The 57,032-nt window shown below is 71.6% G+C and carries 55 protein-coding genes and 1 riboswitch (1 of these 56 only partly in view); of the genes, 23 read left to right on the top strand and 32 right to left on the bottom strand.

Translation table 11 applies throughout. The features are described 5' to 3' along the window. The 7 genes from QNA09_RS13045 to QNA09_RS13075 all read right to left on the bottom strand — a co-directional run. A protein-coding gene (locus QNA09_RS13045; protein WP_228287195.1) for a UDP-N-acetylmuramoyl-L-alanyl-D-glutamate--2,6-diaminopimelate ligase crosses the window boundary here: on the bottom strand, positions 1-880 show its 5' portion. The gene continues 707 nt to the left of window position 1, outside the view; 880 of the gene's 1,587 nt are visible here — the first part of the coding sequence; it begins with the start codon at positions 878-880; the stop codon falls past the left edge of the window. A gap of 228 nt (positions 881-1,108) precedes the next feature. Beyond that, on the bottom strand, positions 1,109-2,956 hold the full coding sequence (locus tag QNA09_RS13050; protein WP_010594384.1) for a penicillin-binding protein 2: 1,848 nt from the start codon (positions 2,954-2,956) through the stop codon (positions 1,109-1,111). Positions 2,957-3,018: 62 nt separating this feature from the next. After that, positions 3,019-3,792, bottom strand: coding sequence for a hypothetical protein (locus tag QNA09_RS13055; RefSeq protein ID WP_272912169.1), 774 nt, complete (start codon positions 3,790-3,792; stop codon positions 3,019-3,021). Continuing rightward, positions 3,789-4,805: a 16S rRNA (cytosine(1402)-N(4))-methyltransferase RsmH gene (gene rsmH, locus QNA09_RS13060; protein ID WP_010594382.1), complete on the bottom strand. Its 1,017-nt coding sequence runs from the start codon at positions 4,803-4,805 to the stop codon at positions 3,789-3,791. The genes QNA09_RS13055 and rsmH overlap by 4 nt, the downstream gene beginning before the upstream one ends. A 251-nt stretch (positions 4,806-5,056) precedes the next feature. Further along, positions 5,057-5,488 (bottom strand): division/cell wall cluster transcriptional repressor MraZ, encoded by a 432-nt coding sequence (gene mraZ, locus QNA09_RS13065; RefSeq protein ID WP_010594381.1) that lies wholly within the window; start codon positions 5,486-5,488, stop codon positions 5,057-5,059. 469 nt (positions 5,489-5,957) lie between these two features. Next, positions 5,958-6,374, bottom strand: a complete 417-nt coding sequence (locus QNA09_RS13070) for a DUF3040 domain-containing protein (protein WP_010594380.1) — start codon at positions 6,372-6,374, stop codon at positions 5,958-5,960. A 218-nt stretch (positions 6,375-6,592) separates the two neighbouring features. Beyond that, positions 6,593-7,153 (bottom strand): SAV_6107 family HEPN domain-containing protein, encoded by a 561-nt coding sequence (locus QNA09_RS13075; protein WP_072786379.1) that lies wholly within the window; start codon positions 7,151-7,153, stop codon positions 6,593-6,595. A 175-nt stretch (positions 7,154-7,328) separates the two neighbouring features. Here QNA09_RS13075 and QNA09_RS13080 point away from each other — a divergent pair, with 175 nt between their 5' ends. From QNA09_RS13080 to QNA09_RS13100, 5 genes are read left to right on the top strand one after another with little or no spacing between them, the layout of a single operon-like run. Further along, on the top strand, positions 7,329-7,928 hold the full coding sequence (locus QNA09_RS13080; RefSeq protein ID WP_010594378.1) for an N-acetyltransferase: 600 nt from the start codon (positions 7,329-7,331) through the stop codon (positions 7,926-7,928). A 10-nt stretch (positions 7,929-7,938) separates the two neighbouring features. Continuing rightward, positions 7,939-9,528 (top strand): NAD(P)/FAD-dependent oxidoreductase, encoded by a 1,590-nt coding sequence (locus QNA09_RS13085; protein WP_048771139.1) that lies wholly within the window; start codon positions 7,939-7,941, stop codon positions 9,526-9,528. Next, positions 9,525-10,331, top strand: a complete 807-nt coding sequence (locus QNA09_RS13090; RefSeq protein ID WP_010594376.1) for a carotenoid biosynthesis protein — start codon at positions 9,525-9,527, stop codon at positions 10,329-10,331. The genes QNA09_RS13085 and QNA09_RS13090 overlap by 4 nt, the downstream gene beginning before the upstream one ends. A gap of 31 nt (positions 10,332-10,362) precedes the next feature. Further along, entirely contained in the window at positions 10,363-11,064 is a 702-nt protein-coding gene (locus tag QNA09_RS13095) for a DUF3153 domain-containing protein (protein WP_010594375.1), read from the top strand. Between the two features lie 3 nt (positions 11,065-11,067). After that, positions 11,068-12,201: a glycosyltransferase family 2 protein gene (locus QNA09_RS13100; RefSeq protein WP_140188663.1), complete on the top strand. Its 1,134-nt coding sequence runs from the start codon at positions 11,068-11,070 to the stop codon at positions 12,199-12,201. 52 nt (positions 12,202-12,253) lie between these two features. On the opposite strand, the gene metF is transcribed toward QNA09_RS13100, so the two are convergent. Further along, the gene (metF, locus tag QNA09_RS13105; RefSeq protein WP_172603580.1) at positions 12,254-13,222 is read right to left on the bottom strand and encodes a methylenetetrahydrofolate reductase [NAD(P)H]; all 969 of its coding nucleotides are present in this window, start codon (positions 13,220-13,222) and stop codon (positions 12,254-12,256) included. Positions 13,223-13,429: 207 nt separating this feature from the next. Here metF and QNA09_RS13110 point away from each other — a divergent pair, with 207 nt between their 5' ends. From QNA09_RS13110 to QNA09_RS13125, 4 genes are all read left to right on the top strand, one after another. Continuing rightward, positions 13,430-14,476, top strand: a complete 1,047-nt coding sequence (locus QNA09_RS13110) for a polyprenyl synthetase family protein (protein WP_040272706.1) — start codon at positions 13,430-13,432, stop codon at positions 14,474-14,476. Further along, positions 14,476-16,008 carry a phytoene desaturase family protein gene (gene crtI, locus QNA09_RS13115; RefSeq protein WP_017681753.1) on the top strand — a complete coding sequence of 511 codons (1,533 nt, stop codon included), beginning with the start codon at positions 14,476-14,478 and terminating at the stop codon, positions 16,006-16,008. The genes QNA09_RS13110 and crtI overlap by 1 nt, the downstream gene beginning before the upstream one ends. 116 nt (positions 16,009-16,124) lie before the next feature. Next, positions 16,125-17,795, top strand: coding sequence for an alpha-(1->6)-mannopyranosyltransferase A (locus QNA09_RS13120; protein ID WP_191902638.1), 1,671 nt, complete (start codon positions 16,125-16,127; stop codon positions 17,793-17,795). Then, a complete protein-coding gene (locus tag QNA09_RS13125) occupies positions 17,792-18,700 on the top strand; it encodes a phytoene/squalene synthase family protein (RefSeq protein ID WP_010594368.1) in 909 nt (302 codons plus the stop codon). The genes QNA09_RS13120 and QNA09_RS13125 overlap by 4 nt, the downstream gene beginning before the upstream one ends. Before the next feature lie 10 nt (positions 18,701-18,710). On the opposite strand, the gene QNA09_RS13130 is transcribed toward QNA09_RS13125, so the two are convergent. After that, on the bottom strand, positions 18,711-19,082 hold the full coding sequence (locus tag QNA09_RS13130; RefSeq protein WP_026138005.1) for an Rv2175c family DNA-binding protein: 372 nt from the start codon (positions 19,080-19,082) through the stop codon (positions 18,711-18,713). A gap of 218 nt (positions 19,083-19,300) precedes the next feature. On the opposite strand from QNA09_RS13130, the gene pknB reads away from it, so the two are divergent. Further along, positions 19,301-21,301, top strand: a complete 2,001-nt coding sequence (gene pknB, locus QNA09_RS13135) for a Stk1 family PASTA domain-containing Ser/Thr kinase (protein ID WP_017681751.1) — start codon at positions 19,301-19,303, stop codon at positions 21,299-21,301. Between the two features lie 13 nt (positions 21,302-21,314). Here the strand turns inward: pknB and QNA09_RS13140 are convergent, their stop codons facing one another. The 13 genes from QNA09_RS13140 to QNA09_RS13200 all read right to left on the bottom strand — a co-directional run bounded on the left by QNA09_RS13140 (position 21,315) and on the right by QNA09_RS13200 (position 32,894). Beyond that, positions 21,315-22,700, bottom strand: a complete 1,386-nt coding sequence (locus QNA09_RS13140) for a class II 3-deoxy-7-phosphoheptulonate synthase (RefSeq protein ID WP_010594365.1) — start codon at positions 22,698-22,700, stop codon at positions 21,315-21,317. Between the two features lie 90 nt (positions 22,701-22,790). Then, entirely contained in the window at positions 22,791-23,282 is a 492-nt protein-coding gene (locus QNA09_RS13145; RefSeq protein ID WP_010594364.1) for a polyadenylate-specific 3'-exoribonuclease AS, read from the bottom strand. Positions 23,283-23,426: 144 nt separating this feature from the next. Beyond that, entirely contained in the window at positions 23,427-24,164 is a 738-nt protein-coding gene (locus tag QNA09_RS13150) for a 1-acyl-sn-glycerol-3-phosphate acyltransferase (RefSeq protein ID WP_010594363.1), read from the bottom strand. A 131-nt stretch (positions 24,165-24,295) separates the two neighbouring features. Next, positions 24,296-25,270, bottom strand: a complete 975-nt coding sequence (locus tag QNA09_RS13155; protein WP_010594362.1) for an ROK family protein — start codon at positions 25,268-25,270, stop codon at positions 24,296-24,298. Positions 25,271-25,283: 13 nt separating this feature from the next. Then, positions 25,284-25,739 carry a hypothetical protein gene (locus tag QNA09_RS13160; protein ID WP_048771137.1) on the bottom strand — a complete coding sequence of 152 codons (456 nt, stop codon included), beginning with the start codon at positions 25,737-25,739 and terminating at the stop codon, positions 25,284-25,286. Next, positions 25,736-26,956, bottom strand: a complete 1,221-nt coding sequence (locus tag QNA09_RS13165) for an ArsA family ATPase (RefSeq protein ID WP_017680376.1) — start codon at positions 26,954-26,956, stop codon at positions 25,736-25,738. Before QNA09_RS13165 ends, QNA09_RS13160 begins: the two co-directional genes overlap by 4 nt. A 32-nt stretch (positions 26,957-26,988) precedes the next feature. Next, on the bottom strand, positions 26,989-27,426 hold the full coding sequence (locus tag QNA09_RS13170) for an SRPBCC family protein (protein ID WP_010594359.1): 438 nt from the start codon (positions 27,424-27,426) through the stop codon (positions 26,989-26,991). Positions 27,427-27,550: 124 nt separating this feature from the next. Further along, on the bottom strand, positions 27,551-27,949 hold the full coding sequence (locus QNA09_RS13175) for a hypothetical protein (protein ID WP_010594358.1): 399 nt from the start codon (positions 27,947-27,949) through the stop codon (positions 27,551-27,553). Positions 27,950-28,024: 75 nt separating this feature from the next. Continuing rightward, entirely contained in the window at positions 28,025-29,152 is a 1,128-nt protein-coding gene (locus QNA09_RS13180) for a glycosyltransferase family 4 protein (RefSeq protein ID WP_017680375.1), read from the bottom strand. A gap of 42 nt (positions 29,153-29,194) precedes the next feature. Beyond that, entirely contained in the window at positions 29,195-30,523 is a 1,329-nt protein-coding gene (locus tag QNA09_RS13185; RefSeq protein WP_017680374.1) for a hypothetical protein, read from the bottom strand. Between the two features lie 56 nt (positions 30,524-30,579). Then, on the bottom strand, positions 30,580-31,623 hold the full coding sequence (locus tag QNA09_RS13190; RefSeq protein ID WP_174557560.1) for an NlpC/P60 family protein: 1,044 nt from the start codon (positions 31,621-31,623) through the stop codon (positions 30,580-30,582). 198 nt (positions 31,624-31,821) lie between these two features. Continuing rightward, the gene (locus QNA09_RS13195; RefSeq protein WP_010594353.1) at positions 31,822-32,403 is read right to left on the bottom strand and encodes a C40 family peptidase; all 582 of its coding nucleotides are present in this window, start codon (positions 32,401-32,403) and stop codon (positions 31,822-31,824) included. A 14-nt stretch (positions 32,404-32,417) separates the two neighbouring features. Next, positions 32,418-32,584, bottom strand: a riboswitch (cyclic di-AMP (ydaO/yuaA leader). 148 nt (positions 32,585-32,732) lie between these two features. Further along, complete coding sequence (locus QNA09_RS13200; protein WP_155621879.1) at positions 32,733-32,894, bottom strand: hypothetical protein; 162 nt, start codon at positions 32,892-32,894, stop codon at positions 32,733-32,735. Positions 32,895-33,089: 195 nt separating this feature from the next. Here QNA09_RS13200 and QNA09_RS13205 point away from each other — a divergent pair, with 195 nt between their 5' ends. Both QNA09_RS13205 and QNA09_RS13210 read left to right on the top strand, forming a co-directional pair. After that, complete coding sequence (locus QNA09_RS13205) at positions 33,090-34,871, top strand: DEDD exonuclease domain-containing protein (RefSeq protein WP_017680372.1); 1,782 nt, start codon at positions 33,090-33,092, stop codon at positions 34,869-34,871. 42 nt (positions 34,872-34,913) lie between these two features. Continuing rightward, a complete protein-coding gene (locus tag QNA09_RS13210) occupies positions 34,914-35,189 on the top strand; it encodes an Lrp/AsnC family transcriptional regulator (RefSeq protein WP_003934124.1) in 276 nt (91 codons plus the stop codon). A 54-nt stretch (positions 35,190-35,243) separates the two neighbouring features. Here the strand turns inward: QNA09_RS13210 and trpD are convergent, their stop codons facing one another. Both trpD and QNA09_RS13220 read right to left on the bottom strand, forming a co-directional pair. Next, positions 35,244-36,317, bottom strand: coding sequence for an anthranilate phosphoribosyltransferase (gene trpD, locus QNA09_RS13215; RefSeq protein WP_026137668.1), 1,074 nt, complete (start codon positions 36,315-36,317; stop codon positions 35,244-35,246). 65 nt (positions 36,318-36,382) lie between these two features. After that, positions 36,383-36,829, bottom strand: a complete 447-nt coding sequence (locus QNA09_RS13220) for a hypothetical protein (protein WP_048770970.1) — start codon at positions 36,827-36,829, stop codon at positions 36,383-36,385. Between the two features lie 137 nt (positions 36,830-36,966). On the opposite strand from QNA09_RS13220, the gene QNA09_RS13225 reads away from it, so the two are divergent. From QNA09_RS13225 to QNA09_RS13240, 4 genes are all read left to right on the top strand, one after another. Next, positions 36,967-37,578 (top strand): heme-copper oxidase subunit III, encoded by a 612-nt coding sequence (locus QNA09_RS13225; protein ID WP_010594348.1) that lies wholly within the window; start codon positions 36,967-36,969, stop codon positions 37,576-37,578. 63 nt (positions 37,579-37,641) lie between these two features. After that, positions 37,642-38,511: a c-type cytochrome gene (locus tag QNA09_RS13230; protein ID WP_026137666.1), complete on the top strand. Its 870-nt coding sequence runs from the start codon at positions 37,642-37,644 to the stop codon at positions 38,509-38,511. Continuing rightward, the gene (locus QNA09_RS13235) at positions 38,508-39,635 is read left to right on the top strand and encodes a ubiquinol-cytochrome c reductase iron-sulfur subunit (protein ID WP_040275260.1); all 1,128 of its coding nucleotides are present in this window, start codon (positions 38,508-38,510) and stop codon (positions 39,633-39,635) included. The genes QNA09_RS13230 and QNA09_RS13235 overlap by 4 nt, the downstream gene beginning before the upstream one ends. Then, positions 39,632-41,281 carry a cytochrome bc complex cytochrome b subunit gene (locus tag QNA09_RS13240; protein ID WP_308072461.1) on the top strand — a complete coding sequence of 550 codons (1,650 nt, stop codon included), beginning with the start codon at positions 39,632-39,634 and terminating at the stop codon, positions 41,279-41,281. Before QNA09_RS13235 ends, QNA09_RS13240 begins: the two co-directional genes overlap by 4 nt. A gap of 138 nt (positions 41,282-41,419) precedes the next feature. Here the strand turns inward: QNA09_RS13240 and QNA09_RS13245 are convergent, their stop codons facing one another. Continuing rightward, entirely contained in the window at positions 41,420-42,295 is an 876-nt protein-coding gene (locus QNA09_RS13245) for a cytochrome c oxidase assembly protein (RefSeq protein WP_059174727.1), read from the bottom strand. A 167-nt stretch (positions 42,296-42,462) separates the two neighbouring features. Here QNA09_RS13245 and QNA09_RS13250 point away from each other — a divergent pair, with 167 nt between their 5' ends. Further along, a complete protein-coding gene (locus tag QNA09_RS13250; protein ID WP_235435218.1) occupies positions 42,463-42,774 on the top strand; it encodes a hypothetical protein in 312 nt (103 codons plus the stop codon). 102 nt (positions 42,775-42,876) lie between these two features. Here QNA09_RS13250 and QNA09_RS13255 read toward each other — a convergent pair whose 3' ends face one another. Next, the gene (locus QNA09_RS13255) at positions 42,877-43,293 is read right to left on the bottom strand and encodes a cytochrome c oxidase subunit 4 (protein ID WP_010594341.1); all 417 of its coding nucleotides are present in this window, start codon (positions 43,291-43,293) and stop codon (positions 42,877-42,879) included. Between the two features lie 31 nt (positions 43,294-43,324). Next, a complete protein-coding gene (locus QNA09_RS13260; protein ID WP_108754921.1) occupies positions 43,325-44,389 on the bottom strand; it encodes a cytochrome c oxidase subunit II in 1,065 nt (354 codons plus the stop codon). A gap of 272 nt (positions 44,390-44,661) precedes the next feature. Between QNA09_RS13260 and asnB the strand changes: the two genes are divergently transcribed. After that, on the top strand, positions 44,662-46,587 hold the full coding sequence (asnB, locus tag QNA09_RS13265) for an asparagine synthase (glutamine-hydrolyzing) (protein ID WP_010594339.1): 1,926 nt from the start codon (positions 44,662-44,664) through the stop codon (positions 46,585-46,587). A 63-nt stretch (positions 46,588-46,650) separates the two neighbouring features. Here the strand turns inward: asnB and QNA09_RS13270 are convergent, their stop codons facing one another. Next, a complete protein-coding gene (locus tag QNA09_RS13270) occupies positions 46,651-47,622 on the bottom strand; it encodes a carbohydrate kinase family protein (protein WP_048770966.1) in 972 nt (323 codons plus the stop codon). 113 nt (positions 47,623-47,735) lie between these two features. After that, a complete protein-coding gene (locus QNA09_RS13275; RefSeq protein WP_010594337.1) occupies positions 47,736-48,086 on the bottom strand; it encodes an iron-sulfur cluster assembly accessory protein in 351 nt (116 codons plus the stop codon). Positions 48,087-48,231: 145 nt separating this feature from the next. Between QNA09_RS13275 and QNA09_RS13280 the strand changes: the two genes are divergently transcribed. Further along, positions 48,232-48,897, top strand: a complete 666-nt coding sequence (locus QNA09_RS13280) for a DUF3043 domain-containing protein (RefSeq protein ID WP_010594336.1) — start codon at positions 48,232-48,234, stop codon at positions 48,895-48,897. A 49-nt stretch (positions 48,898-48,946) separates the two neighbouring features. On the opposite strand, the gene QNA09_RS13285 is transcribed toward QNA09_RS13280, so the two are convergent. Beyond that, entirely contained in the window at positions 48,947-49,162 is a 216-nt protein-coding gene (locus QNA09_RS13285) for a hypothetical protein (RefSeq protein ID WP_040275257.1), read from the bottom strand. A gap of 134 nt (positions 49,163-49,296) precedes the next feature. Between QNA09_RS13285 and cobT the strand changes: the two genes are divergently transcribed. Beyond that, positions 49,297-50,400 carry a nicotinate-nucleotide--dimethylbenzimidazole phosphoribosyltransferase gene (cobT, locus tag QNA09_RS13290; RefSeq protein ID WP_040275256.1) on the top strand — a complete coding sequence of 368 codons (1,104 nt, stop codon included), beginning with the start codon at positions 49,297-49,299 and terminating at the stop codon, positions 50,398-50,400. Further along, positions 50,400-51,152, top strand: coding sequence for an adenosylcobinamide-GDP ribazoletransferase (locus QNA09_RS13295; RefSeq protein WP_010594333.1), 753 nt, complete (start codon positions 50,400-50,402; stop codon positions 51,150-51,152). Before cobT ends, QNA09_RS13295 begins: the two co-directional genes overlap by 1 nt. A gap of 15 nt (positions 51,153-51,167) precedes the next feature. On the opposite strand, the gene QNA09_RS13300 is transcribed toward QNA09_RS13295, so the two are convergent. Together QNA09_RS13300 and gcvT are read right to left on the bottom strand one after the other, a co-directional pair. Beyond that, positions 51,168-52,271 (bottom strand): branched-chain amino acid aminotransferase, encoded by a 1,104-nt coding sequence (locus QNA09_RS13300; RefSeq protein ID WP_010594332.1) that lies wholly within the window; start codon positions 52,269-52,271, stop codon positions 51,168-51,170. A 33-nt stretch (positions 52,272-52,304) separates the two neighbouring features. Next, positions 52,305-53,405, bottom strand: coding sequence for a glycine cleavage system aminomethyltransferase GcvT (gcvT, locus tag QNA09_RS13305; RefSeq protein WP_026137665.1), 1,101 nt, complete (start codon positions 53,403-53,405; stop codon positions 52,305-52,307). A gap of 74 nt (positions 53,406-53,479) precedes the next feature. Between gcvT and QNA09_RS13310 the strand changes: the two genes are divergently transcribed. Both QNA09_RS13310 and sucB read left to right on the top strand, forming a co-directional pair. After that, positions 53,480-54,988, top strand: a complete 1,509-nt coding sequence (locus tag QNA09_RS13310) for a leucyl aminopeptidase (RefSeq protein WP_119699852.1) — start codon at positions 53,480-53,482, stop codon at positions 54,986-54,988. 257 nt (positions 54,989-55,245) lie between these two features. Then, positions 55,246-57,009: a 2-oxoglutarate dehydrogenase, E2 component, dihydrolipoamide succinyltransferase gene (gene sucB / locus QNA09_RS13315; RefSeq protein ID WP_017680363.1), complete on the top strand. Its 1,764-nt coding sequence runs from the start codon at positions 55,246-55,248 to the stop codon at positions 57,007-57,009. The last annotated feature ends 23 nt before the right edge of the window (positions 57,010-57,032 follow it).

Below are 57,032 nucleotides of genomic sequence, written 5' to 3' on the forward strand. Positions count from 1 at the left end.
CCGCCGTCGCGGTCCAGTCGGCCGCGCCGGTGGTGGCGACGGTGCGCACGGCGTCGGGCTCGGCGGGGTGGGCGGCCCGGGCGATCTCCGCCATCCGCACGCCCCACTCGTCGTCGACGCACACGACGGCGCGGTGCGCCCGTACGGGCGAGTCCGCCGCGAACAACCGGGCCTTCGCGCCGAAGTAGTCGTCGAGGTCACGATGGAAGTCGAGGTGGTCCTGGGACAGGTTCGTGAAGGCACCGACCGCGAAGCGGACCCCGGCGACCCGGCCGAGGGACAGGGCGTGGCTCGAGACCTCCATCACCACGGTGTCGATGCCCTGCTCGCGCATGGCCGCGAACAGGGCGTGCAGTTGCGGAGCCTCGGGGGTGGTGAGCGCGCTGGGTACGCGCCGGCCGGCGAGCCGGGTCTCGATGGTGCCCACCAGGCCGGTCACCCGCCCGGCCGCGGCGAGTCCCGCCTCGACCAGATAGGAGCTGGTGGTCTTGCCGGAGGTGCCGGTGATCCCGACGACCTGGATGTGCTGCGACGGTTCGCCGTAGACGGCGGCGGAGACGATGCCGAGGACCGACCGCGGATCCGGATGGATCAGCACCGGCACGGGACGGGTGACGACGGCGGCGAGGCGTTCGCAGCCGGCGGCGTCGGTGAGGACGGCGACGGCGCCGCGCTCCAGCGCCTCCGCCGCGTACTCGGCGCCGTGCGCGCGGGCGCCCGGCAGGGCGGCGAACAGGTCACCGGGCCGCACCCCCTGGGCGCGGAGGTCGACCCCGGTCACGGACACGTCGGCGACGGGAGTCGTGGCGGCCGCGACGCCCGGTTCGACGGTGCCGACGGTCGCGTCCACGGCGGCAGCAAGGTCGCGGAGTGGCGTCACCGGTGGATGCTCGGGTCTCAGGCCGCCTCCCGGCGGGGACGGGTCCGGACTCGACGGCACAGGCACCAGGCTCCTCTCGCTCCGCGGCAGTGTCTCTGCCGTTCTTCGTACTCCCGCGGCCGCCATGTGCCCGGGCTCGACCGCGGTGTCACGGTACCGACGTGTCAGGTTACCGACGGGTGGCGGCGGCGCCGACAGGTGCTCGGCGATCGACCGCACCCGCGCGGCTCAGTCCACCTGCAGGATCAGTTTGCTGCCCGGGTCGGCCGACAGCGGCACGCCCTCGCGCTGCAGCAACCACGAGGCGATCGTGTGGAACAGCGGTGCGGCGGACTGGCCGCCACTGCCGTCGGCGCTGCGGGTGGGCGCATCGAGCATGATGCCGATCACGTAGCGGGGACGGTCGGCGGGCGCGATCCCGGCGAAGGTGATCCAGTAGTTCGAGTTCGAGTAGCACTTGCAGGCCGGGTCGACCTGCTGGGCGGTGCCGGTCTTGCCCGAGACCTGGTAGCCCTCGATCGCGGCCGGGGTACCGGTGCCGCGCTGATTGCCGGTGTCGTCCTGCACCACGGCTCGGAACATGTCGCGCACCGTGGCGGCGGTCTGCGGGCTGACCACCCGCACCGGCTCCGGCCGGGGTGTTTCGGTGCGGGTGCCGTCCGGGGCCACGACGGCGCGGACGACGCGCGGCGGGATCCGCTCGCCGTCGTTGGCGACGGCCTGGTAGATCCCGGCCATCTGCAGCAGCGTCATGGACAGACCCTGCCCGATCGGCAGGTTGGCGAACGTGCCACCGGACCACTGCTCGCGACTGGGCACGCTGCCGGCGGACTCGCCGGGCAGGCCCACGTCGGTGCGCTGCCCGAGGCCGAACAGGTCGAGCATCTGCGCGAACCGGTCCTCACCGACCCGTTCGGCGAGCATCAGAGTCCCGACGTTGGAGGATTTTCCGAACACACCGGTCGTGGTGTAGGGCACGACGCCGTGGTCCCATGCGTCCTTGACGGTGACGCCGGCCATCCGGATCGTGCCGGGCACCTGCAGCACCTCGTCCGGGGTGGTGAGCCCGTCCTCGATCGCGGCGGCGGCGGTGACGATCTTGTTCACCGATCCCGGTTCGAAGGGGGTGCTGACGGCGGGGTTGCCGAGTTCGGCGTCCTTCGGGTTGTTGCCGACCCCGATCGAGGGGTCGAACGTACCGTCGTTGGCCATGGCGACGACCTCGCCGGTCCGGGCGTCGAGCACGACGGCGGAGGCGTTCTTCGCCCCGGACAGGTCCTTGGCCCGCTGAACCTGCTGCTGCACGTAGTACTGGATGTCGGAATCGATGGTCAGCTCCACCGCGGAGCCGTCGACGGCGGGCTGCTGATCGCGCCAGCTGCCGGGGATCACCGCGCCGTCGGAGCCCCGATCGTACGTCGACGAACCATCGGTGCCGGCGAGCACGGAGTCCATGGCGTCCTCGAGGCCGAGGAGGCCGTGCCCGTCCCAGCCGGTCGCACCGACGAGATTGGCGGCGAGCGCACCGCCGGGATACAGCCGGATGTCCTGACGCTCGAGACCCACCCGGTCGTATTCGTCGACGATCGCGGTGGCAACCGCCGGGTCGACGCCTCGCGCCAGATAGACGAACGTCTCGTCGCTGCGCAGCTTGTCGAGGATCGCGTCCTCGGGAGCGGCCGCGCCCAGCGCCTCGTGGATCGCGGCGGCGACGCCTTCCAGATACGCGTCGGTCTCGGGCTGGGTCGGGTCCTCGGCCCGCGCCTCGTCGAGTTCCCGCCGCACCCGCACGGGCTGGAACGTCAGCGCCTTGGCCTCCATCGTGTAGGCCAGCGGATTGCCGTTCCGGTCGGCGATGGTGCCGCGGGTGGCGGGCTCGACGAGCCGCGTCGTGCGCTGGCTGGCCGATTCGGCGGTCAACTGCGGAGCCTGGACGACCTGCACCCACAGCAGTTGTGCGGCCGCGACCCCGAGCGCCAGGAACATCACCGCGCGGCCGTACCGGTAGCGGAACCGGAACCCGGTGGTGTCGGCCCCGCCGGAGACCCGGCGGGAGCGGGCCCGCCGGACGGGCATCGGCCGGCGGGAGGGGGCGGGGCGGCCGCGGACCGGCCGGGAAGACGGTGGGGTCCCTCGCCTCACCGGCGCCCGTCCTCGGCTTGCGTCGCAGGGGTCACGGGCACCAATTGTTCCGGCTGACCGGGTGCGGCCCCGGCATTGCCGGGCGACGGCGTGGCGGACTCGGGTGCCGGGGCAGACTCGGCGGACGGCGGAGTGAGCGGGGATGTCGTCGCGGTGGGAGCCTCACCGCCGGCAGCACCGGAGGGCGCGGCGGACCGATCGGCGCCGGCCGACGGGGTCACCGGTCGCGGGTTCTCGCTGCCCGCGCTGCCCGCGAGGGGTGGAAGCTGCGCCCGGTTCCGGTCATCGGGGGACGGCGGGTTCAGCGGCGCGGCCGGAGCCCCCTCGGCGGGTGCGGGCGTTCCCACCACCCGTACCCCGCCGTCGTCCCCGACGACGAGCCGGGCGACCTCACCGGTGGGGATCATGCCGAGCTTCGCGGCCTGCATCGCCAGCACCGGCGCCGAGTTGCCGGCCTGGACGTCGCGCTGCAGGACGGCGCGCTCCTGGACGAGGCGCTGGTTGTAGTCGCGCGCGGCGCTGAGCTGGTAGGAGTCCTCCGCGGCGCGCGTGGTCAACAGGAGGGTCACGGCCATGCCGATCCCGAGGAGAGCGATGATGGTGGCCACGAACGGAATTCGCGCCGCCACACGACCGCTGCGGCGGGCCCGGGCGGGGGTCGTCGACTCCGCGGCCAGATGTGCCGTACGCCGACTGCGCCGCTGATAGGCGCGCTGGGCGGCCGTCGATCGCGCCGGACGGCGGGCAGGTGCTGCCACCTGTACGGTCATCGGTACCTCCTGGCGATTCGTTCCGCGGCACGCAGGCGCACCGGCGCCGAACGCGGGTTTGCCTCGATCTCCTGCTCCGTCGCCCGTTCCGCGCCGCGGGTAAGCACCCGCAGCTCGGGCTCGGTACCCGGAAGTTCCACCGGGAGGCCCTCGGGGCTCTTCGACTTCGTCAGCGGCGTGAGGATCTGCTTGACCACACGATCCTCGAGGGACTGGTACGACATGAACACCACCCGTCCCCCGACGGCGAGCGCATCCAGGGCGTCCGGGATCGCGGCCCGCAGCGAGTCGAGTTCGCCGTTGACCTCGACGCGCAGCGCCTGGAACGTGCGCTTGGCGGGATGCCCGCCGGTTCGGCGGGACGCGGCCGGGATGGTCCGGTAGAGCAACTCCACCAGCTCCCCGCTCGTGCGCAGCGGCGCCTTCGCCCGCTGGCGCACGATCTCCGAGGCGATCTTCCCGGCGAACCGCTCCTCCCCGTAGGTGCTGAGGATGCGGGCGAGGTCGCCGTGGCTGTAGGTGTTGAGGACGTCGGCCGCGGTCATCCCCGTGGTGGGGTCCATGCGCATGTCCAGCGGGGCGTCGCGGGAGTAGGCGAAGCCCCGCTCGGTCTCGTCGAGCTGCATCGAGGACACGCCGAGGTCGAACAGGATCGCATGGACGGATCCGACCCGATCCAGTCCGCAGGAGGCGAGGGCGTCGGCGATGCCGTCGTAACGGGTGTGCACGAACTGCGTGCGGTCGGCGTACGGTGCGAGCCGCCGGCGGGCGACGGCGAGGGCGTCGGGGTCGCGATCGAGTCCGATCAGGTGCGCCCCCGGGTAGGTGCGCAGGAAGTGCTCGGAGTGTCCGCCGAGACCGAGGGTGGCGTCCACGTAGATCGCGCCCGCACCGGCGGCTTCGAGGGCGGGGCCGAGCAACTCGTCGGCGCGGTCGAGCAGAACGGGGACATGACCGAAGCTCTCCGGACTCGCGGCCTCCGGAATCGCCGCCGCGTCCTGCCCCTCCGCCATTCTTCCTCCGGTTGTCCTGCTCGGTTCGTGGGCGATCGGATCGTGGCTTCGGTGGGGGTCGCGGCGGGGTCCGGAGACGACCGCGGCGAATGCATCGAGGTCTCTGTCCGAACTGGAAACCTGGCGTTGGGGAAGTACGTCAGGGTTCCGTTTCACGAACCTGGCACTGGGGAAGTGTGTCAGGGTCGCTGTCGGGCAGAGGCCTCGCGGCACTCGCCGCGGTGGCACTACGGTCGTTGCTGCGGTTCCGGTCACAGAATGTCGTGCAGGGCCTCGTCTCTCGCTTCGGAAAATTCTTCCTCGTGCTCGGCGAGGTACTGCTCCCACGCCGCCGCGTCCCAGATCTCCAGATGTTTGACGGCACCGATCACGACGCAGTCCTTCGTGAGTCCCGCGTACTTGCGGTGGGCCGCGGACAGGGTGATCCGGCCCTGCGCATCGGGACGTTGCTCGTCGGTTCCCGCCGCCAGGCTCCGAAGGAACGCGCGGGCCTGCGGATTACTCCGCGAGGCCGCGGCGGCACGCTCGGCCAGGGCGGCGAACTCGTCGCGCGGGAAGACGGAAAGGCTGTGGTCCTGACCCTTCGTGATCATCAGCCCTCCCGCCAGTTCGTCTCGGTACTTCGCGGGCAGCGTGAGCCGCCCCTTGTCGTCCAGCTTGGGCGTGTGGGTACCGAGGAACACTCGACACCCCCCGCCACGCCCCGGCCGGACCCTGTCCTTCGCTCGACGGAGGAACCCCTCCGCCGCGACCCACACTACCCCACTTTCCCCCACGTTCAACCGCTTACGCGCCCACGCGCGGCGCCGTTTTCCGACCGTCCGCAGTTCACGGCGGGTGGGGCGGAGTGGGTGACGACGACGAGGCCGGTGCCGCCGCGCCGCGGGAGACTCGGGCCCGCCGCGAGACGACGGACTCGGGCCCGGGAGAACACCCTGGTCGCCTCGGCCTCGACGGCCGCTCACCGGAGCCGGGCGCCGCAGTGGGGCGCGGTGGGGCACGGCGGCGAGGGGGCGGTGGGGAGAGGTGGGGGACGACGGTCGGGCGCGGTGGGGGCGGCGGGCCGCCCGCCGCCGCGCCGGGAGAAGCCGAACGGCGCGCCCCGGTTACCGGGACGCGCCGTTCATGGGAACTCGCGTGAAGTACTGCGCGCTACTCCTGCTCGAAACGCCGACGGAAGCGGTCCTCCATCCTCTTGCTGAACCCTCCGCCGGACTTGCGGCCGCCGCGGGATCTACCTTCCGCGGGACCGCGACCTGATCCGCGGGGACCGTCGCCGACGCCTGGACCGCGCTTGCCTCCGAGGAGGAGCAGGACCCCCGCGCCGAACATGACGATGAATCCGACGAGACTGATGATCGGGAACCCGCCCGGCTTCACCGGGAGGGCGACGCCCGCGATCAGCAACGCCAAACCCAGTGCGAACAACGCGCCGGCCTGGAGCCGACGCCGACTGGACGCCATCCCCATCCGGCTTCCCCGGACGGTAGAGGCGAACTTGGGATCCTCAGCATAGAGCGCGCTCTCGATCTGTTCGAGCATGCGCTGCTCGTGCTCGGAGAGTGGCACGGTACCTCCCCCGGCACTAAACGGTGGCCGCCGGATCTGCGGTCCAGATCGACGGGGGGCCGACTTTGACGGCCGCCTGGCTCAATAATACGAGTACATCCCGGCGGGGACCACCAACTGCGGATTCGAGTTCGATCACGGTTCCGAAGGACCTGCATACGAGAGGCCGACGGACCCGGCCCGGGCCGGCGAACGACCCGGGCCGCGTCGCGCATCGATCATGCGCTGCGGCGGCCGGCTCCGGAGCCGGGTTCTGCGCCCCCCGAGCGGTCGTCGGCGCCGGTCAGGTAGTCCTCGACCTCGTGGAGGAAACGGCCCACCTCGTCGTAGAAGCGGCTCGCCTCGTCGGCAGGTACGGAGCGGGTGACCCCCGCCTCGATCGCCGCGCGCGTGTCGGAACGATCGGCGAAGAAGTCGGCCCAGACCGCGAATCCCGGCTCCGCGCGCGCCATGAGCACCCACGCGTTGCGAGTGCGGGGCCGACGCGCCGGCCGGTGGACCGCCCGCAGTTCGGCCCCCGCGAGTACGGCCCCGGCCCCGCGCAGCGCGGCGAGATACGCCAGATGGAACCGCTCGGACGGCTCCGGGGTGCCGGCGGCGGCCGACAGCAACTCGTCCGCGCGGTCGAGCAGGGTTGCCGCGCGCGAGGACACCGGGCGGGCGGCGCAGTCCGGACGGCCGACGGCCCGCGGACCGGTAGCACCCGACGGTGTGGCAGCCGACGGTGTGGCAGCCGACGGTGTGGCAGCGGACTGTGTGGTTCGTGCCGCGGTCATCATTCCGAACACCTCCCTGCACCCCGCCGGGCACCGGCCGGGTCACGGCCCCGACGATCCGGTGATGTTCGCTTCCCTCGAACATCACCGGATCCCCGGTATCGAACATCCGTTCGACGTATTCAATATAGCTGCACCTACCGACACGCAGTCAAGGGAAGGCGGTCCAGTCCCCGTCATGAGTACGGATGCGACCCCGCGGGGCGCGGCACCGATCGTCGTCGATCTCTCCGCCGCCGAGTTCCGCGCGCGACTGCCCGAGGTGCTGCCCATCTACGTGGCCGCCATGCGATACCCGCGCGGCACCGAGTACCACCGCGCGCCCATGTGGTCCGAACACTCCGCCCGCCCGGGATGGAAGGCCGTCGCGGCGGCTCTGCCGGAGGAGCCGTCGACGCTCGTCGCGATCGCCTACGGCTATTGCGGGTCACCACACCAGTGGTGGAACCAGCAGGTGCGGACCGGGATGCGCCACGCCGGCTACCCCCCGGAGACGATCGACGCCGTCCTCGGCGACTACTTCGAACTGACCGAGCTGCACGTGCGGCCGGACGCCCAGGGTCACCGTATCGGCGAGGCGCTCCTGCGCCGGCTGCTGAGCGACCGTCCCGAGCGCACGGTGCTGCTGTCGACTCCCGAGGCACCCGGCGAGGACAACAGGGCCTGGCGGTTGTACCGGCGATTCGGGTTCCGCGACGTCGTCCGCCACTTCCGGTTCACCGGGGACGCCCGTCCCTTCGCCGTCCTGGGCCGGGACCTTCCGCTCGAAGGTCCGTAGCGTGGACAGGGTGATCGACGCGGTCGTAGTGGGTTCCGGGCACAACGCCCTGGTGAGCGCGTGCTACCTCGCCCGCGCGGGCCGGTCCGTGGAGGTGCTCGAGCGGGACACCGTACTCGGCGGCGCCGTGTCGACTGTGGAACGCTTCCCGGGGCACGCGGTCGACCGCGGTTCGTCGGCGCACGTCATGATCCGGCACACCGGCATCGTCGAGGAACTCGATCTGCCCGCGCACGGCCTGCACTATGTCGACTGCGACCCGTGGGCGTTCGCTCCCGCCCCGGCGGGCAGCGACCGCCCGGGGATCGTCTTCCATCGCGATCTCGACCGCACGTGCCGATCCGTCGAGGCCGCGTGCGGTCCACGCGAGGCCGACGCCTACCGCCGCTTCGTGACGGTGTGGGGTCCGCGCAGCGCCCGCGTGATGCGCTCGTTCTCGGCGCCGCCGACCGGCCGGCACCTGCTCTCGTCCTTCTGGGGTCTCGACACCGGCAGCGGCGGTAGCGACCTCTCCCGCCAGTTCCTCGGCACCGGCGACGCCCTCCTCGACGAGTACTTCGACGACGAACCGCTCAAAGCCGCCCTCGCCTGGTTCGGCGCCCAGTCCGGGCCCCCGATGTCCGAGCCCGGCACCGCACCCATGGTCGGCGTCGCGGCGTTGATGCACACCCTGCCGCCCGGCCGGGCGATCGGCGGGAGCGGCGCGCTGACGCAGGCCCTGGCCGCCCGTCTCGGGTCCGACGGTGGCGTCGTCGCGCTCGGCGACGCCGTCACCGAGATCCGCCGCGCCGGGGACGGCTGGGCGGTCCGCACCGATTCCGGACGGGTCGTCACCGCGCGCGCCGTGATCGCCGGTTGTCACGTGCTGACCACGTTCGATCTGCTCGAACGCGGCGGATTCGACCGCGCCCGCCTCGACGCGTGGCGGCGACGGATCCGCGTCGGTCCGGGTATCGGCATGGTGGTACGCCTGGCGACCGACGCGCTGCCCCGGTATCCGAGCGGTCCCGCCGATGCCGCCGAGACCGTGCGCGGTCTGCAGCTGCTCGTCGAGGACCGGGCCCGGCTCCGCCTCGCGCACGGCGCCGCCCTGGCGGGGGAACTGCCGCCGCGACCGGCCGTGCTGGCCATGAGTTTCACGGCGCTCGATCCGTCGATCGCCCCGCCCGGCGAACACCAGGTGACCCTGTGGTCGCAGTGGCACCCGTACCGGCTCTCCGGCGGCCGGCAGTGGTCCGCGCTGGCCGAGTCGGAGACGGATCGGATCGTCGCCGAGATGGAGCGGTTCGCGCCCGGCTTCGCCGGCTCCGTCCGGCACCGGCACATCCAGACGCCGCACGAGATCGAACGCGAACTGGGCCTGCTCGGCGGCAATGTCATGCACGTGGAGATGTCGCTGGACCAGATGTTCATGTGGCGGCCGCTGCCGGAGCTGTCCGGGCACCGGGTCCCGGGCGCCGACGGGGTCTATCTGACCGGCGCGTCCACCCACCCCGGGGGCGGGGTCTCCGGCGCGAGCGGACGCGCTGCCGCGCAGCGCGCGCTCGCCGATTCCGCGGGTGGCCCGGTGCGCCGTGCGCTGGGGCGGTGGCGTCGATGAACCGGCTTCCCGTCGTTCTCGCCGGCGGTGCCATCGCCGCGCAGATCGCCTACCCGCTGACCTCCGGCCAGGCCCGCGACCTCGTCACCGTCGCCGTGGTCACCCTCCTCGCGGCCGCCGGGCTCGCGCACGCGGCGACGCGACGCGGCCCGGTCTGGACCGCCGGATTCTTCGCGATCACGGCAGGTGTCGGCTTCGCCTCCGAGGTGGTGGGCACGGCGACCGGGTACCCGTACGGCTGCTACGCATACGCCGTCGACCGGCTCGGTCCCGCGCTGTTCGACGTGCCCCTCGTGGTGCCGCTCGCCTGGACGGCGGGGATGTACCCGGTCTGGTACGTGGCCTCGCTGCTCGCCGGGCGCGGCGGGATCTCGCGGCCGGACGGGAACCGCGAGCGGGTGACCCGCATCGCACTCACCACGGTGGGGATGGTCGGCTGGGACCTGTACCTCGATCCGCAGATGGTCTCCGACGGTCAGTGGAGCTGGTGCAACGGCGGCGGCCTGCCCGGTCTCGAGCAGATCCCGCTCACCAACTACCTCGGCTGGATCGTCGTCGCCACGCTGATGGCCGTGGGATTGGATCTGCTCGACCGGACCGGACCGGTGCAGCCGGGCACCGACACCGTCCCACTGGTGCTGTTCCTGTGGACGTGGCTCGGGTCCGCGCTCGCCCACAGCGTCTTCCTGGGCGTACCCGAGCTGAAGTACTCGGCTCTCTACGGGGCGGCGGTCATGAGTACGCTCGGCGTCCCGCTGCTGTGGTCCCTGCGGCGACGCGCCGGGGTAGGGGCTCGCGTCTGACACGTCCCCCCGCTCCTGGCACGATGTCGCTGTGCAGCCGCCCACCTCGCCCCGCTCCCGCCGCCGGTCCCTCGCGGCGGCGGCGCTCCTGCTCCTGCTCGTCCCTGTCCTCGCCGGGTGCCTGCGGGTGCAGGCGACGATGGGGGTCTCGGCCGACGACCGTGTCTCCGGGCAGATCGTGGCCGCGACGATCCCCGCCGACGAGAACGACAAGGGACCGCAACTGACGGCTCCCGACTCGCTCGCCGGCAAGGTCCGCGTGCAGGAGTACGACCAGGACGGGTACGTCGGTAGTCAGGTGTTCTTCAGTGATCTGAGCTTCGGGGACGTGCAACAGCTGGGGTCGATGTCGGACCAGACCTCGGGCACCTTCCAGCTCGCGCTGCAGCGCGCCGGCGACCTGGTGAGCGTCAACGGCAAGGTCGACCTCGAGTCGGTACCCGTCCAGGGCACCGACGTGCAGATCACGATCGCGTTCCCGGCCCGGGTCGCGACGACCAACGGCAACCGTGACTCCGATTCGATCGTCACGTGGAAGCTGCCGGCCGGGGAGGTGAGCACGTTGCGCGCCGAGGTCCGCTACGCCGATCCGAACACCAGGGGATTCGCCGGCTGGGCAGGCATCGTCGCCGGTGTCACGACGGGTGTCGCGGCGATCATCGGAGCGCTCGCCTGGATGAACCGCAACCCCGCTCCCCCGCGGCGAGCTCGCGACGACGCGACGGCGTCGTAGGCGATGCGGGCGCTGGTCGGCGTCGTCCGTGCCGGGGCCGTCGCCGCGACACTGGGAGCCGCCGTGGCTGTCGCCAATCGCCTCACCCTGCCCAGGCTCGCCCCCGGCGCTGTCGTCGACGAACCGGTGACGGTGATCGTCCCCGCCCGCAACGAAGCCCGTCGCCTGCCCCCGCTCGTCGCGGATCTGCGCGCCCAGCGCGGTCTGCGCCGGCTGCGGGTGGTGATCTTCGACGACGACTCGGTCGACGGCACGACCGAGGCGGCCCGGCTCGCGGCCGGGGACGATCCCCGCGTCACGGTGATCCGCTCGACCGCGCCACCACCCCCCGGGTGGACGGGCAAGGCCGCGGCGTGCGCACGTGCCTACGCGGCCACCGATCCGTCCGGCGTGGTCGCCTTCGTCGACGCGGACGTGCGGTTGGCCCCGGGTGCAGTGGCGGCCGCGGTGACCGTGCTGCGCGACCGCCGGGCCCACCTGCTCACCCCGTGGCCCTTCCAGCAGGCCGGGTCCGCCGCCGAACGCCTCGTACAGCCGCTGCTGTTCTGGTCCTGGTTCGCGACGCTGCCGATCGCGGTGTCCCACCGCTCGAACCGACCGTCGATGGCGGTCTCGTGTGGTCAGTTCCTGGTGTTCGACGCGTCGGCGTACGCCGTCGTGGGCGGACACGTCGCCGTCGCGGCCAGCCCCACCGAGGACCTCGACCTCGCCCGGGCTCTGCGCCGGTCCGGACGGCGCACCATGGTGGCCGCGGCCGGCAACCTCGCGTCCTGCCGGATGTACGAGGGCGCAGCGCCGCTGCGCGCCGGATACACGCGTTGGCTGTGGTCGGCATTCGGTTCCCCCGCCGGGTCCGCGGCGGTGCTCGTCGCTGCCGCGGTGACCTACGTGCTGCCGCCCGTGGCGGTTGTTCTCGGTCCCGGACCGGCCCGGCGCTGGGGGGTCGTGGGCACCGCCGCGGCGATCGTGTCCCGGACCGTGGCCCGGGCGACCGAACGCGGCAGCCCCGACCGGTCCGACGTGGCGGCCGGCTGCACCCACCCGTTCGGGGTGTGCGCGTTCGCGGCGCTGGCGATCGACTCGCTCCGTGCGCGACGCACCGGCCGGCTCGGCTGGAAGGACAGGCCCCTGCCCTGAGTGCCCCTGCCCTGAGTGCCCCTGCCCTGAGTGCCCCGCTCCGAGCGTCCGGTCAGACCGCCGTGGGCACCGCGATGCCGAGACGGGCGAGCACTTCGCGGGTGGCCCGCGCGAAGTTCAGGGTGATGAAGTGCAGGCAGGGCGCGCCCTCGGCGATGAGCCGCTCCGCCATCTCGGTGGCGACGTCGATGCCCACTTCCCGCACGGCGGCACGGTCCTCCTCCGGGCCGTTCCCGGCGGCCCGGACGAGGCGCTCTTCGAGGGTGGCCGGCAGCTTCGACCCGGACAGCTCGAGGCTGCGCCGCGCCGTGCGCAATGACGTGATCGGCATGATCTCCGGGATGATCGGTTTGGCTCCCTGCTCCGGATCGTAGGCCACGACCCGGTCCCGCAGTCGCAGGTAGTCCTCGACGTCGAAGAACATCTGGGTGATCGAGTACTCGGCGCCCGCGCGCAGCTTGTGGACGAGATATCGCGTGTCGTGCTCGAGGTCCGGGGAGCGGTGGTGCGCCTCGGGGAACGACGCCACCCCCACATGGAAGTCACCGAGGTCGCGGACCAAACGGACGAGTTCCTCCGCGTACTCGAGCCCCTGCGGATGCCGGGTCCATTCACCCAGCGGATTGCCCGGCGGGTCACCTCGCAACGCGAGGATGTTGGTGATACCGCGATCGGCGTAGGCACCGACCATGGCGCGCAGTTCGTCGATGCTGTGCCCGACGGCGGTCAGGTGCGCGACCGGCAGGAGCGTGGTTTCCTGCGCCAGCTGGCCGGTGACCCGCACGGTGCGGTCCCGGGTGGAACCACCCGCTCCGTACGTCATCGACACGAAGGCCGGGCCGAGGCGTTCGAACTCGCGCACGGCGCGCCACAGGCGCGCCTCCGCGTCGGCGTCGCGCGGCGGGGAGAACTCCACCGAGAACGGGATGCGTGCGCCGCGGGGCGCACGGAGACGGTCCACCACCGACGGCGTACGGGATTCTCCACCGCCGACCGGCCCGCTGTCGGAATCGAATGTCACCCGACCAGCATAGGGGCACGTCGGAGCGGGCCGAACCGGGGCAAGCCCCCCGGCCGCCGGATAGGCTGGGCGCGGGTGGACTCGGCGCGTTTCGTCGCGCGATCGGGCCGCACCCGCCGTCGCCCGACGGGCCGCTCCACACACGACCAGGAGGACGCCCTGTTCACCGGATCCGAACCCGTGCCCACCGCCTTGTTCCCCGATCTCGTGGAGGGCGCCCTGCGCGACTTCTTCGTCTCGCGGATCGATCTCGTCGAGCCGATCGGCGGCGGCTATCCCGAGGCCGTGACGGCACTCGAGTCCTTCGTGCTGCGCGGCGGCAAGCGGGTGCGTCCGGCGTTCGCGTGGAACGGCTGGATCGGCGCCGGCGGCGATCCGTCCGGTCTCGACGCACCCGCCGTGCTGCGGGCCTGTTCGGCACTCGAACTGGTACAGGCCTGCGCCCTGGTCCACGACGACATCATCGATGCGTCCACCACCCGCCGTGGCTTCCCGACCGTGCACGTCGAATTCGCCGAGCAGCACCGCGCATCGGGCTGGCGGGGCCGGCCCGAGCAGTTCGGTACCGCCGTGGCCATCCTCCTCGGTGACCTCGCTCTGGCCTGGGCCGACGACATGGTCCGGGAGGCCGGATTGGATTCGGCCACGACCGCGCGGATCGCACCGGTGTGGTCGGCGATGCGCACCGAGGTCCTCGGCGGGCAGTTCCTCGACATCGCGGGCGAGGTGTCCGCCGACGAGTCCGTGCCCGCTGCGATGCGTGTCAACCGGTTCAAGACCGCCGCGTACACGATCGAGCGGCCCTTGCATCTCGGCGCCGCGCTCGCCGGCGCCGACGACGCGCTGATCACCGCCTACCGGGAGTTCGGCACCGATATCGGGCTCGCCTTCCAGCTTCGCGACGACCTGCTCGGCGTGTTCGGGGATCCGGAGGTCACGGGCAAGCCGTCCGGTGACGACCTGCGGTCGGGCAAGCGGACGGTGTTGTACGCGCTGGCCCTGGAATCCGCCGACGCCCGGGATCCCGAGGCCGCCCGGCTGCTGCGCGAGAGTATCGGTTCGGACCTGTCCGACGCGGACGTCGAGAGGTTGCGGACGGTCATCACCGAGCTCGGAGCCGTGGACCGGGTGGAGCGGCGCATCGCCGCGCTCACCGACGCCGCGCTGGCGACGCTCGACGGCTCGGGCGCGACGGACGAGGGCAAGGCCCGCCTGCGGGCGGCGGCGCTCGACGCGACGCGGCGGGCCGCCTGATGCGCACCGTGACGGGCGCCGAGCGCGTGGTCGTCGTCGGCGCCGGCCTGGCCGGGCTCTCGACGGCGCTGTACCTGCTCGGCGCCGGCCGCAAGGTGACCGTCCTCGAACGCGAGGCGACCGTCGGCGGCCGGGTGGGGGTGCACACCGGACCCGGTTACGAGATCGACAACGGCGCCACCGTGCTCACCATGCCGGAACTCATCGCCGACGCCTTGGCGGCGGTCGGCGCCGACTTCGAGTCCGTCACCCCGGCGGTACGGCTGCGCCGGCTCGCCCCGGCGTACCACGCCCGGTTCGCCGACGGCACGACCCTCGACGTGCACACCGATCCGGACGCGATGGTCGCCGAGATCACCCGGGTGTGCGGGGCCGAGGAGGCGCAACGCTACCTTCGGCTGCGCTCCTGGCTCGCGGAGATCTTCGACGCCGAGTTCGACCGGTTCATGGCCGGGAACTTCGACTCCCCCCTCGACCTGGTCGCCTCCCCCGCGGCGGTGCGGGACCTGGCGACGCTGCTCCGGCTGGGAGGGTTCGGCCGGCTCGGGGCCCAGGTGAACCGCCGGATCACCGACCCGCGGTTGCGCCGCGTGTTCACTTTCCAGGCGCTGTACGCGGGCGTCGCACCCGCCCGGGCCCTGGCGGTGTACGGCGCCATCGCCCACATGGACACCTCCCTCGGCGTGTATGCGGTGGAGGGTGGCATGCGGGTGCTGGCCCGCGCGATGGCCGACGCGATCGTCGCTGCCGGCGGGGACCTGCGCCTCGGCACCGAGGTCACGGGTCTCGACTTCGACGGCCGCACGGCTACCGCCGTGCGCACCGCCTCGGGGGAACGCGTGCTGTGCGATGCCGTGGTGCTGAGCCCGGACCTGCCGGTCGTGGACAGGCTGCTGCCGCCACGTCGGCGGCGCCGCGTGCTCGCGTCACCGTCGGCCGTGGTGCTGCACGGGAGCGTGCCGTCCGCCGTTGCCGCGCGTTGGCCTGCGACCCACCACCACACCATCGACTTCGGGGCGTCGTGGGAGGAGACGTTCGCCGAGATCAGCGCGGGACGCGGCCGCGGCCGGCTCATGAGCGACCCGTCGCTGCTGATCACCCGGCCGGCGTTGAGCGACCCGGGTCAGGGCTTCGTCCGCGACGGCGTCCGGCACGAGCCGTTGTCGGTGCTCGCGCCGTGCCCCAACCTGGACAGCGCCCCGTACGACTGGTCCGCTCTGGCCGACCCGTACGCCGCCGAACTGCTGACCGTCCTCGGCCGGCGCGGATACGACGGCGTCGCCGACGAGTTCCGCATCGACCACATCGACACCCCGGCCACCTGGCAGGCCCGGGGCATGCTGGAAGGCAGCCCGTTCTCCGGGGCGCACGTCTTCCGGCAGACCGGCCCGTTCCGGCGGCGGAACCTGGATCCGCGCCATCCCAACGTCGTGCTCGCGGGCTCCGGGACCGTGCCGGGGGTCGGCGTGCCGACGGTCGTGCTGTCGGGCCGGCTCGCGGCCGAGCGGCTCGGGGTCCGCACCTCGCGGTGAGTGGTGGACCGCGGACGGTGGCGGCTGAACTAAACTGTCACCTCGTTCACCTGTCCGCCCGCGCCGCGCCCGGGCCCCGCACCGTCCACGACTTCCCGGGGGAGGAACTCGCAACCATGTCGTCCCCTGCCCCTTCCGACGCTGCTCCACAGCATCCGTCCGGACCGCAGCGTCCCCCGGAACAGCAGCGTCCCCCGGAACAGCAGCGTCCCCCGGAACAGCAGCGTCCCCCGGAACAGCAGCGCCCGCCGGAACAGCAGCCTGCCGCCTCGCGGCCCGCGCGGAGCGGACCGGGCGACTTCCTGCGGAGCCCGGCCGGCAATGCGGGCCTCCTGGGCGCCCTCGGCGCCGCCTTCGTCACGTTCGGCGGCTTCGGGGCGGGCAGCGTCCGGCGGCAGGACCCGCTGCTCGAAGAGCTGTACCTGTCCTGGTTGCGGTTCGGGCACGGCCTGCTGCTCTCGACGATCCTGATCTGGGCCGGCGTCCTGCTGATGATCGCGGCCTGGGTACGGCTGGGCCGGAGCACACTCTCCGGGCACGTGACCCTGCGCGAACTGTGGACGGTGCTGCCGATGTGGGTGGCGCCGCTGTTGGTGGCGCCGCCGATGTTCAGCCGCGACGCCTACTCCTACCTCGCCCAGGGGGCGATGCTGCGCGACGGCTTCGACCCGTACCTCGACGGTCCGGTCGTCAACCCGGGTGTGCTGCTCGACAACGTGAGCAACGTGTGGAAGACGACCACCACCCCGTACGGTCCGGTGCATCTGCTGCTCGGCGCGGGCATCACGTCGCTGACCGGCGACGATGTCGTCACCGGTACCTGGTTGCTGCGGCTGACGATGCTGCCGGGGCTGGTGCTCACCGCGTGGGCCGTGCCGAAGCTCGCACGCCGGCTCGGCGGCAACCCCCGCATCGCCCTGTGGCTTGCGGTGCTCAACCCCCTGATCCTGATCCACCTCATCGGCGGTGTGCACAACGAGATGCTGATGGTCGGGTTCATGATCGCCGGCATCGTGCTCGTCCTCGAGGGCCGACACGTCGGCGGCATCGCCCTCGTGTCCGTCGGCGCCGCGGTCAAGGCATCGGCGGGAATCGCGCTGCCCTTCCTGGTGTGGATCTGGATTCTGCACGAGCGGGACCGGGCGCGGGCGCAGGGCCGCGAACCGGCATCGCCGATCGTGCTGTTCGGGAAGACCGCAGGCGCGGGGTTGCTGGTGTTCGCGGCCGTGTTCGGGGCGGCCTCGGCGCTCGCAGGAGTCGGCATCGGCTGGCTGACGGCCTTGTCCGGCTCGTCGAAGATCATCAACTGGCTGTCGCTGCCGACGATCATGGCGCACGCGGTCACGTGGTTCACGCCGTGGCAGCTGGGCTCGATCCTGGATGTCACCCGCATGCTCTGCGCCGTCGCGTTGCTGGTGATCATGGTGGTGACGTGGTGGCGGTTCCGGCGCACCGAGCGCGATGCGGTGCTCGGCATCGTGATCACGCTGACCGCGATCACGATGCTCTCGCCGGCCGCCCTGCCGTGGTACTACTCGTGGCCGCTCGCGGTGGCCGCGGGCTTCGCCCTGTCGACGACCACATTGGCGGTGCTCGTGGGCCTGTCGACCTGGCTGATGCTGATCTTCAACCCCGACGGCTCGATCGGCATGTACAACCTCGCCCATGTGCTCCTGGCTGTGGTCGCCTCGGTGATCGCCACCGCGTCGCTGCGTACCGTCGACCCGTTGCGGCTGCGCGCGCGACGGGAACCGCCCGTCCCCACCGTCCGCCCGGATCCGAGGTGACCGTGCCCGAGACCGACGCAGGATTCCGCTATTGCGAGGAACTGGCGGCCACACACGGCCGGACGTACTATCTCGCCACTCGTCTCCTGCCCCGGCCGCGGCGGTCGGCGGTCCACGCCCTCTACGGCTTCGCTCGTCTCGTCGACGACATCGTCGACGTGACCGCCGTCGACGACCCGGCCGCCGCTGCCCTGCAGGTGACCGAAACGGAGCGCCGGCTGCACGCCGCGCTCGCGGGCGACCCCGGACCGGCGGACGCGACCGGTCTGGTGGTCGGGGCGCTGGCCGAGACCATCCGGCGTTACGACCTGCCTCTGGAGTACTTCGAGGCGTTCGTCCGGTCGATGCGGATGGACATTCCCGGCACCCCCGAGTTCCGCCCGCGCTACGACGACATGCCGCAGCTGCGGGAGTACATGTACGGTTCGGCGGCGGTCATCGGGCTGCAGCTGCTGCCCGTGTTCGAGGTGGCCGACATCGACGCGGCTGCACCCTACGCCGCGGCGCTCGGAGAAGCCTTCCAGCTCACGAACTTCATCCGGGACGTGGGCGAGGACCTCGACCGGGGACGTACCTACCTGCCGGCCGACACGTGGGCCGCCTTCGGGGTCGATGTCGCGCTGCTCGAGCACGGTCGGCGGACCGGCGGGACCCCGGATCCGCGGGTGCGCCGGGCACTGGCCCACTTCGTGGCGCTCACGCGCGCGGAGTACCGGCGCGCCGAGCCCGGTCTGGCGCTGCTGCCGGACCGGATCCGGCCCGGCATCCGCACCGCCTTCGCGTTGTACGGCGGAATCCTCGACGAGGTCGAGCGCAGCGGTTACCGCGTCCTGGACGAGCGCGCCGTGGTCCCCGGCCGGCGCCGTGCGCGGGTTGCGCTGACCCAGCTGGCCCGCCTGCGCTGAACGCCCGGAGTCAGAAGCCGAGTGCCTGCGCCCGGCGCATGACCTCCCGCCTCGCGTGGGTGTGCATCGCCGCGGCCGGAGAGCCGCCCGTGAGCGTGTCGTCGTCCCGGAACATCCAGTTCAGGATCTCGTCGTCCCGGAATCCTCCGTCGTGCAGCACCGCGATGAGACCGGGGATGCCCGTGAGGATCTGACCGTCGTCGTCGAAGAATGCCGCAGGCACCGCCAGCACGCCGTCCCGCTTGATCGCCAGGAGTTGGCGGTCACGCAGCAGCTGGTGGACCCGGGTGATCACCAGACCGAGCTGCTTCGCCACGTCGACCAGTTGGAGCACGGGTACGGAGCGGTCGAGGACGTCTTCGCTGTAAGGGATAGCACTCACGCTGCCAACGTTATCGGGTCCACGGCGGCGGGCCGTCAACGGCCGGTACGGGTGGCCACCGCGGCGAGCCGCGCAGGTGTCACCGCGGCGAGCCGCGCTCGGGCGACCGGACGGTTCGTGCGCTGGCTACGATCGACAGAGGCGAACCCGGCGGTCTTCCCCGTCGTACGCCGCACCTGACGCAGCAAGACGACGGCACGGACACGGGGGTACACCGGGTGAGCTCTGGAGGCGACCGCCTGATCGGCACGGTGCTCGAACGGCGCTACCGCATCGAGGCACCGATCGCCCGCGGCGGCATGTCCATCGTGTACCGAGGCACGGACCTGCGACTCGACCGTCCGGTGGCGGTGAAGGTCATGGATCCGCAGTTCGCGGCCGATCCCCAGTTCCTGGCGCGGTTCGAGTTCGAGGCGCGCTCGGTGGCGCGGTTGACCCATCCGGGTCTGGTTGCGGTGTACGACCAGGGACAGGACGGGGACCACGTCTTCCTGGTGATGGAACTGGTCGAGGGCGGCACGCTGCGTGAACTGCTGCGCGAGCGGGGCCCGATGCCCCCGCACGCGGCGGCGGCCGTCGCGGCGCCGGTGCTGGGGGCGCTCGCCGTGGCGCACCGCGCCGGCCTGGTGCACCGTGACGTCAAGCCGGAGAATGTGCTGATCTCCGATGCCGGGGAGGTGAAGATCGCCGATTTCGGCCTGGTGCGTGCGGTCGCCGCGGCAACGACGACGTCGCGCAGTGTCATCCTGGGGACCGCCGCATATCTGTCGCCGGAACAGGTGACCACGGGTACCGCGGACGCACGCAGCGACGTGTACGCGACCGGGATCCTGCTGTTCGAGATGCTGACCGGACGCACCCCGTTCACCGGCGACACGTCGCTGTCGGTGGCCTACCAGCGGGTCGATCGGGACGTCCCGGACCCCGGCGCCCTCATCGACGGGGTCCCGGAGCAGTTCGACGAGCTGGTCCGGCACGCCACCGAACGAGAGCCCGGTGAGCGGTTCCCGGATGCCGGGGCGATGGCCGCCGCGCTGAGCGAGGTCTGCGATGCCCTGGCGTTGCCCCGCTACCGGGTGCCCGCTCCGCAGCGGTCCGCGCAGCATCGTTCGGCCGCCGCGGAACCGGCGACGGCTACGGTGGTTCCCGCGCCACCGACCGTGGCCGTGCGCGCAGCGGCACCGCCGTCGCGACCGTTGCCCCCTCCGGCGGCTCCGGGTCTCGCCGCCCAGCTCTCCCCCGCCGGTCCGCAGCACACCAAGGTCGTCACCCAGCAACACCCGCGTGCCGAGACCTCGGGGCTCCGGGCCGAGCCGGCCGATTTCGCCGCCGAGCGCCGACGGAACCGGCGGACGACGCTGCTGTGGCTACTGGCGATCCTGGTCCTGGCGCTGGCCGTCGGCTTCGGCGGATGGTGGCTCGGGTCCGGGCGGATGACCACCGTCCCGAGCGTGCTCGGGGCCGATCGGGACACCGCGCTCGCGGCCCTGCAGGCCGCAGACGTGACCCCCGAGGTACGGGGGGAGTACTCCGACGACGCCTCCGTCGACACCGTGCTCGGCACCGACCCGGAGGCCGGCAGCCGGGTCGCCCGGGGCGACGAGGTCGTGCTGCTCGTCTCGCTGGGCCGGCCGACCGTGCCCACGATCGTCGGTGACGGCGACCGCGACGTCATCGAACAGGAACTGCGTAACCGGACCTTTGTCCCGGTGGACGGTGGCTCGGCCTACAGCACCGCCGTCGAGGAGGGCGGGGTCGCCGCGCTCGACCCGGCACCCGGCACAGTCCTTCCGGTGGGGGCGGAAGTCGCGGTGATCGTCAGCAAGGGGTCACCGCCGGTGGATGTGCCCGACGTCGCGGGCCGCACCGTCGACGAGGCCCGGCGGGCCCTGGACACGGTGGGACTCACGGTGCGCGAGTCGCGGGAGGTGTTCGACGCGGACGTCGATGCGGGACGAGTCGTCGGCACCGATCCGGCGATCGGGAACCGGGTCAACGCCGGCGGCAGCGTCACGCTGCTGGTGTCGAATGCCGTGAAGGTGCCCTCACTGCTGGGCCGCACGGTCGCCGCGGCGCGCGACGAACTCGGCCGGCTCGGTCTGGACGTCGAGGTGCGCCAGTTCGCGGGCTCCGACCGCTCGGTGGTGATCGGTCAGAGCCCGGGGGCGGGCGACCGGGTCGAGCCGGGCGGCACGGTGACCCTCACCGCCCTGCCCTGAGACCCTGCCGGAGTCAGCCGCGGAGCATCTCCGCGACCAGGAACGCCAGCTCCAGCGACTGCTGCGTGTTCAGGCGGGGATCGCACGCCGTCTCGTAGCGGCCGTGCAGGTCGATGTCGGAGATGTCCTGCGCGCCGCCGAGGCACTCGGTGACGTCCTCGCCGGTGAGTTCGATGTGGATGCCGCCCGGGTGCGTGCCGAGTGCGTTGTGCACCTCGAAGAAGCCTTGCACCTCGTCGACGATCCGGTCGAAGTGCCGGGTCTTGTACCCCGTGGACGCCTCGTGCGTGTTGCCGTGCATCGGGTCGCACTGCCAGATGACCTGACGTCCGGTCGCCTGCACCTTCGCGATGATCGCAGGTAGCAGATCGCGCACCTTCGCGTGCCCCATCCGGGAGATGAGGGTCAACCGGCCCGGCTTGTTGGTGGGATCGAGCCGCTCGACGTACTCAGCCGCCATCTCGGGCGTGGTGCTCGGACCGATCTTCAGGCCGATCGGGTTCGCGAGTAGCTCGGCGAAGGCGATGTGGGCGCCGTCGAGCTGCCGGGTACGGTCACCGATCCACAGGAAGTGCGCGGACAGGTCGTACAGCCGCGGGTGCCCGTCGGTGTTGTCGAGCCGCAGCATTGCCCGCTCGTAGTCGAGGACCAGCGCCTCGTGGCTGGCGTAGATGGTGGCGGCCTTCAGATTGGGGTCGACGACGCCGCACGCGTCCATGAAACGCAGGCCGCGGTCGATCTCGGAGGCGAGGGCCTCGTACCGCGCACCGGCCGGCGACGAGGCGACGAACTCCCGGTTCCAGTCGTGCACCCGGTGCAGGTCCGCCTCGCCGGCGGCGGTGATGGCCCGGACCAGGTTCATCGCGGCGCTGGCGTTGGCGTAGGCACGGATGAGCCGGGACGGATCGTGTGCGCGCACGGCCGCGTCGGCGACGAGGGAGTTGATCATGTCGCCCCGGTACGACTGCAGCCCGAGCGCATCGATGTCCGACGATCGCGGTTTGGCGTACTGCCCGGCGATCCGTGCGACCTTCACGACCGGCAGCGACGCGCCGTAGGTCAGCACGACGGCCATCTGCAGCAGCGTGCGGATGTTGGCCTTGATGTGCGGCTCGGTGTTGTCGGCGAAGGTCTCGGCGCAGTCGCCGCCCTGGAGCAGGAAGGCTTCGCCGCGCGCGACCGCGGCGAGGTGGTTCTGCAGCTCCTCGACCTCGCGGGCCACGGTGATCGGTGGCACGCTCTCGAGCACGGTGCGCATCGCCGACGCCTGGTCCTCGGGCCAGCTCGGCTGCTGCAGGGCGGGCTTGGCCAGGGCCGCGTCCAGCCGTTCGCGCAGCTCGTCGGGGAGCGGCGGAAGGGTCGGCAAGCGGTCGATCGGCACATCGACAGTCCAGTTCACACCATCAGGATATGGCCCCGGCGCGACGACGGATACGCACCCCCGGGTAGGTCGACGCCACACCCCGCGCGCCGACCTCGGCACGGGGCCTCAGCGGCGTCGTCGGGCGGCCTCGATGGCCTCGAACTTGGCGAGGTTGTGACGCGCGTCGGCGAGGGCGTCGTGATTGTCGTCGGGTACGGCCGGAAGCGGCGGCCTGCCGTGCTGTTCCCAGTGCTGGCGCAACTCGCGGGTGAACTTGGGCAGCGCGTCGGGCAGTTCCGGCATCGTGCCCCAGAGCTGGACGAGCGCGACGTGATCGTAGGCCCCGAGCCAGGCCCACAGTTCGGGCTGGATGCCCGGCCGGGGGATCAGGAAGGACAGCAGGTCGTCGCGGATGCGGGTCCGGGACCTCCAGGCGGGGTGCGCGGGGGGCGGAAGCTTCGGCAGCACATTCCGGCGTACCCACGGCCCGGCCCGCTCGGGATCGAATTCGGTCGACACCGCATAGAACTCGCGCCCGTCCTCGCAGGCGACACCGATCGACACGAGCTCGATGGTGCGACCATCCTCGATGAACTCGCAGTCGTAGAAGTAACGCACGTGCGCACATTATGCCCGGCCACGGCCGGGGCGGTGCCGCCGGCGCCCGGTCACAGTCGGGGCGGTGCCGCCGGCGCCCGGTCACGGCCGGGGCGGTGCCGCCGGCGCCCGGTCACGGCCGGGACGGTGCCGCCGGCGCCGGCGTCAGCCGGCCTGCGTGTCGGGCAGGCGGTCCGCGTCGGCGGCTGCGGACGCCGCATCCTCCTCGGCGGGCCGGTTCTTGAGGGTGGCGGCGTAGATGTCGACGTACTGCTGGTCCGACAGGCGCATCAGCGCGTACATCACCTCGTCGGTGACGGTGCGCTCGACGAATCGGTTGCCGCTCATGCCTTCGAAGCGGGAGAAGTCGATCGGTTCACCGATCCGGACCGTCACCTTGGCCGGCTTCCACATCTTCGACCCGATGGGGTTCATCTCGTCGGTGCCGATCATCGCCACGGGGATCACTTTGACGCCGGTCTGCAGGGCGAGCCGGGCGATGCCGGTCTTGCCCTTGTACAGGCGCCCGTCCGGCGACCGGGTGCCTTCCGGGTAGATGCCGAGCAGCTTGCCCTGGGAGAGGACGCGGACACCGGCGTTGAGGGCGTCCTGCGCCGCATCCGCCCCGGTGCGGTCGATCGGGACCTGACCGACCGCGGAGAAGAACCAACGTTGGAACCGGCCCTTGAATCCGGTGCCGGTGAAGTACTCGCTCTTGGCGAGGAAGGTGATGCGCCGCCGCACCACGAGCGGAAGGAAGAAGGAGTCGAGGACGGCTTTGTGGTTACTGGCGAGGATCGCGGGGCCGTCGGTCGGAATGTTCTCCGCACCTTCGATTTTCGGCCGCCCCATGAGCCACAGCAGCGGCCCCAGCAGGACGTACTTGAATAGCCAATACCACATGGCGTCCTTCCCCGTCTCCGAAACGCGCAGGCAGACCGTGCCTGCCGATCGACTCTACGACGGCGAGGTGTTGCCGTGCACACCGTGGCATGCCGGGGTCCCGCCTCACACCGACGGACGTGACGAGCATCTCACTCGCTCGGTCCGTTTCGTCCGGACCGGTGCCGGGCGAGGTCGGCCGCGCCCACCAGGCCGGCGGCGTCGCCGAGGTGTGCGGCACGGACCCGCGCGAGCGGCCGGTGGCCCCGGCCGGTCAGGGCCGCCGCGTAGTGTCCGCGGGCGTCGTCGAGGAACAGGGACGCCGACTCCGACACTCCGCCGGCGACCACCACCAGTTCCGGGTCGAAGAGGTCGGCGACCATGGCCAGGCCGAGTCCGAGCCAGCGGGCGAATTCCCCCATCGCCGCGACGGCGAGCGGGTCGCCGTCCTGCGCGGCTCCGGCGATCCGTCGTCCGGTCAGCGCGCCGGGATCCGCCGCGACGTCGCGGGTGAGCTGGGAGGAGCGGTCCGGACCTGCTGCGAGCAGCTCGATCGCCGTGTCGACCAGCGCGGTGCCACTGCAGTACCGCTCCCAGCAGCCGCGCTTCCCGCACGCGCAGGCGCGCCCGTCGGGAACCACCTGCAGGTGCCCGAGTTCCGGGGCGATGCCGTGCGCACCCCGGAACAGCACACCGTCGAGCAGCAGGGCGGCGCCGATCCCGGTGCCGACGGCGACCAGCACGGTCGTCCGGACACCCGCGGCGGCACCGAACCGGTACTCGGCCCACGCGGCGGCGTTGGCGTCGTGCTCGAGAACCACCGGCAGGCCGATCCGCGCGCTCATCCGCTCCGCCACGGGCACATCCGCCCACGGGAGGTGCGGGGCGTAGCGGACGACGCGACGGTCGGCGGTGAGGAACCCGGCGACGGCGAGACCGACGGCGGTGACCTCGTTGCGGCCCGCCAGGAGGGCGACGGTGCGGTCGAGGGCGCCGTCGAGGGCACGGGCCGAGTGCGGGGTCGGCGCCCGGACGGTGTCGACGACGGTGCCGGTACCGTCGACGACGGCCGCGCGGATGCTGGTGCCGCCCACGTCGATTCCGATCGTGAGTCGATCCGTGCTCACGGCGTGGGTCCGATCAGCGTCGGATCGTGACCGAGATCGGCACGAACGTGCCGTTGCGGCCGGGAGCCGGAGGCGGGTCCTGCGGACCGGGCGCGTCGGGGGCGGGTCCTCGGGCCGGAAGGTACCGGGCGAGCAGGTCCCGCAGCAGCGCGATCAGGGCCGCGATCTGAGTTGCGAGCCGGGTGAGGAGCTCGTGCGGCTCGCCCCGGACGGCGGCGGCCACGGCGCACAGCGGGCACCAGCTGCAACCGCCCGCCGTCGAGGCGGACGTGTCGGTAGCGGGCTCGGTCCCCGCATCGGGCGACACCGCGTCGGGCGACACCGAATCGGGCGACACCGAGCCGGGCGCCGGCGACCGGGGGGACGACTCCGGCTCGGCGAATCGCTGCACCGTCTGCTCGAGCCGGTCGAGGACGGCATCGGCCAGCGCCCGCAGTTCGGCGACGAGGACGTCGTGGTCGGCGCTCATCGGGGCCACACCGCGGGATCGGGACGGAACCGCACCAGCAGGTCGGATCCTTCGAACTCGGCGCCGGCGACGGTGCAGCGCCGCAGACCGGACGCGAGCCGCACCCGGCGGCGCAGGCCGTCGGCGCCGATCACCAGGTCGTCGTCGACCCGGCCGAGCGTCAGCGATGCCGCATCCGCCAGCGGCAGATGCATCCGCATCGTGTACACCGCATCCACCCCTGTCCCCGATTCATGCTGGACCCGCACCGGCTCGAGGCCGGCATCCTCCTGCGTGAGCGGTGCTGCTCCGTCCGGATGCAGCGACTCCGCGAGCGCCGCCAGAGAGGCCAACCCTACCGGTTCGGCACACCGCTGCTCGCACTCGACCACGGTGACGTCGCCGAGGGTCGACGCGATCTCGGCCACGATCCGGCGCTGTCCGCCGCGCTGTTCGGCGAGCCAGGCCGCGGCGGGTCCGGTCTCCTCTGCCGGGAGGTCCGGGACGATCCGGTTGAGGATCACGCGTTCCAGCCGTAGCCCGGACAGGGCCGTCCAGGACCGGAGTCGTCGCGTTTCGGCGATGCCGAGCCGGTCGGCGGTGGCGACGAGGTCGACTCGGGTGCGCGTGCGGTCGCCGAGCAGGTCCTGCACGGTCGAGACGTGTTCGACGACGCGGTCGACCAGTGCCACGACCAGGGCGAGGCGCGGGTCGGCCCCGGTCGCCGCGACGATGCGGCTGTGCCGGGGCCAGATCCGCTCGATGTACTCCGAGGCCGTTGCCGGCGCGGCGAGCATGCGGAAGGCGTCCGCGGATGCCGGCAGATCGACGATCACCTCGCCCCAGCGTCCCGACTCGGCCAGGCGGGCCACCTCCCCGAGGGCGAGGATCTCCTGCGCGCCGGGCAGGCCGGTGAGTTCCTCGGCCGCGGGGATCCCGAACCGGTCACCGTGCCCGTGGGCACCGCCCGCGGCGGCGAGCGCGGTCAGGAGCGCAAACCGCTGCTCGAGCAGCGCGAGCGAATCGATTTCCAGCGCGTCGAGACCCTCGGCGACCGGCACGATGCGGGCGTCCACGGACCCGGTCGACGCCGGATCGACGGCCAGCACGTCGGTCAGCGAGTGCGCCTGATCGAGCGAGACGACGAGGGTGGGAACTCCGGAGCGGGCTGCCGCGAGGGCGGTCGCCGCGGCGAGGGTCGTCTTTCCGGCGCCCCCCTTGCCGACGAACAGCCGCACGGCGGCGGGGCCGGGCCGCCCGGCGAGCCCGCTCAGCCTTCCACCCGCTTCTTGAGTTCCTTCAGCGCGGTGTCGGTGATCACCTTCTCGGCTTTCCGTTTGAACAGTCCGATCATCGGGATGGTCAGGTCCACCGTCAGCTCGTAGTACACGGTGGTGCCGCCCTCCGGCGCTTCGGTGAGGATGTAGGAACCGAACTGGGCCTTCTGGATCTCCCCGGCGACGAGCTCCCAGCTGACCGACCGGCCGTCGGAAGCCCACTCGTAGACCAGCTCGTACGTGTCGCGCACCACGCCTGCGTCGAGCACGAACCGGACCCGTTCGGCGCGGCCTCCGGACTCGACGGCGAGCACTTCCACGGATTTCGCTGCCGAGACCCAGGCCGGGTACGCGTCGAAATCGGCGATCACGGCCATCACCCGATCCGACGGAGCATCGATGGTGATCGACCGCTTGGTCTTCTCGGCCATGCGACGAACGCTTCCTTTCCGTCTGTCCCCTCGTCCTACCGGATCGGCACACGCGGGAACCGCTGTCTATCACACCGTAGTAGTTCCGGTGCGGGCTCGTCGCCTGCAGGTACGGCCCCGTCGGTCAGGGGCGGGGGTCCTGTGGAGGTTCGCCGGCGGCGCGCCCGGCGTCGAGCCGCCGCTTGACGTCGAACGTCATGACCTTGCCGGCGACGCGGCGCCGGTGATTCATGGCGGCGAGATCCCACCCCCCCGCCTTCTCCGGCGGCATCCCGGCCGGTTCGCAGTGCAGGAAGTAGTGCACGATCGCGCCGTCGAGCATCGGCTCGAGCCAGACCTCCATCGTGCCGGTCAGCGCCCCGCCGACCGACCATCGGATGCCCTTCTCGGCTCGGTCCTCTCGGACCGTGAGGTCCAGGTCGGGCCACCACGAACGCCAGCGGTGGGGCTGGGCGATCTCGGCCGCGATCCGCCTCGGCGCCGCGGCGATGAAGGCCTGATCGGCCACCTGAATGCTGCTCACGGGGACAGCTTCACACATGGCCGGTCCCGGCTCGTCCAGGGGGTTGCATGGGGTCGGGGCCGGACGGTCGGCACGTCAGGCCAGCAGACGCCGCAGCTTCTCGCCGAGCACGTCCCACCGCCATTCGGCGCCCACCCAGGCGCGGCCCGCCGCGCCCATCGCCGCCGCGCGGTCGCGGTCGGCGAGCAGGTCGGCGACGGCGGCCGCCACCGCCGCGACCGACGTGCCGTCGACGACGACACCGGTCTCTCCTTCCCGCACGGTTTCCGGCGCGCCGCCGGAGCGGCCCGCCACCACGGGCACCCCGGTGGCGGAGGCCTCGAGATAGACGATTCCGAGACCCTCGACGTCGAGGCCGGCGCCGCGCGTACGGCACGGCATCGCGAACACGTCCGCGAGGGTGTGGTGGGCGGCGAGCTCGGCGGCCGGCACTCCTCCGGTGATCACGACGTGGTCCTCGACTCCGACCGTGCGGGCCAGCTTGCGGAGGCGGTCGTGGTACGGGCCACCGCCGACGATCACGAGCACCGCCCCGTCGACACGGCGCCGGATCTCGGGCAGTGCACGGATGAGCATGTCCTGGCCCTTGCGCGGCACGAGCCGGGACAGGCACAGCACGGTGGGGCGGTCCCCGAGCCTGTACCGGGCGCGCAGGTCCGCGCGCGCCGCTGGATCCGGCCGGAACACCTCGGTGTCCACGCCGGACGGCAGGTGCTCGAGACCTGCGCCGGGCCCGAACGCCGAGGCGAATCGACCGCGGGTGTACCGGCTGACGTAGGTGACGGCGTCGGTGGTGTTGCCGATGCGGCGCAGCGCCCGCCGTCCGGCGGGCACCATCGACCAGCCGACCTCGTGCCCGTGGGTGCTGGCCACGATCCGGCGGGCGCCGGCGCGACGCAACCCGGGAGCGAGCAGGGCCAGCGGCGCCGCAGCGCCGAACCACACGGTCTCGCAGCCGCGATCGGTCATCAGCCGGGCCGCCCGCCGGGCCACGGCGGGGGTCGGCAACATCAGGGTCGTGGGGTGGCGGACGACCTCGAAGGGTTGCCGGGCGTCGAACGTCACGTGACTGTCCCCTCGCCATCGCGGGGCGTAGACGACCAGGTCGTCGGGCGGCACCTGGGCCGCGAACGCCTGCAGGTAGGACTGGATCCCCCCGGGCCGGGGCGGAAAGTCGTTGGTGACCAGCAGCGTTCGGGGCATGCGCTCACCGTAGGCGGTGCCGCGGTGGGTCCGGACGGCGGGTCAGCCGACGGGAGCCGGCACCTGCCTCTCGAGCCGGCTCCCCCATCGGTCGACGAGCTGATCCGCGTCCACACCGAGCACGTCGCCGAGGGCGGCGTCGAGCTCCCGGGTGTCGGCAGGCCCGGCGGACAGCCGCCGGTACAGGGCGGTGAGCCGCTCGCTGCCGAACTCCTCGGCGACGAACGCCGCGATCGACCACGCGCTCTCGTACGCCAGACGCGCGCCGTCGCCGGCGAACTCGGCGTCCGCGGGCAGCGTGCTCGGCGCCCCGCGCTCGGCGACGACCGCGGCGAGGGTGGGCGCGATCGCGGCGAGGTCGCCGCCGGCACCGCGGTAGCCCACGTAGTCGGCATAGCCCTCGAGGATCCACAGCGGCGACCCGTCCACGGTGTCGGTGCGCGCCGCGACGTGGGTGAGTTCGTGGCGCAGGATCGCCCGCAGCCCCGCCTCGTCCAGCCGCTGCTCGGCGGCGGGACTGAAGACGATGCGTTGACCGGTGGCCCGGCCCCGCTCGTGGTCGACAACGTCGGAGACCGCGACGGCAGCGATGTCCGCGCCGTTGTAGCGGCTGCCGACCTGCGCGGTGAACTCGTCGTGCGAGGCGGTGACGAGCACGAGGGCGCGGCGGGGCCATCCGGTTCCCCACACGGCGTCCACGGCCTCGACGGCGGAGGCGAGTTCGGCGGCGATGTCGGCGACGAGGGACGAGTGCTCGGGGTGGCCCACGACGAGGGACCGGTTCCCGGCCCCGGTCTCCACTGCCCGGACCTCGAGTGGGCCGAAGTCCCACGGCCCCCGCCAGGTGGTGGTGTCCGTACCCGGCAGCGGGCGGTCGTCGACGAGGTGCCACCGCTCTCCCCGGCGGGCGAGGACCACCGTCACGGGCTTGCGCGTGGGTTCGTCGTCGATCCCTTCGACGGCGTAGCGCAGCAGGACGGTGAGGGCACGGGCCTCGTCGGCGCCGAGCCGGGCCACCAGGTCGCCGGTGACGTCGGTCCCGAGGTCCGGTCCGAGCTCGTAGGCGAAGTCCGCCAGCGGCAACGCGGCCAGGGCTTCGGCGCGGCGCACCTCCGCCTCGAGCAGACCCGGGCGGGCGCGGGGATCCACGACGGTGGCGAGCACCGCCCGGTCGGCGGTGCGCACGGCCCGGGACCATGCATCGAGCAGTCCCTGCACGGCGCGGTGCGACGCCGGTTCGGCCGGGCCGTCGTCGGGCGTGAACGCGAGCGAGAGACCGACGGCCACGACCGCGACGACCAGTCCGGCGACACCGAGCCGTTCCCACCGGCGACTGCCAGGGGGACGGGGCGACGAGTAGGGCGCGGGCACGGCGGCCAGTGTAGGTCGCGCCCACGACCGCGCCGCGGGGGTGGGCGCGACGGACGTCAGTACCGGCGGGCGTTGTGGAACGGCATCCTGTCCATCGGGGCAACCTTGACCGGCACGCCGTAGGTGGAGGCGTGCAGGACGTTGCCGTTGCCCGCGTACAGCCCCACATGCGAGGCGTCGTCGTAGAACGTCACGACGTCGCCGGGTTGGAGCTGATCCCGCGGGACGGGGGTGCCCCCCTGCGCCTGGGCCTGGCTCGACCGCGGCAGGTTCTTGCCGATCTGCTTGTAGGCCCACACCACCAGGCCGGAGCAGTCGAACTCGGACGGGCCGGTGGCACCCCAGCTGTACGGGCTGCCGATCCGGGTCATGCCGGCCTGCAGGGCGCCGCTGCCGCTGCCGGGGGCCAGACTCGACAGGATCTTCTCGGCATCGAATCCCGGGGGGAAGGGGGCGCCGGCCAGGGTGGCCTTCTCCTCGGCGCTCAGGTCGGCAAAGGCCGCGAGCACCTCGTCGATCCGGGCCTCGAGTTCGCTCTGCTGCCGTTGCAGCTCGTCCCGCACGACCTGGGCCTGCTCGGCGGCGGCGCGGGCCTCGTCGGCCGAACGCTCGGATGCGAGCGCAGCCTCCGCGGCCGCGGCCGACGCGGTGCGGAATCCCGCGACCTGGTCGGCGGTCTGGTGGGCGATGACGTCGAGCGCCGACATCTGGTCGAGCAGCTGCTGGGGCGAATCGCTGACCATCAGGGCGAACAGCCGGTTGGTGCGGGCGCCGCGATAGTTGGCGACGGCGAGCTTGTCCACGGTGGGCCGGAAGACGGCCAGTTCCGCTTCCGCGGCGGCCAGCGCCTCGCGATCGCGCGCCAGAGCTGCCTCGGCGGCCCGCTGGGCCTCGACCTTCGCGTCGAGGTCGATTCCGGCGTTGTGCAGCGCCTCGGTGGTCTGCTCGGACTTGCGCGACAACTCGGCCAGCCGTTCCAGTGCGGCGGTGGGGCTCTCCCCCACCGGATCGGCACCGGCCGGGACGGCCACCGAGAACACCGCGAGGAGCACCCCGATCATCAGCGCCCGAAGCGACCGTTTCGTCCTGTCCACCACCACGGGACCAGGTCCTTTCGTTCGACGTTGCGCACCCGTTACCCGAAAAATCTCGATCAGGTTACGGAAGGGCTCCGGTTCGTGTCTACCCGCCGGTAGCTCACCCTGCGCCGGTAGTGCCCGTCCGGAGCGTCAGCGGGGGCGGACCGGCGTCGACCGGTCCGCCCCCGCTGCAGTGCGTGACAGTCGTGGAGTCGTCGCTCAGTAGCGGCGGGCCCCGTCGACCGGCATCGAGTTCATCGGCGCGATCTTCACGGGCTGACCCGAGGTCGACGCGTGGATGACGTTGCCGTTGCCGATGTAGATGCCGGAGTGGCTACCGCCGTAGAACGACACGACGTCGCCGGGCTGCAGCGCGGAGACGTCCACGGCCCTGCCGGCGGCGGCCTGGTCGTAGCTCGTGCGCGGCAGGTTCAGACCGGCCTGCTTGTAGGCCCACTGCACCAGGCCGGAGCAGTCGAAGGCATTCGGACCGGCGGCGCCGTAGACGTAGGGGGCGCCGAGCTTGCTGTGGGCTGCGTCCACGGCGCGCTGGGCGACCGAGGTGACCGGCGCACTGAAGGGCGCGGCCGGAGCCGGTGCGGCACCCTGCGGGGCCGGCGGGACGAGGTTGGCGACCTCCGGCGGGAGGGTCACGCCGGCCGGCAGGTCGAACGAGCCGACGCCGGGGATGGTGACCGGCTCGGCGAGTGCGGGTCCGGCAGAGACGGTGACCGCACCGAGAGCGAGGGCACCGGCAACGACAGCGCGCCGGACGGTGCGCTTGGAAATCTGAGACGCCACGAGGGGTTTGCTCCATTTCTTCCGTTCGTCCGCCGACCGAGTTAGCTGACGGGTTCGGGCTGGGAAGATCAGCCCTACCCCCCGTTCCGCGGGTGCGGTCGGAGGGATTCACCCCAGAGGACAACGTGGGTCCCCGGCTCGGGCACCCGTTGCGGATGCGCCGATTAGGCGGTGACCGAGCGGCGTCTCCCCTCTGGTGGTTCGACATCCTCACCGCTTGGTCTCGAAAAGATTACGAAATCGCATCGGAGGATGTCGACCGCCCGCGCCGTACGCGCCGCGGATTGACGGATATGCCCGATTCGGGCCGGACGGCTCCGGCCGTTCGATCACGGAAACGTAACGGTCGGTTCGAAGGACGACGGCACGGCGGCCACCTCCGGCACGTCCCGCGCCGACCACCGGCCCGCTGCCACGTCGTCGCAGGTCTCGCGGGCGATCGCGGCGGCGAGGACGCCCGCGACACCGCCCACCGCGGCGACACGTCCCACCGCACCACCCGCGTTGTTACCCCGTCGGCACGCCGCCCACACCCGCCCGGGCGATCGACGATGTGATCCTCGTCTCGTCGAGCCGACTCCGGGCGTCCGACCCCCCTCTTCCCCCACCCGGCGGTGTCGGATCCCTCTGCCGGCGTGCCGGATCCCCCTCCCCGCGGTGTCGGACCCGACTCCTACCCTGACGACGTGACCGTGCCCCGCCGACCCGATCCCGCCGTCGGGGTGCAGCTCGGGTTCGACGAACTGGACACGCCGTTGCGGGAGACGTTGTTCGTCGTCGTCGACCTCGAGACCACCGGCGGCAGTTCCACGGACGACGCCATCACGGAAATCGGCGCGGTCAAGATCCGTGGCGGCGAGGTTCTCGGCGAGTTCGCCACGCTCGTCGACCCGGGCCGTTCGATCCCGCCGAACATCGTCCAGCTCACCGGCATCACGACCGCCATGGTGCGTTCCGCGCCCCGGATCGAGCAGGTTCTGCCCTCGTTCCTCGAGTTCGCCGCCGGGGCCGTGCTCGTCGCGCACAACGCGGGCTTCGACGTCGGGTTCCTGCGGGCCGCAGCGTCCCGCGCCGAGGTCGCGTGGCCCCGGTTCACGGTGCTGTGCACGGTCAAGCTCGCCCGCCGCGTGCTCGGCCGGGACGAGGCCCCGTCCGTGCGACTGTCGGCGCTGGCCGAATTGTTCCGTGTGTCCACCACGCCCACGCACCGTGCTCTCGACGATGCCCGCGCCACCGTCGACGTCCTGCACGCGCTCATCGAGCGCGTCGGGAACCAGGGCGTCCACAGCCTCACCGAACTGCGGGACTATCTGCCGGCGGTCACCGCGGAGCAACGCGCCAAGCGGTCCCTCGCGGCACACCTGCCGCGACGGCCCGGTGTGTACCTGTTCCGCGGGCCCTCCGACGAGGTGCTGTACATCGGTACGGCCGTCGACCTGCGCCGCCGCGTGCGCAACTACTTCACCGGTTCCGAGACCCGGCCCCGGCTGAGGGAGATGGTGGCGCTCGCCACCCGGATCGACCACGTGGAATGCGCCCATGCCCTCGAGGCGGGGGTGCGGGAGTTGAGGCTGCTCGCCGCGCACGCCCCGCCCTACAACCGCCGCTCCAAGTTCCCCGCCCGGGGCTGGTGGATCACCCTCACCGACGAGGCGTTCCCCCGGCTGTCCGTCGTGCGGACACCCGCCGCGGCTCCCCCGCATCCGGTCGGCGGCCCCACCGTCGACGCCGTCGGCCCGTTCTCGTCGCGGGCCGACGCCGCCGCCGTCGCCACCACCGTCGCCGAGTTCTGCCGCCTTCGGACCTGCACCCGCCGGATCCCCCGCACGAAGCGCCACGGCGAGCACTGCCCGCCGGACGCCGTCGGAGCCTGCGCTGCCGCAGTAGCCGGACTGCAGACACCCGCCGAGTACGCGCAGCAGGTGGATCTCGCCCGCGCCCTGCTTCGCGGCGACGACGACGAGCCGCTGCATCGGATGCGCCGGCGTGTCGAACACCTCGGCGCTGCCGAACTGTTCGAGAGCGCGGCCCGGTTGCGGGACCGGACGGCCGACGCCGTGCTCGCACTGCGCCGGACGCAGCGCCTGGCCGCGCTCGCGGCGGTGGACGAGCTGGTCGCCGCCCGCCGGCGCGTCGAGGGCGGCTGGGAGTTCGCGGTGATCCGGGCGGGCCGGCTCGCGGGGGCGGGAGTCGCTCCGCGCGGCGTCCCGCCGATGCCCGTGGTCGACGCGATCGTCGCGGCAGCCGAGACGGTGCGGCCGACGACGGCGCCGTTGCGCGGCGCGCTCGTCGAGGAACTCGGCCTGCTGGTCCGCTGGCTCCACGACGACGGGGTCCGCATCGTCCGAACCTCCCAGGGCTGGTCCGAGCCGCTTCGCGGCGCCGGCGCCTGGGCGCAGTGGGGTGAACTCGCCCGGACGGCACGTGCCGGGGCCGAGCCGGTCCCGGTCGCGCACCCCCTACGCTGAGTGCTCGCCCGCACGTCCGTTCCCGGCAGCCGAGGAGAGCTCATGATCCACGCCATCGTCCTGATCCACGCCGACGCCCACCGGATTCCGGAGACCGCTCAGGCGGTCGCGGATCTGGCCGGTGTCGACAAGGTGTACTCCTGCGCCGGCGACATCGACCTGATCGCGCTGCTGCGGGTGCGGGACCACGAAGAGATCGCCGAGGTCGTCACCCGCGGGATCAACAAACTCGAGGGCGTGGCCAAGACGGCGACGCACATCGCCTTCCAGTCGTACTCGAGCGCCGATGTCGAGGCCGGGTTCTCGATCGGCGAATAGGACGGATGCCCGGTCCGCCCCGCGGTCACCTCGACCCGGCGGCGAGCCGGGTGGTCACCTCGACCCGGCGGCGAGCCGGGTGGTCACCTCGGCCCAGCGAGCGAGGACAGCCGCCGCAGCGCCCGAGTCCAGCGCCTCGGCTGCGGTCTGCATCCCCGCCGCCAGGGCACTGGCGAGCGACCCCTCGAACCCCCGGAAGGCGGCGATCGCCCCGGCGGCGTTGAGCAGGACCGCATCGCGCACCGGGCCGTGCTCCCCGGCGAGGACCGCCCGCGCAATCACGGCGTTGTCGGTGGCGTCGCCGCCGCGCAGCGCCTCGAGCGGCACCCGGGCGACGCCCAGGTCGGTGGGATCGAGGCTCACGGTGCTCACGTGGCCGTCCCGGACGACGTACACCGTCGACGTCGTGGACGTGGTCAGTTCGTCGAGACCGTCGTCGCCGCGCACGACGAGGGCCGAGTTGCCCCGCTCGGCGAGGACCCCGGCGACCGTGCCGATCAACTCCGGGAAGGCGCATCCGATCAGGCCGGCGCGGGGCCGGGCCGGGTTGGTCAACGGCCCGAGCACGTTGAACACCGTGGGAATGCCGATCTGCTTGCGCGGTGCGGCTGCGAACCGGAGCGCCGGGTGGTAGACGGGTGCGAAACAGAAGCCGATACCGGCCTCGGCGACCGACTCCGCGACGGCCTCGGGACCGAGGTCGATGTGCACGCCCAGCGCTTCGAGCACGTCCGCGCCGCCGCTCTTCGACGACGCCGCCCGGTTGCCGTGCTTGACGACCCGGATCCCGCACGCCGCCACCACCAGCGACGCCATGGTGGAGATGTTGACCGTGTTCGCCCGGTCCCCTCCGGTGCCCACGATGTCGACGACGTCGTCGTCCACCGGCACCAGGCGCGCATGAGCGAGCATCGAGTCGGCGAGGCCGAGCAGTTCCTCGGGGGTCTCGCCCTTCATCTTCAGCGCGACGCCGAACGCGGCGATCTGCGCGGCCGTGGCGTTGTCGGACATGATCTCGTCCATCGCCCACTGGGCCTCCGCCCGGGCGAGGTCGCGTCCGGCGGTGAGCGCACCGAGGACCGCCGGCCAGCTCCGGGCCACCGCATCCGCCTGTCGTCCAGCGTTCATCGCACCTGCCCTCGCCGCATCTCGCTCCTTTGTCCGACGCCGTCGTCGGCGGCGCACGGAGGAGCTTAGTCAGCGCCCGTCGCCGGCTGCAGGGCGTCCCACCCCAGCGCGGTGCCGCCCAGGCGCTGGGCGAGGGAGGCCATCCGCGACCGTTCCTGCGAACAGTGCAGCGCATCGAGCACCTGCACCCGCTGCAGCAGGACGGCCTCGAGGCCGGTCCCGGCGGGACGCGCGGGCTGTGCGGGGGCGTACCCGTCCCGTCCACAGAGGGCGATCGCCTGATCCACCGAATCGGCCGGCAGTTCGAGGTGATGGCGCAGCACGGCTTCCGCTTCCGGGGACCAGGCCGGTTCCGACGCCGAGCCCCGCTCGAGGGCGGTCGAACAGGCCTCGACGTCGTCGAAGGACGAGACCACCACCACCAGGTCCGGCCGCGACGGATCGAGCGGCTCCGGACGCCTGCGTGAGAACACCCGGCGGACCCGGCTCCACACCCCTGCACCACTGCTCATCGCACCACGATCCCATGCTCGGCGACGGGGCGCGACGACCCCCCGGATCGGGGACTCACAGGCCGGTCACCAGCAAAGACGCGCCGATTTCAGCCCCGAGTGCCCAAGAGTTACTACGACCAGTCATACTTGCGAACGTGACGAGCGCAGTAGGGACTTCAGGAACTGCAATCACCCAGCGCGTGCACTCGCTGAACCGGCCCAATCTGGTCAGCGTCGGCACCATCGTGTGGTTGTCCAGTGAGCTCATGTTTTTCGCAGGGCTCTTCGCCATGTACTTCGTGGCCCGGGCACAGGCCGACGGCAACTGGCCGCCGGAGCCTGTCCATCTCAATCTGGCGCTGGCGGTGCCGGTCACCCTCGTGCTGATCGCCTCCTCCTTCACCTGCCAGATGGGCGTGTTCGCCGCCGAACGCGGCGACGTGTTCGGCCTCCGGCGGTGGTACCTCATCACCCTCGCCATGGGCACGTTCTTCGTGCTCGGCCAGGGCTTCGAGTACACCCAGCTGGTCGCGGAAGGCGTGACGATCTCGAGCATGGTCTGGGGGTCGGTCTTCTACATCACGACCGGATTCCACGGCCTCCACGTCATCGGCGGCCTCGTCGCCTTCGTGTTCCTCCTCGTACGCACGAGGGTCAGCAAGTTCACGCCGGCGCAGGCCACCGCAGCGATCGTCGTCTCCTATTACTGGCACTTCGTCGACATCGTGTGGATTGCGCTGTTTGCCACGATTTATTTCATCCGTTAGCCAGCTGAACGCCCAGGCAGCCCCCTGACGTCCAGTCCGTCCCGACATACCAAAGGGATACAGATGAGTTCATCCCCACCTCTCGCTTCCGAGGGTGACATGCCCGGTCAGTCCGCGGCCGCGTCCGCCAAGTCCCGCCGTCAGCGCAAGCTGCGCCGCCGCGTCACCGGTGCGCTGGTGCTCGCCCTCGGCCTGCTCAGCGCGGGCTTCCTCGCCTCCGCGCTGACCCCCGCGCCGCAGGTGGCGACGGCGAACGAGGATCAGTCGGCACTGATCCGCGAAGGCAAGCAGCTCTACGAGACCTCCTGCGTCACGTGCCACGGCGCCAACCTGCAGGGTGTGCAGGACCGCGGCCCGAGCCTGATCGGTGTCGGCGAGGCAGCCGTGTACTTCCAGGTCTCCACCGGCCGCATGCCGATGATGCGCAACGAGGCCCAGGCCCTGCGCAAGACGCCGAAGTTCGACGCGGCCCAGACGGACGCCCTCGGCGCCTACATCCAGGCCAACGGTGGCGGCCCCACGCTCATCCGCGACGAGAACGGTGAGATCGCGCAGTCCTCGCTGCGCGGCGACGACGTCGCGCGCGGCAGCGAACTGTTCCGCCAGAACTGCGCCTCGTGCCACAACTTCACCGGCCGGGGTGGCGCACTGTCGTCCGGCAAGTTCGCGCCCGTCCTCGACCCGGCGAACGAGCAGCAGATCTACACCGCGATGCTGACCGGTCCGCAGAACATGCCCAAGTTCTCCGATCGTCAGCTCACGCTGGAGGAGAAGCAGGACATCATCGCCTACGTCAAGGCGTCCAGCGAGACGCAGAGCCCCGGCGGATACGGCCTGGGCGGCTTCGGCCCCGCCTCCGAGGGCCCGACGATGTGGGTGGTCGGGATCGTCGCCGTCGTGGGTGCGGCACTGTGGATCGGAGCAAGGTCATGAGTGGCGGCGAAACGCCGAACAAGCACACGATCGAGAATCTCGATCAGATGAGCCGCGACGATCTCGTCGCGCTCGGCACCAACCTCGACGGTGTGGACGTGGCGTTCCGCAAGGATCGCTGGCCCGTCGGCGGCACCCGCGCCGAGAAGCGCGCGGAACGCAACGTCGCCTTCTGGTTCGGGCTGGCGGGCGTGTCGGCCCTCGCGTTCATCGCGGTGTTCATCTTCTGGCCGTGGGAGTACCAGGGCCCCGGGGAGGACAACTACGCGCTGTACAACCTGTACACGCCGCTGCTGGGCCTGACCCTGGGTCTGGCCATCCTCGGCGTCGGCGTCGGTGCGGTGCAGTTCACCAAGAAGTTCATTCCGGAGGAGGTGTCGATCCAGGATCGGCACGACGGTGTCTCCTCGGAGGTCGACCGGCGCACGATCGTCGCCGAGCTCTCCGACTCGCTGGACACCTCCACGCTGCCGCGCCGCAAGCTGATCAAGCGCACGGCGCTGTTCGGTGGCGGTGCCCTCGGCCTCGGCCTGATCATGCCGCTCGGCGGCCTGATCAAGAACCCCTGGGCCGAAGGCGACGACTCCCCGCTGTGGGTCTCGGGCTGGACCCCCCGGTACCCGGGCGAGACGATCTACCTGCGACGCGACACCGGGCGCGTGAACGACATCGTCCTGGTCCGCCCGGAGGACCTCGACGCCGGCGGCATGGAGACCGTGTTCCCGTTCCGCGAGTCCGACCGCGGTGACGAGCAGGCCCTCCTCGAGGGCCTGCGCGGCATCCGCAACGCCGTCATGCTGATCCGCCTGCGCACCGAGGACACCGCGAAGGTGATCAAGCGCAAGGGCCAGGAGAGCTTCAACTACGGCGACTACTTCGCCTACTCGAAGATCTGCACCCACCTGGGCTGCCCGACCTCGCTGTACGAACAGCAGACCAACCGCATCCTGTGCCCCTGCCACCAGTCGCAGTTCAATGCTCTGGAGTACGGCAAGCCCCTGTTCGGTCCTGCTGCTCGCGCACTGCCGCAGTTGCCTATTACAGTGAACGAAGAGGGCTTCCTCGTCGCCGGCGGCGACTTCATCGAGGCTCTCGGTCCGGCATTTTGGGAGCGTCGCCCGTGAGTACTGCAACACCGTCCCGCGCCGCCCACGCGGCGGAGAACATCGACTCGCGCTATCACCCGGCGGCCGGGTTGCGGCGTCAGATCAACAAGGTGTTCCCCACCCACTGGTCCTTCCTCCTGGGTGAGATCGCGCTGTACAGCTTCGTGATCCTGCTGATCTCGGGCGTGTACCTGACGCTGTTCTTCGATCCGTCCCTCGCGCACGTCGTCTACGACGGCGCCTACACCCCGCTGCGCGGCGTCACGATGTCGCGCGCGTACGAGACGACCCTGGACATCTCGTTCGAGGTGCGCGGCGGTCTGTTCGTCCGGCAGATCCACCACTGGGCTGCGCTGATGTTCGCCGCGTCGATCATCGTGCACCTGCTGCGCGTGTTCTTCACCGGTGCGTTCCGCCGTCCGCGCGAAGCGAACTGGGTGATCGGCTCGCTGCTGCTGATCCTCGCGATGTTCGAGGGCTTCTTCGGCTACTCGCTGCCCGACGACCTGCTCTCCGGCACCGGTCTTCGCGCCGCCCTGTCCGGCATCACCATCAGCATCCCGGTGATCGGCACGTGGATGCACTGGCTGATCTTCGGCGGCGACTTCCCGGGCATGCTCATCATCCCGCGCCTGTACGTCGCGCACGTCCTGCTGCTTCCGGGCATCATTCTCGCCCTGATCGCAGCCCACCTCGCGCTCGTCTGGTACCAGAAGCACACGCAGTTCCCCGGCCCCGGCCGTACCGAGCAGAACGTCGTGGGCGTCCGGATCCTGCCGGTGTTCGCCGTCAAGTCCGGCGCGTTCTTCGCCATCACCTTCGCGGTGCTGGCCCTGATGAGCGGTCTGCTCCAGATCAACCCGGTCTGGAACATCGGCCCGTACAACCCGTCGCAGGTGTCCGCCGGCTCGCAGCCCGACATCTACATGATGTGGACGGACGGCCTGGCCCGGATCTGGCCGGCCTGGGAGATCTACCTGTTCGGCCGGTACACGATCCCCGCGGTGTTCTGGATCGCGGTGATCATGGGCCTGGTCTTCGCGGTGCTGATCGCCTACCCGTGGATCGAGAAGAAGTTCACCAAGGACGACGCGCACCACAACCTGCTGCAGCGTCCGCGGGACGTCCCGGTCCGGACCGCGATCGGCGCGATGGCCCTGACCTTCTACGCCATCGCGACCATCATGTGCATCAACGACATCATCGCCTACAAGTTCGACATCTCGTTGAACGCGATGACGTGGATCGGCCGCATCGGCATCCTGCTCGGCCCGCCGCTCGCCTACTACCTGACCTACCGGTTCTGCCTGGGCCTGCAGCGCAGCGACCGTCAGGTGCTCGAGCACGGCATCGAGACGGGCATTGTCCGTCGCCTGCCGCACGGCGAGTACATCGAGATCCACCAGCCGCTCGGCCCGGTGGACGAGCACGGCCATCCGGTCCCGCTCGAGTACCAGGGTGCTCCGGTGCCCAAGCGCATGAACAAGCTCGGCACCGCCGGCAAGCCCGGCGCGGGCAGCTGGTGGAGCGCGGACCCGGCCGAGGAGGCGACCGCCCTCGAGACGGCGCACCACGAGGCGGAGGTCGAGCAGCGCACGGTCCTGAGCGAGTACCAGGAACGCGTCCACGGCACGCCGACGGACGGTGACGGCCGGACGCACTGACGCCCGTCCGAAGCCGGAGGCCCCGAACCGCACGCGGTTCGGGGCCTCTGCCGTTCGCGGGCATCCCGCACCCCTCCGAGCCGCGTGCGCGCATCCGACCGCTCCCCCACCTCGGCAGACGCCCGGGGCGACCGCCCGCTACCGTCCGGGTGTGTCGGCACTCCGGTGCCCACGCGGCGTCGCGCCGACACCGGTCCGAGGAGGAGCGTGGGGGCCCTCGGCTGCGTCCCGGCGGACGCTCCGGGCCCGGTCCCGGCCGGTACGGCGGTACCACTCCACGGCCAGCACGACGGCGAGCGCCACCTCGACGAGGTCACCGCCGTAGTACATCACCAACGCACCGGCCTGCAGATCCGACGTGGCGACCTCGTGACCGGGCGGTGGGGACGCGTAGAGGCTCTCGGCCAGGATCGCGTGTGCCGTCCCGGCGAGGAACAGGACCGCTGCCCGCGATCCGAGACCGTAGCGGTGCCGGACGGGGTCCACCTGGCAGATCGCGTAGGCGAACAGCACCCCGGCCGCGAACACGTGCAGATGGACGACCGCCCCGAGCAGCAGACTATGGTGCATGACCGCGAACAGGCCGGTGCGATACAGCAGCCACAGCCCACCCAGATCGAGAACGGCCGCAACCGGCGGAGCTGTGAGCACCGCGACGGGCCCCGAGTGCGCTACCGACACCAGCGCCCGTCGCGCGGGACCCGGCTGCACCGCTCGCAAGGCGAGCGTGACGGGGCGTGCGAGCACGAGCAGCACCGGGCCCACCATCCCCACCCCCAAGTGGACACCCATGTGGCCGGTGAAAGCCGGCACCGGCAGGGGCACGGTCGCCGCAGCGACGATCGCACACCCGGCGACGAAGGACGCATCCCGTGCCCGCGACCAGACGTCGCCGCGCCGCCGAAGACGGCTCGACGCGGCAAGGTAGGTACCGGCGATTGCCGCGGCGACGACGACCACGAGCAGGTGCAGCAGCCCCGGACTGCCCGGGGCGAGCATCGAGTGGTCGTGCATGCCGTCGCCGCCTACCGGTGGTCCGCACGGACTGCCCGCACCCGCAGGACCGCGCCCCCGACGAGGAGCACCAGGGCGAAACCGTTCCAGGCGAGGTCGTACGGCAGCAGCTCGACAACCGGGCCGTGCACTACGGGCAGGGTGCCGTGCTGAGAATAGTGCGGTCGGTGGTGTCGGAGGTGGGGTTACGAGGGCCGTGGGCGTCCGCGAAGTTCACGGTTCTGCGGCTGACCAACGATCAGATCCTGGAGAATGCCACCGGGGTCGGTGCCCCGCCACAGACGTGGCCACGCTCGGAACTGGTGGTCGACGTCCTGCACAAGGCGGTGTACGCCTTCGTCACCGGGGTGGTCGCGGACGCTCTGGCAGCTCGCCGGGGCCGCGGACCGGGACAGCTGCACGCCGCGACTCTGCCGGGCCGGCATGCCGGTGTCGGTCCCGTGCCCCGCGACCTCGCCTCGGGCCGGTCGCCACGGTGACCCCCGACCGTCGTCCGCAGCACGGTGCTCCCGGAGACGCAGAAGCCCGCGGGGCGGCCTCACGATGAGGCCGCCCCGCGGGCGTCGTGCTTCTGCGTGCGCTCAGTGCTTCTCGGGTCCGACGTGGTACTCGAACACCAGGCCGGCCGCCGCAGCCAGGATCAGCACCACGGCGAGGACGATCAGCCACGGCTGGAAGAAGGCCAGCGCGATGGCGGCGAAGGCGGCCGCCCCCGCCAGCAGGATCGGCCAGTAGCTCCCCGCGCTGAAGAAGCCCAGGTCGCCTGCGCCGTCGCTGATCTCGGCCTCCTCGTAGTCCTCCGGGCGGGTGTCGAGGCGACGGGCCACAAAGCGGAAGTAGGTGCCGACGATCAGGGTCAGGCCCGCCGAGAGCACGATCGCCGTGAGGCCGGCCCACTCGATGCCCGTGCGGGACAGTCCGGTGAACACTCCGTAGACGATGGCGACGAGCACGAAGAACACCGTCACGACTTCGAAGAGCTTGGCTTCGATCTTCATATCAGCTTGTCCTTGGTCGGAGGGTTACCGGTCAGTTGCCCGCGGTGACGACGCCGCTGGCCGCCCGGTCGGTGCGGTCGGTCTTGAACGGGGTGGTGGACGTCGCGACCGGGGACTCGCCGATACGCTCGAGCGCCTGCGCGTTGGTCAGGCCCTGACCGCCGTCCTCGACGGGCTTGCGGAGCTCGATGTACTCCGCGAACCGCTCCGGGCTCACCGCGCGGACCTCGAAGTTCATCATCGCGTGGTAGGTGCCGCACATCTCGGCGCAGCGGCCGACGAACGCGCCTTCCTCCTGGATCTCGGAGATCTGGAAGACGGGATCGGAGCTGTTGTTCAGCGGGTTCGGATTGACGTCCCGCTTGAACAGGAACTCCGGCACCCAGAAGGAGTGGATCACGTCGGAGGAGGCGAGCACGAACTCGATCCGGCGGTCGGTCGGCAGGACGAGGACCGGGATCTCGCTGCTGGTGCCGACGGTCTCGATCTTGTTGTAGTGCAGGTACGACAGGTCCTCGGCCTCCTGACCGTGGATCGGTGCCGGCACCTCGTGCTCGCCGCCGGCATGCTCCTCGTCGTCACCGGCGACCGCAGCCTGGGCGATCTCGTCGGTGCCCTCGTAGCGCGCCGTGCCCTCACCGAGATCGATCGTGCGGTAGCCGAACTTCCAGTTCCACTGGAACGCCGTGACGTCGACCACGACGTTCGGGTTGTCCTCCTTCTCGAGGACGTAGTTCTGCACCACCACGGTGAAGTAGAACAGCACCGCGATGATGACGAACGGCACAGCCGTGTACAGCAGCTCGAGCGGCACGTTGTACGCCGTCTGCCGCGGGAACTCCGGCGAGTCCTTCTTCTTGCGGTGGAAGATGACCACCCAGAAGGTCAGGCCCCACACCAGCACACCCATGACGAGGGCGGCGACGACCGACCACGTCCACAGCTCACGCATACGCTCGGCCTGCGGGGTAATCCCCTCCGGCCAGCCGAAACGCAGGACTTCCTCGCTGCTGCATCCCGTCAGCAGCAGGGCTGCAATACCGAGAGATGCTGCCAGCCCGAACCGCCGAAGGATCCGACCTTGCGCCACGTTCACGCCTTCCTGATCGCCGCAATTCCACTAGGGCACACCCGGAGGGCAGACCCAATTACTACGCAGCGTAGACCAAACCCGGCTGCGATCCATCCCCGGGGCGCACACAACGTGTCGCGTCGTTGCGTGCCCGCTGCTCACGACAGGGTCGACACCGGCCGCCGGCTGCCGCAACCCCCGGGCTGCGGCATACTGCCATGCAGACCGTCGGTCCCTGCCGCGGCAACATTCCCGGGGGCCGAATCCATCCCAACCGGAATGAGGTATCGGACGCCGTGTGCGGACTGCTCGGGTTACTGACCACTGACGGCACCAGCGACGACGCCGTCGCCAAGGTCGACTCCGCGATGCACTGCCTGCGCCACCGCGGACCCGACGAGCACGGCACCTGGCACGACGGTGACCTGGTCTACGGCTTCAATCGGCTGTCGATCATCGACATCGCGCACTCGCACCAGCCGCTGCGTTGGGGCCCGCCGGAGTCTCCGGAGCGCTATGCCCTGACCTTCAACGGTGAGATCTACAACTATCTGGAGCTGCGTGCCGAGCTGACCGAGAAGTACGGGACACAGTTCGCCACCGAGGGCGACAGCGAGACGATCGTCGCCGCGTTCCACCACTGGGGTGCCGACGCGGTGCGACGACTTCGCGGCATGTTCGCGTTCGCAGTCTGGGACACCGAGACGCGCGAGCTGTTCCTCGCCCGCGATCCGTTCGGGATCAAGCCGCTGTTCCTGGCCACGGGCACGGGTGGCACCGCGTTCGGCAGCGAGAAGAAGAGCCTGCTCGAGCTGGCCGAGGTGATCGGGATCGGCACCGGACTCGATCCCCGCGCCGTCGAGCACTACACGGTGTTGCAGTACGTGCCCGAACCGGAAACCCTGCACGCGGAGATCCGGCGGCTCGAGTCCGGGTGCTTCGCCCGGGTGCGTCCGGGGGGCCGCCCCGAGATCACCCGGTACTTCGAGCCGACGTTCCCCGTCCGTCCCTTCGCCGCGGGTCGCGAGGACGACCGGTACCGGGAGATCGCGGAGGCGCTCGAGGACTCCGTCGCCAAGCACATGCGCGCCGACGTGACGGTGGGATCGTTCCTGTCCGGCGGTATCGACTCCACGGCCGTCGCGGCTCTCGCGATGCGGCACAACCCGAATCTGATCACCTTCACCACCGGGTTCGAGCGCGAAGGCTACTCGGAGGTCGACGTGGCCGCCGAGTCCGCCGCCGCGATCGGCGCGCGCCACGTCGTCAAGGTCGTCTCCCCCGCCGAGTTCGCCGCCGCGATCCCCGAGATCGTGTGGTACCTGGACGACCCCGTCGCCGATCCCGCGCTGGTGCCCCTGTGGTTTGTCGCCAAGGAAGCGCGCAAGCACGTGAAGGTGGTGCTGTCCGGGGAAGGCGCCGACGAGTTGTTCGGCGGCTACACCATCTACCGCGAGCCGCTGTCGCTGAAGCCGTTCGAGTACCTGCCGAAGCCGATGCGGCGTGCGGCCGGCAAGTTGTCGGAGCGCATCCCCGAGGGCACTCGCGGGAAGAGCCTGCTCCATCGCGGGTCGATGACGCTCGAGGAGCGGTACTACGGCAACGCCCGCAGCTTCAACGACGCGCAGCTGCGGGCCGTGCTGCGCGACTTCCGTCCGGAGTGGACGCACCAGGACGTCACCGCGCCGATCTACGCCCGCTCGGCCGGGTGGGATCCTGTCGCGCGGATGCAGCATCTCGACCTGTTCACCTGGCTGCGCGGCGACATCCTCGTCAAGGCCGACAAGATGACGATGGCGAATTCGCTGGAGCTGCGCGTGCCGTTCCTCGACCCGGAGGTCTTCCGCGTCGCCTCACAGGTGCCGCTGGATCAGAAGATCACGAAGAACACCACCAAGTACGCGCTGCGACGAGCCCTCGAGGGCATCGTCCCGCCGCACGTGCTGCACCGCGCGAAGCTCGGCTTCCCCGTGCCGCTGCGGCACTGGCTGCGCGGACCCGAACTGTTCGACTGGGCACGCGACGTGATCGCCGAGTCGGGCACCGAGCACCTGCTGGACAAGGCGGCCGTTGCCCGGATGCTCGACGAGCACCGCGAGGGCCGGACCGATCACAGCCGGCGGCTGTGGACGGTGCTGGTGTTCATGATCTGGCACGGCATCTTCGTCGAGCAGCGCATCGTGCCGGAGATCCAGGAGCCGGCGTACCCCGTCGAGGTGTAGGGCCGCTCCGCGGCCGGTGTGCCTTTTGGGCGGTGGGGACCGCCCAAAAGGCACACCGGCCGGTCACGGCAGGATTGCGGCGATCTCGTCCGCGGCCGCCTGCCCGTACGCGACCGTCAGCCGCTTGACCGCGTCGGGGCGGTCGAAAGTCCATTCCTGGGTGCCGGTCGTCTCGAGCACCAGAACCGCGACGAGCGAGCCGAGCTGGGCGGCGCGTTCGAGGGTGAGGCCCGCCCGGTGTCCCAGCAGGAACCCCGCCCGGAACGCGTCGCCGACGCCGGTGGGGTCCACCTTGGCCCGCTCGGGCACGACGCCCACGTGCGTCCGGCGGCCGTCCCGTTCGACGATCTCGACACCGTTACCGCCGAGCGTGGTGACCCGCAACCCGACCATGGCGCGGATCTGCTCCTCCGTCAGGCCGGTCTTCTGCTGCAGGAGTCCCCACTCGTATTCGTTGGTGAACAGGTAGGCGGCGCCGTCGATCAGCCGGGCAGCCTCCTCACCGCTGAGGCGGGCGAGTTGCTGAGACGGGTCGGCCGCGAACGGCACGCCGAGCTGTCGGCATTCGTCGGTGTGCCGGGCCATCGCCTCCGGGTCGTTGGCGCCGATCAGGACCAGGTCGACACCGTGCGTCCCGGTCACCCCGGCGAGGGAGATGTCCCGCGCCTCGGACATCGCGCCCGGATAGAACGACGCGATCTGGGCCATCGCCTCGTCGGTCGTGCACACGAAACGCGCGGTGTGCGCGGTCTGCGACACGTGCACGGGGCTGCAGTCGACGCCGTTGCCCTCGAGCCACGCGCGGTACTCGGCGAAGTCGGCGCCCACCGCTCCGACGAGCACCGGTGCCCCGCCGAGCACGCCCATCGCGTAGGCGATGTTGCCGCCCACACCGCCACGGCGGACCACCAGGTCGTCGACCAGGAAGCTGAGCGAGATGTGGCTGAGCTGGTCTGCGACGAGCTGCTCGGCGAAGCGTCCGGGGAAACGCATGAGGTGGTCGGTGGCGATGGAACCGGTCACGGCGATGGTCACGTGGCTGGGCCTTTCAGCGGAGGACTGGGATCGATCTCACGCTACCCGCACCCACCGGACAGCAGTGCGGCCCCGACGCGAGATCGCGCCGGGGCCGCACTACGGGACCTGCGTCAGTTGAACGAATCGCCGCAGGCGCAGGAGCCGGTGGCGTTCGGGTTGTCGATCGTGAAGCCCTGCTTCTCGATCGTGTCGACGAAGTCGATCGACGCGCCTTCGACGTAGGGCGCGCTCATCCGGTCGACGGCGAGGACGACGCCACCGAAGTCACGGGTGAGATCACCGTCGAGCGTCCGGTCGTCGAAGAACAGCTGGTAGCGAAGGCCGGCACACCCACCCGGCTGCACGGCGATGCGCAGCGAGAGGTCGTCGCGGCCCTCCTGGTCGAGCAGTGCCTTCGCCTTGGCGGAGGCGGCCTCGGTCATGGTGACGCCGTGAGTGGCGGTCTCGTCCTGCACAGTCATGGGCGCTCCCTCGTCTTTCGTGTGAAACCCGGTTCCCTCAACGGTACCGCGCGCGGATCTATTCCTCATGCGCGGTACCGGACCGCGCGGGGGCCTGACCGGGGGCGATTTCCCGGCCGGACCGGTTTTCCCATAGCCTGGAGGGGTGAAGTTGCTACGCCGCGGCGGTTCCGACGAATCCGACAACGAGGACCTCGGTGTGTCCGAGTCCGTCGCCGCCCCGCAGTCCGAGGGGGGCAAGGGGACGACCGGCAAGGGCCGTCCCACTCCGAAGCGCCGGGAGGCCGAAGCGCGTCGGCGCGGTCCCGTCGCTCCGGCTCCGTTGACCGCCAAGGAGGCGCGGGCACGCCGCAAGGCAGCCAAGCAGTCCCTCTCCAAGGACGAACGCAAGGCTCGAGCCGCCGAGCGCCGCGCCGCCGCGGGCGAGCGCCGCACCCGGATGCTCGCCGGCGAGGAGAAGTACCTGCTGCCCCGCGACAAGGGTCCCGTGCGGGCCTACGTCCGCGATCTGGTGGACAGCCGCCGCAACCTCGTGGGTCTGTTCATGCCGATGGCGCTCATCCTCATCATGACGATGTTCCTCGGTCCGGTGGTCCAGCAGTACGTGACGCTCGCGATGTTCGCGATGATCGTGCTCATGGTGATCGAGGGGATCTACCTCGGCCGTCTCGTGAACAAGAAGGTCCGGGCCCGTTTCCCCGACACCACCGAGGGCGGTTTCGGTCTCGGGTGGTACGCGTTCGTGCGGGCCTCCCAGATACGCAAGCTCCGGGCGCCGCTGCCCCGGGTCTCCCCCGGCGACGCCGTCTGACCGCAGCCCACCGGCACGCCGGTGAGTGCTGCGGCAACCGGCACGCCGATCAGTGCTGCGGCGACCGGCGCGCGTCGATCGTGGTGCGCACCCAGCCGGCCGACGGGTCGCCACCGTGGGGCGACGGATCGTGCGGCCGGAAATGGTCACAGCGCCACCATGCCCGGGTCACCCAGCGCGGCGCGGGACGGGAACGGGCCCGCGCGAGCTCGAGCCCGGCGAAGAGCGTGGCCAGCACGAGGACGATCACGACGACCTGGCTCATGACGGACAGTCTGTCGCCGGCGACCCGGCCGAGACAGTGGCAGCAAGGCCATCTACCGTCGATTTTCTGCCGCAGAGCGGGTTGATAGCGTCCAGCGGTGGCTTCGGCCTCCGCGACTTCGTGAAAGGTGCCCCGTGAGCAGCGAATCCGTTTCCTCCGCCGACGTCGTCTTCCCGCCCGTCGTCGCGCCCGATCCGGAGGTCCGCCGGCGCGCCGAAGGCCGGCAGCGCGACCTCACCAAGCCCGCCGGTTCCCTCGGCCGGCTGGAGGAACTGGGCTGCTGGGTCGCGTCCTGCCAGGGGCAGGTCCCGCCCCGGCCGTTCGCCCGCCCCCGCGTGGTGGTGTTCGCCGGTGATCACGGGGTAGCCCGCGGCGGCGTCTCCGCGTACCCCCCCGAGGTCACCGCTCAGATGGTCGCCAACTTCCTCGCCGGTGGCGCCGCGGTCAACGTGCTCGCCGGGGTCGCCGGCGCCGGGGTCCGGGTCGTGGACATGGCCGTCGACGGCGACACGGATCCGGCCGTCTCCGCGCACAAGGTGCGCCGGTCGAGCGGCGCCGTCGACCGGGAGGACGCGCTCACCGAGCAGGAGACCCTGCAGGCGATCGCCGCCGGACGAACCGTCGCCGACGAGGAGGTCGACGCGGGAGCCGACCTCCTCGTCGCGGGCGACATGGGTATCGGGAACACCACCCCTGCCACGGCGCTGATCGCCACCCTCACCGGCACCGAACCCGTCGCGGCGGTGGGCCGTGGCACCGGGATCGACGACGCCGCCTGGATGCGCAAGGTCGCCGCGATCCGCGACGCGATGCGCCGCGCCCGGCCTCACGCCCGCAACCCGGTGGCCCTGCTGCGCACCGCCGGCGGTGCCGACCTCGCCGCGATGGCCGGTTACCTCGCGCAGGCGTCGGTGCGCCGGACCCCGGTCGTGCTCGACGGGGTCGTCGTCACCGCTGCCGCACTCGTCGCCGAGGAACTGGCTCCCGGGGCCCGGGACTGGTGGGTCGCCGGGCACCGCTCCACCGAACCGGCCCATACGCTGGCCTTGCGGCACCTGAACCTCGACCCCCTCGTCGACCTGGGAATGCGTCTCGGCGAGGGCTCGGGAGCGGTTGCCGCGCTGCCGATCCTGCACGGTGCGGTCGCGGTGCTCACGAACATGGCGACGTTCGCCGAAGCCGGCGTGAGCACCCGCGACGAGGACGACGCGCCGGTCGCCGGGCCGCGCGGCGACTGATGCGCGGCGTCGCCCTCGCTCTGTCCTGGCTCACGGTGCTGCCGATCCGGGGGCCGGGGCACATCGATCGCAGCGCGGCGGGCGCGGCCATCGCCGCGGCACCGGTGGCCGGGCTCGTGCTGGGCCTGGGCACCGCGGGCGCGCTCTGGGCGGCCGTCGCCGCCGGCTGCGCTCCCCTGCTCGCCGGCCTGATCGGGGTGGGATTTCTGGGCCTCGCGACGCGGGGCATGCACCTCGACGGCCTGTGCGACACCGCCGACGGGCTCGGCTGCTACGGGCCGCCGGAGCGGGCACGTGAGGTGATGAAGTCGGGCGGCGCCGGGCCGTTCGGGGTGGCCACCCTGGTACTCGTGCTGGGAGCGCAGGCGGCCTCGTTCGGGGCGCTCGCCGACGCTCGATCCTGGTTCGCCGTGGTCCTCGCGGTCACCGCCGGCCGGGTCGCGGTCGTGCTCGCATGCCGCCGCGGTGTGGCCGCAGCACCGGGCAGCGGGTTCGGTGCCCTGGTCGCCGGGACGCAGCCGCTGGGGGTGGGCGTCCTGTGGGCCGTCGTCGCTGCTGTCGCGGCCGCCTGGTGCGTGCCCGGCGCCTGGTGGACCGGTCCGGCGACGGTCGCCGTGGGGCTCGTGGCCGCACTGCTGCTGGTGCGGCACTGCGTGCGCAGGTTCGGCGGCCTCAACGGCGACGCGCTCGGAGCCGGCCTCGAGACGACGGTGACGGTGGTGGCGGCGGCGCTGAGCGCGGCCGTCGGGTAGCGACGGCCGCCGGCCTCAGCGCAGCGTCGTCAGCCAGCCGTGGGTGTCGGCGAAGGTGCCGCGCTGGATCCCGGTGAGGGTGTCACGCAACGCCATGGTGACCTTGCCGGGCTCGCCGTCGCCGACGGTGAACTCGCCGTCACGGCTCTTGACGGTGCCGACCGGGGTGATCACCGCCGCGGTCCCGCACGCGAAGACCTCGGTGATCCGCCCGTCGGCAACCTCGGACTCCCACTCCTGAACCGAGATCTTGCGCTCCTCCACCTCGAGGCCGGCCTCCCTGGCCAGCGTGAGCAGCGAGTCCCGGGTGATGCCGGGCAGCAACGAGCCGGACAGCTCCGGCGTCACCAGCTTCGCGTCGGCGCCCGAACCGAAGATGAAGCACAGGTTCATGCCGCCCATCTCCTCGATGTAGCGGCGCTCGACGGCGTCGAGCCACACCACCTGGTCGCACCCCTGCTCGACGGCCTGCGCCTGCGCCAGCAGCGACGCCGCGTAGTTGCCGGAGAACTTGGCGTCGCCGGTGCCGCCCGGGGCGGCCCGCACGTACTCCTGCGAGATCCACACGCTCACCGGCTTGACGCCGCGGGGGAAGTACGCGCCGGCCGGGGAGGCGATCAGCACGTACCGGTACTGGTTCGCGGGCCGCACGCCGAGACCCGCCTCGGTGGAGAACATGAACGGCCGCAGATACAGCGACTCCTCACCCCCGGCGGCCGGCACCCATTCGTGGTCGGCGTCGACCAGCTCCGCGATGGACCGGACGAACAATTCGTCCGGCAGCTCGGCCATCGCCAGGCGCCGCGAGGACCGGCGCATCCGCTCGGCGTTGGAGTAGACGCGGAAGGCCGCGATGCTGCCGTCGGGCTGACGGTAGACCTTCAGACCTTCGAAGATCGCCTGACCGTAGTGCAGCACCATCGCGGCCGGATCGAGCTGCATCGGTCCGTACGGCTGGACGGTGGCGTCGTGCCAGCCGCGGCCCTCGGTGTAGTCGATCGTGACCATGTGATCGGTGAAGTACCGGCCGAAACCGGGATCCGCCAATACTTCTCCGCGCCGTTCCGCGGAAGCGGGCGAGGGGTGCGGAACATGGGCGAATTCGAGGACACCGGTCATGACCGTTGATCCTATCGAACCGCCCGCACGGTCCTACTTGGTGTGGTCGGGCACGAACGGAGGCGCGACGAGCTGGGCGCGCAGGGCGCGTCCACGGACGTCGACCGTGACCTCGTCACCGGCGGCCGGGTCCCCCGCCGTCTCGAGAAGCGCCAGCGCGATCCCGACCTTCAACGTCGGGGAGAACGTGCCGGACGTCGTCTCCCCCACCGGAGTTCCGTCGCGCAACACCTTCAGGCCGGGTCGCAGCACCCCGCGGTCGAGCGCCCGCACGCCCCACAGTCGCCGCGCCGGACCGGACTCCTTCTCCGCGACGAGCGCCGCGCGGCCGCGGAAGGCCGGCTTGCTCCAGCCCACGGCCCACCCGCAGCGAGCCTGCAGGGGCGAGATGGCCTCCGACAGTTCGTGCCCGTGCAACGGGTATCCCATCTCGGTCCGCAGAGTGTCGCGAGCCCCGAGGCCGGCGGCCTGACCGCCGGCCGCACGCACGGCGTCGGCCAGGGCACGGAACAGCGACTCGGCGTCGGCCCACCGCGGCACCAGTTCGAAGCCGCGCTCACCGGTGTATCCGGTGCGGCACACCCGTACCGGCAGATCGTTCCACCGGGCGTCCACGAAGCTCATGTAGCCCAGGTCGGTGGGCAGCCCCAGCCCCTGCAGGACGGCCTCGGAGTTCGGTCCCTGCACGGCGAACACACCGTGGTCCCGGTGCTGGTTCGTCACCGTCACGCCTTCGGGGGCATGCGCGGCGAGGACCTCGACGACCGCTGCGGTGTTCGCGGCGTTCGGCACGAGGAACAGTTCCTCGTCGGAGACGTAGTAGACGATCAGGTCGTCGGTGACACCGCCGGACTCGGTGCAGCAGAGGGTGTACTGCGCCTTGCCCGGCCCGATCTTGCGCAGGTCGTTGGTGAGGGTGGCGTCGACATAGTCCGCCGCGCCCGGTCCGGCGACGAGAGCCTTGCCCAGATGACTGACGTCGAACAGGCCGACGTTCTCGCGCACGGCGGTGTGCTCGGCCACGGTACCGGCGTACGAAACGGGCATCTGCCAGCCACCGAAGGCCGCGAAGGTCGCTCCGAGTTCGGTGTGGACGGCGTGGATCGGGCCCTGCAGCAGTGGCTGGTCGCTCATGTGCCCCACGCTATCCCACCCCCCGAGATCACTAGCATCGGTGCCACGACCCCCTTCCCCCCTAGGAGACGCCTGTGAGTGCCCTTTCGCCCACCCTTCCCGAACTCGTTCTCGCCGGAAGCGTGTCCAAGCGCGCGGACGTCCTCGTCGTCGGGCTGACCGCCGGCGACGGCGGCCCCGAGGCCCTGCTCGGCGACGGCCTGGTGGACGAGGACGTCCTCGGCGGACTGCTCGACGCCCTGCAGTCCGTCGGCGCCGAGGGCAGAGCCGAGGAGGTCACCCGGATCCCCGCGCCCGCCGCCCTGCCGGTCACCAGCGTCCTCGCCGTCGGGCTCGGCGCCGCCGACAAGCTCGACGCCGAGCAGGTGCGCCGCTCCGCCGGCGCTGCGGCGCGCGCCCTCGCCGGCGTCCCCGTGGTCGCGACGACCCTGTCCGCCGTGGATCTCGGCGCAACCGCAGAGGGCTTCGCGCTCGGCGCCTACACGTTCACCGAGTTCCGCACCACCAAGTCGAACTCCGGCGACGCGCAGCCGCCGGCCCGGATCGAACTGCTCGTCTCGTCGCCCCGCGCCCGAGAGGCCAAGGCGGAGCTGGCCCGGTCGGTCGCCGTCGCCGAGGCGGTCGCCACCGCCCGCCGGTTCGTCGACACCCCGCCGAGTCACCTGTTCCCGGCCGAGTTCGCCGAGCGCGCGAAGGCGCTCGGCACCGCCGCCGGGTTGAAGGTCGAGGTGCTGGACGAGAAGGCGCTCGAGCAGCAGGGTTACGGCGGCATCGTCGGGGTCGGCAAGGGATCGTCGCGTCCGCCGCGGCTCGTGCGCCTGAGCTACTCGGCGAAGAAGCGGAAGGCTCCGAAGGTCGCGCTCGTCGGCAAGGGCATCACGTTCGACACCGGCGGCATCTCCATCAAGCCGGCCGCCGGAATGGAGAACATGACGTCCGACATGGGGGGTGCGGCGGCGGTGGTCGCGACGGTCGTGCTCGCCGCGAAGCTCGGCGTGGCGGCGGACGTGACCGCGACGGTACCGATGGCCGAGAACATGCCGTCCGCGACGGCACAGCGACCCGGCGACGTGCTGACCCAGTACGGCGGCACCACCGTCGAGGTGATCAACACGGACGCCGAGGGCCGTCTCATCCTGGCCGACGCCATCGTCCGCGCCTGCGAGGACGAGCCCGACTACCTGATCGACACCGCGACGCTCACCGGCGCGCAGATGGTCGCGCTGGGGACGCGGACGCCCGGCGTCATGGGCACCGACGAGTTCCGGGACCGCGTCGCCCGGCTCTCGCAGGAGGTGGGGGAGAACGGGTGGGCGATGCCGCTGCCGGCCGAACTGCGCGCGGACCTGAAGTCCCGGGTCGCCGACCTGGCCAACGTCACGCCGCATCGCTGGGGCGGGATGCTCGCCGCCGGCCTGTACCTGCAGGAGTTCGTCGCCGAGGGTGTGCAGTGGGCCCACATCGACATCGCCGGGCCGGCCTTCAACACCGGGAGCCCGTTCGGCTATGTCGGCAAGGGCGGCACCGGCGTCCCGGTGCGCACCCTCATCGCCGTCATCGAGGACATCGCGAACAACGGGTGATCCGTCCCGCGCGTCCCTGCCGGGTTGCGGGGACGCGCGGGCGCACGCGACCCAACCCTCGTCGAACGCCGCCGAGGGATCAGTGCAAGGATGGTCGAGGTCATACCCGGCATCGGGTGTGGTCTCAACCGAACACCGCAAGACACCGCACGAGACCGTGGCCTCGAGCACAATGGTCAGCGACCACACAATGGTCCGCGACCATCGGTCGGCACAACTCAACACACCCGAATACAACCGTCGAGGAGTCAACAGACATGGCCTTCTCCGTCCAGATGCCAGCGCTTGGTGAGAGCGTCACCGAGGGAACTGTCACGCGATGGCTCAAGCAGGAAGGAGACACGGTCGAAGTCGACGAGCCGCTGCTCGAAGTTTCCACGGACAAGGTCGACACCGAGATCCCCTCGCCCGCGGCCGGTGTGCTGGTGAAGATCGTCGCCCAGGAGGACGAGACGATCGAGATCGGCGGTGAGCTGGCGGTGATCGGTGACTCCGCCGACGACGGAGGATCGTCGACCGCTCCCACTGCCGCCCCGTCGGAGGAGGCGGCGCCCGAGGAGCAGTCCACCCCCGAGCCCGAACCCGAGCCCGAGCCGGAACCCGAGCCGGCGCCGGCTTCGTCCGGTTCCGACACCGGCTCCGCCGAAGGCACCCCGGTCACCATGCCGGCGCTCGGTGAGTCCGTGACCGAAGGCACCGTCACCCGGTGGCTGAAGTCTGTCGGAGACGAGGTCGCGGTAGACGAGCCCCTGCTCGAGGTGTCCACGGACAAGGTCGACACGGAGATCCCGTCCCCCGTGGCCGGTGTGCTCCTCGAAATCAACGCCGACGAGGACGAGACCGTCGAGGTCGGCGGACAGCTCGCGGTGATCGGGTCGGGAACCCCGGCCGCGGCGCCGTCGAAGCCCGAACCGAAGCCGGAACCGAAGCCGGAACCGAAGCCCGAGCCCGAGCCCGAGCCGGCGAAGCAGGCGGCCCCCGAGCCCGCGAAGCAGCCCGCCCCGGAGCCCGCGAAGCAGGCCGCTCCGGCGCCCGCCCCGGCGCCCGCTGCCGCGGAGACCCCGGGTGGCGCCACGCCGTATGTCACGCCCCTCGTCCGCAAGCTCGCCGCCGAGCACGACGTCGACCTGTCGAAGGTGTCCGGCACCGGAGTCGGCGGACGCATCCGCAAGCAGGACGTGCTCGCCGCCGCCGAGGCCGCGAAGGCCCCCGCTGCCGAGGCCCCGAAGGCTCCCGCCGCCAAGGCTCCGGCCGCCGCTCCGGCCACGACCGCCGGCGTCCGGCCCGAGCTCGCCCACCTGCGCGGCACCACGCAGAAGGTCAACCGGATCCGCCAGATCACCGCGATCAAGACGCGCGAGTCCCTGCAGACCACCGCACAGCTCACCCAGACCTTCGAGGTCGATGTCACCAAGATCGCGCATCTGCGGTCGCAGGCGAAGGCGACCTTCGCCGAACGTGAGGGCGTCAACCTCACCTTCCTGCCCTTCTTCGCAAAGGCCGTCGTCGAGGCCCTCAAGGCGCATCCGAACATCAACGCCTCCTACGACGAGGACAAGAAGGAGATCACCTACCACGCCGCCGAGCACCTCGGCATCGCCGTGGACACCGAGCAGGGTCTGCTCTCCCCGGTGATCCACAACGCCGGCGACCTGTCGCTGGCCGGCCTGGCCCGCGCGATCGCGGACATCGCCAAGCGGGCGCGCAGCGGTGGCCTGAAGCCGGACGAGCTGGCCGGCGGCACCTTCACGATCACGAACATCGGCAGCCAGGGCGCCCTGTTCGACACGCCGATCCTGGTGCCGCCGCAGGCGGCGATGCTGGGCACCGGCGCAATCGTCAAGCGACCGGTGGTCGTCACCGACGAGGTGGGCAACGAGTCGATCGGTGTCCGGTCGATGTGCTACCTGCCGCTGACCTACGACCACCGGCTGATCGACGGTGCGGACGCGGGCCGGTTCCTCACCACGATCAAGCACCGTCTCGAGGAAGCGGCGTTCGACGCCGATCTGGGCTTGTGATCCACCGGGTGTAGCCCGGCACT

The sequence above is a fragment of the Rhodococcus sp. AH-ZY2 genome (genome assembly GCF_030916465.1).
Lineage (GTDB): Bacteria > Actinomycetota > Actinomycetes > Mycobacteriales > Mycobacteriaceae > Rhodococcus > Rhodococcus ruber.

Excerpts from the sequence above, each read along its gene's own strand:
- QNA09_RS13050 (WP_010594384.1), bottom strand. The coding sequence starts at position 2,956 with ATGCCCGTCCGGCGGGCCCGCTCCCGCCGGGTCTCCGGCGGGGCCGAC.
- QNA09_RS13055 (WP_272912169.1), bottom strand. The coding sequence starts at position 3,792 with ATGACCGTACAGGTGGCAGCACCTGCCCGCCGTCCGGCGCGATCGACG.
- rsmH (WP_010594382.1), bottom strand. The coding sequence starts at position 4,805 with ATGGCGGAGGGGCAGGACGCGGCGGCGATTCCGGAGGCCGCGAGTCCG.
- QNA09_RS13075 (WP_072786379.1), bottom strand. The coding sequence starts at position 7,153 with ATGATGACCGCGGCACGAACCACACAGTCCGCTGCCACACCGTCGGCT.
- QNA09_RS13080 (WP_010594378.1), top strand. The coding sequence starts at position 7,329 with ATGAGTACGGATGCGACCCCGCGGGGCGCGGCACCGATCGTCGTCGAT.
- QNA09_RS13090 (WP_010594376.1), top strand. The coding sequence starts at position 9,525 with ATGAACCGGCTTCCCGTCGTTCTCGCCGGCGGTGCCATCGCCGCGCAG.
- QNA09_RS13100 (WP_140188663.1), top strand. The coding sequence starts at position 11,068 with ATGCGGGCGCTGGTCGGCGTCGTCCGTGCCGGGGCCGTCGCCGCGACA.
- crtI (WP_017681753.1), top strand. The coding sequence starts at position 14,476 with ATGCGCACCGTGACGGGCGCCGAGCGCGTGGTCGTCGTCGGCGCCGGC.
- QNA09_RS13120 (WP_191902638.1), top strand. The coding sequence starts at position 16,125 with ATGTCGTCCCCTGCCCCTTCCGACGCTGCTCCACAGCATCCGTCCGGA.
- QNA09_RS13150 (WP_010594363.1), bottom strand. The coding sequence starts at position 24,164 with ATGTGGTATTGGCTATTCAAGTACGTCCTGCTGGGGCCGCTGCTGTGG.
- QNA09_RS13160 (WP_048771137.1), bottom strand. The coding sequence starts at position 25,739 with ATGAGCGCCGACCACGACGTCCTCGTCGCCGAACTGCGGGCGCTGGCC.
- QNA09_RS13170 (WP_010594359.1), bottom strand. The coding sequence starts at position 27,426 with ATGGCCGAGAAGACCAAGCGGTCGATCACCATCGATGCTCCGTCGGAT.
- QNA09_RS13180 (WP_017680375.1), bottom strand. The coding sequence starts at position 29,152 with ATGCCCCGAACGCTGCTGGTCACCAACGACTTTCCGCCCCGGCCCGGG.
- QNA09_RS13210 (WP_003934124.1), top strand. The coding sequence starts at position 34,914 with ATGATCCACGCCATCGTCCTGATCCACGCCGACGCCCACCGGATTCCG.
- trpD (WP_026137668.1), bottom strand. The coding sequence starts at position 36,317 with ATGAACGCTGGACGACAGGCGGATGCGGTGGCCCGGAGCTGGCCGGCG.
- QNA09_RS13220 (WP_048770970.1), bottom strand. The coding sequence starts at position 36,829 with ATGAGCAGTGGTGCAGGGGTGTGGAGCCGGGTCCGCCGGGTGTTCTCA.
- QNA09_RS13230 (WP_026137666.1), top strand. The coding sequence starts at position 37,642 with ATGAGTTCATCCCCACCTCTCGCTTCCGAGGGTGACATGCCCGGTCAG.
- QNA09_RS13235 (WP_040275260.1), top strand. The coding sequence starts at position 38,508 with ATGAGTGGCGGCGAAACGCCGAACAAGCACACGATCGAGAATCTCGAT.
- QNA09_RS13245 (WP_059174727.1), bottom strand. The coding sequence starts at position 42,295 with ATGCACGACCACTCGATGCTCGCCCCGGGCAGTCCGGGGCTGCTGCAC.
- QNA09_RS13255 (WP_010594341.1), bottom strand. The coding sequence starts at position 43,293 with ATGAAGATCGAAGCCAAGCTCTTCGAAGTCGTGACGGTGTTCTTCGTG.
- QNA09_RS13275 (WP_010594337.1), bottom strand. The coding sequence starts at position 48,086 with ATGACTGTGCAGGACGAGACCGCCACTCACGGCGTCACCATGACCGAG.
- QNA09_RS13285 (WP_040275257.1), bottom strand. The coding sequence starts at position 49,162 with ATGAGCCAGGTCGTCGTGATCGTCCTCGTGCTGGCCACGCTCTTCGCC.
- QNA09_RS13295 (WP_010594333.1), top strand. The coding sequence starts at position 50,400 with ATGCGCGGCGTCGCCCTCGCTCTGTCCTGGCTCACGGTGCTGCCGATC.
- QNA09_RS13300 (WP_010594332.1), bottom strand. The coding sequence starts at position 52,271 with ATGACCGGTGTCCTCGAATTCGCCCATGTTCCGCACCCCTCGCCCGCT.
- gcvT (WP_026137665.1), bottom strand. The coding sequence starts at position 53,405 with ATGAGCGACCAGCCACTGCTGCAGGGCCCGATCCACGCCGTCCACACC.
- sucB (WP_017680363.1), top strand. The coding sequence starts at position 55,246 with ATGGCCTTCTCCGTCCAGATGCCAGCGCTTGGTGAGAGCGTCACCGAG.